46 protein-coding genes and 1 pseudogene (1 of these 47 only partly in view) are annotated in these 45,744 nt (G+C 65.7%); 7 read left to right on the top strand and 40 right to left on the bottom strand.

Annotation, left to right across the window (positions count from 1 at the left end):
* Together Q0330_RS01645 and lepA are read right to left on the bottom strand one after the other, a co-directional pair.
* On the bottom strand, positions 1–226 hold a 226-nt coding region (locus Q0330_RS01645), incomplete at its 3' end, for a hypothetical protein (RefSeq protein WP_299473364.1).
* Between the two features lie 318 nt (positions 227–544).
* On the bottom strand, positions 545–2,341 hold the full coding sequence (gene lepA / locus Q0330_RS01640) for a translation elongation factor 4 (protein WP_299473361.1): 1,797 nt from the start codon (positions 2,339–2,341) through the stop codon (positions 545–547).
* Positions 2,342–2,503: 162 nt separating this feature from the next.
* Between lepA and ade the strand changes: the two genes are divergently transcribed.
* The 4 genes from ade (at position 2,504) to Q0330_RS01620 (ending at position 5,588) form a co-directional block, all read left to right on the top strand.
* Positions 2,504–4,267, top strand: coding sequence for an adenine deaminase (gene ade / locus Q0330_RS01635; RefSeq protein ID WP_299473358.1), 1,764 nt, complete (start codon positions 2,504–2,506; stop codon positions 4,265–4,267).
* Positions 4,264–4,449 carry a heavy-metal-associated domain-containing protein gene (locus Q0330_RS01630; protein ID WP_299473355.1) on the top strand — a complete coding sequence of 62 codons (186 nt, stop codon included), beginning with the start codon at positions 4,264–4,266 and terminating at the stop codon, positions 4,447–4,449. The genes ade and Q0330_RS01630 overlap by 4 nt, the downstream gene beginning before the upstream one ends.
* Positions 4,450–4,609: 160 nt before the next feature.
* Complete coding sequence (locus Q0330_RS01625) at positions 4,610–4,909, top strand: hypothetical protein (RefSeq protein ID WP_299473352.1); 300 nt, start codon at positions 4,610–4,612, stop codon at positions 4,907–4,909.
* A 1-nt stretch (position 4,910) separates the two neighbouring features.
* A complete protein-coding gene (locus Q0330_RS01620; RefSeq protein ID WP_299473349.1) occupies positions 4,911–5,588 on the top strand; it encodes an NAD-dependent deacylase in 678 nt (225 codons plus the stop codon).
* Here the strand turns inward: Q0330_RS01620 and cysE are convergent.
* The 23 genes from cysE to Q0330_RS01505 all read right to left on the bottom strand — a co-directional run bounded on the left by cysE (position 5,585) and on the right by Q0330_RS01505 (position 25,410).
* The gene (cysE, locus tag Q0330_RS01615) at positions 5,585–6,430 is read right to left on the bottom strand and encodes a serine O-acetyltransferase (RefSeq protein ID WP_299473346.1); all 846 of its coding nucleotides are present in this window, start codon (positions 6,428–6,430) and stop codon (positions 5,585–5,587) included. The two genes, Q0330_RS01620 and cysE, sit on opposite strands and share 4 nt — an antisense overlap.
* A gap of 53 nt (positions 6,431–6,483) precedes the next feature.
* Positions 6,484–7,197, bottom strand: a complete 714-nt coding sequence (locus Q0330_RS01610; RefSeq protein WP_299473343.1) for a DUF2793 domain-containing protein — start codon at positions 7,195–7,197, stop codon at positions 6,484–6,486.
* Positions 7,197–11,060, bottom strand: coding sequence for a glycoside hydrolase TIM-barrel-like domain-containing protein (locus tag Q0330_RS01605; RefSeq protein ID WP_299473340.1), 3,864 nt, complete (start codon positions 11,058–11,060; stop codon positions 7,197–7,199). Before Q0330_RS01605 ends, Q0330_RS01610 begins: the two co-directional genes overlap by 1 nt.
* A 9-nt stretch (positions 11,061–11,069) precedes the next feature.
* The gene (locus Q0330_RS01600) at positions 11,070–11,510 is read right to left on the bottom strand and encodes a peptidase (protein WP_299473338.1); all 441 of its coding nucleotides are present in this window, start codon (positions 11,508–11,510) and stop codon (positions 11,070–11,072) included.
* Positions 11,500–12,378 carry a DUF2163 domain-containing protein gene (locus Q0330_RS01595; protein WP_299473335.1) on the bottom strand — a complete coding sequence of 293 codons (879 nt, stop codon included), beginning with the start codon at positions 12,376–12,378 and terminating at the stop codon, positions 11,500–11,502. Before Q0330_RS01595 ends, Q0330_RS01600 begins: the two co-directional genes overlap by 11 nt.
* Positions 12,375–13,004, bottom strand: coding sequence for a DUF2460 domain-containing protein (locus Q0330_RS01590; RefSeq protein ID WP_299473332.1), 630 nt, complete (start codon positions 13,002–13,004; stop codon positions 12,375–12,377). Before Q0330_RS01590 ends, Q0330_RS01595 begins: the two co-directional genes overlap by 4 nt.
* Before the next feature lie 6 nt (positions 13,005–13,010).
* Positions 13,011–13,664: a phage tail tape measure protein gene (locus Q0330_RS01585; RefSeq protein ID WP_299473330.1), complete on the bottom strand. Its 654-nt coding sequence runs from the start codon at positions 13,662–13,664 to the stop codon at positions 13,011–13,013.
* Positions 13,664–13,867, bottom strand: coding sequence for a rcc01693 family protein (locus tag Q0330_RS01580; RefSeq protein WP_299473328.1), 204 nt, complete (start codon positions 13,865–13,867; stop codon positions 13,664–13,666). The genes Q0330_RS01585 and Q0330_RS01580 overlap by 1 nt, the downstream gene beginning before the upstream one ends.
* 9 nt (positions 13,868–13,876) lie before the next feature.
* The gene (locus Q0330_RS01575; protein WP_299473326.1) at positions 13,877–14,191 is read right to left on the bottom strand and encodes a gene transfer agent family protein; all 315 of its coding nucleotides are present in this window, start codon (positions 14,189–14,191) and stop codon (positions 13,877–13,879) included.
* Positions 14,191–14,604 carry a phage major tail protein, TP901-1 family gene (locus tag Q0330_RS01570; protein ID WP_299473323.1) on the bottom strand — a complete coding sequence of 138 codons (414 nt, stop codon included), beginning with the start codon at positions 14,602–14,604 and terminating at the stop codon, positions 14,191–14,193. Before Q0330_RS01570 ends, Q0330_RS01575 begins: the two co-directional genes overlap by 1 nt.
* Before the next feature lie 11 nt (positions 14,605–14,615).
* A complete protein-coding gene (locus tag Q0330_RS01565; RefSeq protein WP_299473320.1) occupies positions 14,616–15,035 on the bottom strand; it encodes a DUF3168 domain-containing protein in 420 nt (139 codons plus the stop codon).
* A 2-nt stretch (positions 15,036–15,037) separates the two neighbouring features.
* Positions 15,038–15,367, bottom strand: a complete 330-nt coding sequence (locus Q0330_RS01560; protein WP_299473317.1) for a head-tail adaptor protein — start codon at positions 15,365–15,367, stop codon at positions 15,038–15,040.
* On the bottom strand, positions 15,367–15,972 hold the full coding sequence (locus Q0330_RS01555; RefSeq protein WP_299473314.1) for a head-tail connector protein: 606 nt from the start codon (positions 15,970–15,972) through the stop codon (positions 15,367–15,369). Before Q0330_RS01555 ends, Q0330_RS01560 begins: the two co-directional genes overlap by 1 nt.
* Before the next feature lie 137 nt (positions 15,973–16,109).
* The gene (locus Q0330_RS01550; RefSeq protein ID WP_299473311.1) at positions 16,110–17,273 is read right to left on the bottom strand and encodes a phage major capsid protein; all 1,164 of its coding nucleotides are present in this window, start codon (positions 17,271–17,273) and stop codon (positions 16,110–16,112) included.
* Between the two features lie 87 nt (positions 17,274–17,360).
* The gene (locus tag Q0330_RS01545) at positions 17,361–17,888 is read right to left on the bottom strand and encodes an HK97 family phage prohead protease (protein WP_299473308.1); all 528 of its coding nucleotides are present in this window, start codon (positions 17,886–17,888) and stop codon (positions 17,361–17,363) included.
* Positions 17,889–17,891: 3 nt separating this feature from the next.
* Positions 17,892–18,116: a hypothetical protein gene (locus Q0330_RS01540; protein WP_299473306.1), complete on the bottom strand. Its 225-nt coding sequence runs from the start codon at positions 18,114–18,116 to the stop codon at positions 17,892–17,894.
* Between the two features lie 2 nt (positions 18,117–18,118).
* Entirely contained in the window at positions 18,119–19,300 is a 1,182-nt protein-coding gene (locus Q0330_RS01535) for a phage portal protein (RefSeq protein WP_299473304.1), read from the bottom strand.
* Positions 19,301–19,380: 80 nt separating this feature from the next.
* Positions 19,381–20,727 carry a terminase family protein gene (locus tag Q0330_RS01530; protein ID WP_299473302.1) on the bottom strand — a complete coding sequence of 449 codons (1,347 nt, stop codon included), beginning with the start codon at positions 20,725–20,727 and terminating at the stop codon, positions 19,381–19,383.
* Positions 20,678–21,028 (bottom strand): permease, encoded by a 351-nt coding sequence (locus Q0330_RS01525; RefSeq protein WP_299473300.1) that lies wholly within the window; start codon positions 21,026–21,028, stop codon positions 20,678–20,680. Before Q0330_RS01525 ends, Q0330_RS01530 begins: the two co-directional genes overlap by 50 nt.
* Before the next feature lie 300 nt (positions 21,029–21,328).
* Entirely contained in the window at positions 21,329–21,772 is a 444-nt protein-coding gene (locus Q0330_RS01520) for a hypothetical protein (RefSeq protein WP_299473298.1), read from the bottom strand.
* Positions 21,773–21,881: 109 nt separating this feature from the next.
* The gene (gene mltG, locus Q0330_RS01515; protein WP_299473296.1) at positions 21,882–23,051 is read right to left on the bottom strand and encodes an endolytic transglycosylase MltG; all 1,170 of its coding nucleotides are present in this window, start codon (positions 23,049–23,051) and stop codon (positions 21,882–21,884) included.
* Entirely contained in the window at positions 23,051–24,313 is a 1,263-nt protein-coding gene (gene fabF, locus Q0330_RS01510; protein ID WP_299473294.1) for a beta-ketoacyl-ACP synthase II, read from the bottom strand. Before fabF ends, mltG begins: the two co-directional genes overlap by 1 nt.
* A gap of 95 nt (positions 24,314–24,408) precedes the next feature.
* The gene (locus Q0330_RS01505; protein WP_299473291.1) at positions 24,409–25,410 is read right to left on the bottom strand and encodes an NADP-dependent oxidoreductase; all 1,002 of its coding nucleotides are present in this window, start codon (positions 25,408–25,410) and stop codon (positions 24,409–24,411) included.
* 167 nt (positions 25,411–25,577) lie between these two features.
* Between Q0330_RS01505 and Q0330_RS01500 the strand changes: the two genes are divergently transcribed.
* A complete protein-coding gene (locus Q0330_RS01500; protein ID WP_299473288.1) occupies positions 25,578–26,777 on the top strand; it encodes a PLP-dependent aminotransferase family protein in 1,200 nt (399 codons plus the stop codon).
* Here the strand turns inward: Q0330_RS01500 and Q0330_RS01495 are convergent, their stop codons facing one another.
* From Q0330_RS01495 to Q0330_RS01475, 5 genes and pseudogenes are all read right to left on the bottom strand, one after another.
* Entirely contained in the window at positions 26,778–27,578 is an 801-nt protein-coding gene (locus Q0330_RS01495) for a crotonase/enoyl-CoA hydratase family protein (protein ID WP_299473285.1), read from the bottom strand. It lies immediately after the preceding gene.
* Positions 27,575–28,441: a hydroxymethylglutaryl-CoA lyase gene (locus Q0330_RS01490; RefSeq protein ID WP_299473282.1), complete on the bottom strand. Its 867-nt coding sequence runs from the start codon at positions 28,439–28,441 to the stop codon at positions 27,575–27,577. Before Q0330_RS01490 ends, Q0330_RS01495 begins: the two co-directional genes overlap by 4 nt.
* Positions 28,438–30,372, bottom strand: coding sequence for an acetyl/propionyl/methylcrotonyl-CoA carboxylase subunit alpha (locus tag Q0330_RS01485; RefSeq protein WP_299473280.1), 1,935 nt, complete (start codon positions 30,370–30,372; stop codon positions 28,438–28,440). The genes Q0330_RS01490 and Q0330_RS01485 overlap by 4 nt, the downstream gene beginning before the upstream one ends.
* Before the next feature lie 41 nt (positions 30,373–30,413).
* Positions 30,414–30,521 (bottom strand): annotated as a pseudogene (locus Q0330_RS01480) (ASCH domain-containing protein); the annotation flags it as partial.
* A gap of 1 nt (position 30,522) precedes the next feature.
* Positions 30,523–32,127 carry a carboxyl transferase domain-containing protein gene (locus Q0330_RS01475; protein ID WP_299473277.1) on the bottom strand — a complete coding sequence of 535 codons (1,605 nt, stop codon included), beginning with the start codon at positions 32,125–32,127 and terminating at the stop codon, positions 30,523–30,525.
* A 179-nt stretch (positions 32,128–32,306) separates the two neighbouring features.
* Here Q0330_RS01475 and Q0330_RS01470 point away from each other — a divergent pair, with 179 nt between their 5' ends.
* Positions 32,307–32,930, top strand: coding sequence for an OmpW family outer membrane protein (locus Q0330_RS01470; RefSeq protein WP_299473274.1), 624 nt, complete (start codon positions 32,307–32,309; stop codon positions 32,928–32,930).
* Between the two features lie 169 nt (positions 32,931–33,099).
* Here the strand turns inward: Q0330_RS01470 and Q0330_RS01465 are convergent, their stop codons facing one another.
* A complete protein-coding gene (locus tag Q0330_RS01465) occupies positions 33,100–34,260 on the bottom strand; it encodes an isovaleryl-CoA dehydrogenase (RefSeq protein ID WP_299473271.1) in 1,161 nt (386 codons plus the stop codon).
* 101 nt (positions 34,261–34,361) lie between these two features.
* The gene (locus Q0330_RS01460) at positions 34,362–34,688 is read right to left on the bottom strand and encodes a hypothetical protein (protein WP_299473268.1); all 327 of its coding nucleotides are present in this window, start codon (positions 34,686–34,688) and stop codon (positions 34,362–34,364) included.
* A 605-nt stretch (positions 34,689–35,293) separates the two neighbouring features.
* Between Q0330_RS01460 and Q0330_RS01455 the strand changes: the two genes are divergently transcribed.
* On the top strand, positions 35,294–37,528 hold the full coding sequence (locus Q0330_RS01455; RefSeq protein ID WP_299473265.1) for a Hint domain-containing protein: 2,235 nt from the start codon (positions 35,294–35,296) through the stop codon (positions 37,526–37,528).
* Positions 37,529–37,631: 103 nt separating this feature from the next.
* On the opposite strand, the gene iolB is transcribed toward Q0330_RS01455, so the two are convergent.
* From iolB to Q0330_RS01415, 8 genes are all read right to left on the bottom strand, one after another.
* Positions 37,632–38,426 carry a 5-deoxy-glucuronate isomerase gene (gene iolB, locus Q0330_RS01450; RefSeq protein WP_299473262.1) on the bottom strand — a complete coding sequence of 265 codons (795 nt, stop codon included), beginning with the start codon at positions 38,424–38,426 and terminating at the stop codon, positions 37,632–37,634.
* 4 nt (positions 38,427–38,430) lie between these two features.
* Positions 38,431–38,643, bottom strand: coding sequence for a DUF3329 domain-containing protein (locus Q0330_RS01445; RefSeq protein ID WP_299473259.1), 213 nt, complete (start codon positions 38,641–38,643; stop codon positions 38,431–38,433).
* The gene (iolE, locus tag Q0330_RS01440) at positions 38,640–39,548 is read right to left on the bottom strand and encodes a myo-inosose-2 dehydratase (protein ID WP_299473256.1); all 909 of its coding nucleotides are present in this window, start codon (positions 39,546–39,548) and stop codon (positions 38,640–38,642) included. The genes Q0330_RS01445 and iolE overlap by 4 nt, the downstream gene beginning before the upstream one ends.
* Before the next feature lie 7 nt (positions 39,549–39,555).
* Entirely contained in the window at positions 39,556–41,391 is a 1,836-nt protein-coding gene (gene iolD / locus Q0330_RS01435) for a 3D-(3,5/4)-trihydroxycyclohexane-1,2-dione acylhydrolase (decyclizing) (RefSeq protein WP_299473253.1), read from the bottom strand.
* 105 nt (positions 41,392–41,496) lie between these two features.
* Positions 41,497–43,407: a 5-dehydro-2-deoxygluconokinase gene (iolC, locus tag Q0330_RS01430; RefSeq protein ID WP_299473250.1), complete on the bottom strand. Its 1,911-nt coding sequence runs from the start codon at positions 43,405–43,407 to the stop codon at positions 41,497–41,499.
* A complete protein-coding gene (locus Q0330_RS01425; RefSeq protein ID WP_299473247.1) occupies positions 43,404–44,192 on the bottom strand; it encodes a TIM barrel protein in 789 nt (262 codons plus the stop codon). Before Q0330_RS01425 ends, iolC begins: the two co-directional genes overlap by 4 nt.
* Before the next feature lie 8 nt (positions 44,193–44,200).
* Positions 44,201–45,208, bottom strand: a complete 1,008-nt coding sequence (locus Q0330_RS01420) for a Gfo/Idh/MocA family oxidoreductase (RefSeq protein ID WP_299473244.1) — start codon at positions 45,206–45,208, stop codon at positions 44,201–44,203.
* Positions 45,209–45,218: 10 nt separating this feature from the next.
* Positions 45,219–45,744: the 3' portion of a sugar phosphate isomerase/epimerase gene (locus Q0330_RS01415; RefSeq protein WP_299473241.1), read on the bottom strand. 374 nt of this gene lie beyond the right edge of the window; the window shows 526 of its 900 coding nt (coding positions 375–900); its start codon lies off the right edge, out of view — the gene reads right to left on this strand; it ends in the stop codon at positions 45,219–45,221.

Raw genomic sequence — 45,744 nt, 5'->3', positions numbered from 1 at the left:
TCCTTTCGAAGAAGCATGGACCGGATCGCTCATACACAGAAGATCTGACACTCTCAACGTTGACACTGTCCTGCAGGAGGAGGTCGTCATCCTGAAGAAGCATGTTGTCGCCGCCGCCATTTACGGTGAAGGTCTCGCCGATGGTCATGCCCACCCCGGGATTGTAGCCGGTCGGAAAGTCGATCTCGCTCTCTTCGTAAACCTTCTTGTAGTCATAGACTGCCATGCCGTCGCTCCTCGTTCACAATGCTACTCGTCCAAGACCGCTTGACCGACAATCCAGACGTGATCCAAACACGATGTCTACTCGGTAACCGAGAGCAGAAAAACATATCAGTTTAGACAATTTTAATAACTTCTACGTGCAGTTGCTTTTTGATCAGTACCGAAAAGGCCCCGCCATTCCTGGCGGGGTTTCAGTCTACAACCATGACGCTACGCAAACTATCCAGTCGCTGCGTTCGACAATACGGGTGGCCACCCGCAGCCTCATCGCCGCAAGGCAGGGGGCATCGCGGGCGGTGCAGCGGATCGGTTCACGATCTCACTCCATCTTCAACGCCTGAATAAACGCCGTCTGCGGTATCTCGACCTTGCCGAACTGGCGCATCTTCTTCTTGCCGGCCTTCTGCTTCTCCAGCAGCTTCTTCTTTCGCGTCGCGTCGCCGCCATAGCATTTCGCGGTCACGTCCTTGCGCATCGCAGAAAGCGTTTCGCGGGCGATGACGCGGCTGCCGATGGCGGCCTGAATCGGGATCTTGAACATGTGGCGCGGGATCAGCTCTTTCAGCTTCTCGACCATCACCCTGCCCCGCGCCTCGGCGCGGTCGCGATGGACCATGATCGACAGCGCGTCGACGGGTTCGTCATTCACCAGGATCGACATCTTTACCAGATAATCCTCGCGATATTCGCTGATCTGGTAGTCGAAGCTGGCATAGCCCTTGGTCACCGATTTCAGCCGGTCATAGAAGTCGAAGACCACCTCGGCCAGCGGCAGGTCATAGACGACCATGGCACGGGAACCGGCATAGGTCAGGTCCATCTGGATGCCGCGCCGGTCCTGGCACAGCTTCAGCACATCGCCCAGATATTCGTCGGGGACCATGATCGTGGCCTTGATGCGCGGCTCCTCGATATGATCGACCAGGGTCAGGTCGGGCATGTCGGCGGGGTTGTGCAATTCGCGCACCTCGCCGTCGCGCATATGCAGGCGGAACACCACCGAAGGCGCGGTGGTGATCAGGTCGAGGTCGTATTCGCGTTCCAGCCGGTCGCGGATGACTTCGAGATGCAGCAGGCCCAGAAAGCCGCAGCGGAAGCCGAAACCAAGGGCCGCCGAGGTCTCCATCTCATAGGAGAAGCTGGCATCGTTCAGGGCCAGTTTCTCGATGGCGTCGCGCAGCGCCTCGAAATCGTTGGCATCGACCGGGAAGAGACCGCAGAACACCACCGGCTGCGCCGGCTTGAAGCCCGGAAGTGCGGCGGCGGCGGGTTTCTTTTCATGGGTAATGGTGTCGCCGACGCGGGTGTCGCGGACCTGCTTGATCGAGGCGGTGAAGACGCCGATCTCGCCCGGGCCGAGTTCGGCGATATCCTTCATCGCCGGGGTCAGCACGGCCAGCTTGTCGAGCTTGTAGCTGGCGCCGGTCTGCATCATCTTGACCTGATCGCCCTTGCGGATCACCCCATCCATCACGCGGATCATGACGACGACGCCCAGATAGGCGTCATACCACGAATCGACCAGCATCGCCTTCAAGGGTGCGTTGCGGTCGCCTGTGGGCGCCGGCAGGCGGGTGACGATGGCTTCCAGCACATCGGGAATGCCAAGCCCGGTCTTGGCGGAAATCGGCACCGCCTGCGAGGCGTCGATGCCGATCACATCCTCGATCTGTTCCTTGACCCGGTCGGGTTCGGCCGCCGGCAGGTCGATCTTGTTCAGGACCGGGACGATCTCGTGATCCGCGTCGATGGCCTGATAGACGTTCGCCAGCGTCTGCGCCTCGACGCCCTGCGTGGCATCGACGACCAGAAGCGAACCCTCGACCGCGCGCATGGAGCGGCTGACCTCATAGGCGAAGTCGACATGGCCGGGCGTGTCGATCAGGTTCAGGACATAGGTTTTCCCGTCCTTCGCCGGATAGGCGATGCGCACGGTATTGGCCTTGATGGTGATGCCACGCTCGCGCTCGATATCCATGCTGTCCAGAAGCTGCGCCTTCATGTCGCGCTCGGCGACGGTGCCGGTCAGCTGGATCAGCCGGTCGGCCAGCGTGGATTTACCGTGGTCGATATGCGCCACGATGGAGAAATTGCGGATGAGGTCGAGATCGGTCATGCGCCGCATATACAGGCGCGATTGCGGCGCTGGAAGGGGGATTTGCAACCATGCGTGGGGGCGCGTCGTCCGGCATCCGGGCAGGTGTCGCGATTGACCGCGCCACAGGTCTTTACCTTGGCGCGCGGCGGGACGATCATCGGCGCTCAACAGGAGAGCAAGATGACCGGCAACGACCGATCCACACTGGAAAACCGCATCGCCCAGGGCCGCGGCGAGACCCCCGCCGATCTCGTTCTGAAAGGCGGCCAGGTCTGGTGCATGGTCACCGGGGCGCGGATCGCGGGCGATGTCGCCATCGCGGGCGATACGATCGTGGGGATCGGCGCGGAATACCGGGGAAAGCGCGAGATCGACGTTTCCGGCGCGACGCTGGTGCCGGGCTTCATCGACACGCATCTGCATATCGAAAGCTCCTGCGTGACGCCCTCGGAATTCGACCGCTGCGTCACCCCGCGCGGCGTGACCACCGCCATCTGCGACCCGCACGAGATCGCCAATGTGATCGGCGCCGAGGGGATCAGATATTTCCTCGACGCCTCGCGGATGACGGTGATGGATCTGCGGGTGAACCTGTCCTCCTGCGTGCCCTCGTCGCCGATGGAGACTTCAGGCGCGCGGCTGGATGCCGGCGATCTGCTGGAACTGGCCGATCATCCGGCGGTGATCGGGCTGGCGGAATTCATGAATTATCCCGGCGTTTTGACCCGCGATCCGGCCTGCATGGAAAAGCTTCGCGCCTTCGCCGGCCGCCATATCGACGGTCATGCGCCACTGCTCTCGGGGCGGGATCTGAACGGCTATATCGCCGCCGGCATCCGCACCGAGCACGAGGCGACAACCGCCACCGAAGCCATCGAGAAGCTGCAGAAGGGAATGCGGGTGCTGATCCGCGAGGGCTCGGTCTCGAAGGATCTGGATGCTCTGGCGCCGGCGCTGACACCGCTGACGGCGCCTTACATGTGCCTCTGCACCGATGACCGCAACCCGCTGGACATCGCCGAGGAAGGCCATCTGGACGCCATGATCCGCCGGCTGATCGGTCATGGCTGCGACCCGCTGGCGGTCTATCGCGCTGCCTCGCTGTCAGCCGCCGAGGCCTTCGGGCTGAAGGATCGCGGTCAGGTCGCGCCGGGCCGGCGCGCCGATATCGTGGTGCTGGAGGATGTGGAAAGCTGCGCGATCCGTCGGGTGATCTGCGGTGGCGTGGCGATCGACGACGAGGCCTTCAGGGGCCGGACGATCCGGGGGCTGGTCGGGCTGAACTCCGTCCACCTGCCGCCGCTGGATGCAGGAAGCTTCCACATGACCGGCACGGGCCCCACGCCTGTCATCGGCATCCAGCCCGGCCGCATCCTGACCGATCACCTGATCGAGGACATCGCCGCAACCGATGGCGACCGCCGCCCCAATCCGGCGCGCGACCTGGCCCGTATCGCCGTGGTCGAGCGGCATGGCCGCAACGGCAATATCGCCAACGGTTTCGTGCGCGGTTTCGGGATGCAGCGCGGCGCCATCGGCTCGACCGTGTGCCATGACCACCACAATATCGCGCTCGTTGGGGTGGATTACGCCGACATGGCCGTGGCCGCGCGCCGCCTGGCCGAGATCGGCGGCGGCTTCGTCGTGGTGGAAAACGGCGCGGTGACGGCGGAACTCGCCCTGCCCATCGCCGGCCTGATGAGCGCCGACGGGTTCGAACATGTCCACGATGCGCTTGTCCGCCTGCGCAAGGCCGCGCGGGATCTCGGCGTGGTTCTGCACGAGCCCTTCCTGCAGCTCGCCTTCCTCGCCCTGCCGGTGATCCCGCACCTGAAGATCACCGATATGGGCATGGTCGATGTCGACCGTTTCCAGATCATCGGCGATATTGCCGATGCCCCGGATATGGGTCACGATGCGCAAGTGACAGGAGAAAAGCGATGAAACTGATCGTATCAGACATGACCTGCGGACATTGCAGATCGACCGTCGAAAAAGCCGTTGCCGAGGCCGGCGGCACGGCTGCGGTCGATCTGGAACGCAAGGAAGTCACCGTCGAAGGCCTCGACCCGACGCGCGCGGCAGAGGTGATTCGTGCTGCGGGCTTCGATCCAAAGCCCGCCTGACACAAGATATGGGGGCGCTTTTTGCCCGATCCCCACCCCTTCGCGACACGCAACGATTGAGCGGATGGCGGGTTCCTGCTAGTCTTGGCGCAATCGGGGCAGGCAGTGCCGCCCCCAATAATGCCGAAACGGCAATCCAGGCAGAACCGAGGAGACAGTCATGAATCGCATTCTCATTGCCGCCGCGGCGGTCGTGCTGACCACGCCTTTGGCCATGGCCGGCCCCATCGACAGCGCCTGCGTGCGCACGGATCGCGGCGCCCGCCAGCCCGCGCTTTGCAGCTGCGCCCAGCAGGTGGCCAACCAGACACTGTCGCGCTCCGATCAGCGCCGCGCGGCTGCATTCTTCCGCGACCCTCACAAGGCGCAGGAGGTGCGCATGTCGAAGCGCGATTCCGACAACGCCTTCTGGGCCCGCTACAAGACCTTCACTCGCACCGCCGAATCCTATTGCCGCTGAGATGCGCATCGTCGTCCTGACCGGCGCGGGAATCTCAGCCGAAAGCGGCCTGCGGACCTTCCGCGCCGCCGACGGCCTGTGGGAAGACCACCGGATCGAGGATGTCGCCACACCCGAAGCCTATCAGCGCGACCCGGCCCTTGTGCACCGCTTCTACAACGAACGGCGCAAGGCCGCAGCCGAAGCGCAGCCCAATGCCGCGCATTTCGCCTTGGCAGAACTGGCAGAAAAGCACGAATTGACGCTGGTGACGCAGAATGTCGACGACCTGCACGAACGCGGCGGCTCGGCCCATGTCATCCACATGCACGGTGCCCTGAACAGCGCGCTTTGCGCCAGTTGCGGCCACCGCTGGCCCAGCCCGGTCAGGACCGACACGAAGACGCCCTGCCCCCAATGCGGCAAGGCCACGGCGCGTCCCGACATCGTCTGGTTCGGCGAAATCCCCTATCACATGGACAGGATCTGGTCCGCCCTCGAACAGGCCGAGATCTTCGCCGCCATCGGCACATCCGGCAATGTCTATCCGGCCGCCGGTTTCGGCCAGCATGCGCGGCGTTGCGGCGCCGAATGTATCGAGCTGAACCTGGATCGCTCGGCCGTCAGTCGCGACTTCCATCGCCACATCATCGGCCCGGCGACTGAAATCGTCCCGGAATGGGTGGCGGGACTGGCTTAGTCCTCGCCCTCCTCCATCGCGGTCACCTCGATCAGGTGATCCATGGCGAAGGCCGGATCGGTGCAGCCCGCGTCACCGACGATCTGCGCCGGCACCCCGGCCACGGTCTTGCAGGGCGGCACATCGGCCAGAACGACCGAACCCGCCGCAATCCGGCTGCACCGCCCGACGGTGATATTGCCAAGCACCTTGGCCCCGGCCCCGATAAGCACGCCATTGCCGATCTTCGGGTGCCGGTCGCCATCGGCCTTGCCGGTCCCGCCAAGCGTCACCGAATGCAGCATCGAGACATTGTCCCCGACCACCGCCGTTTCGCCAATGACGATGGAATGGGCGTGATCCATCATCACCCCCTTGCCGACCCGCGCCGCCGGGTGGATGTCGACGCCAAACGCCTCGGAGCAGCGCATCTGCACGAAATAGGCCATATCGCGGCGGCCTTCGGTCCAGAGCCAATGGGCGATCCGATAGGCCTGCAGCGCCTGAAACCCCTTGAAGAACAAGAAGGGCTGCATCAGCCGGTGCGTGGCCGGATCGCGCTCATAGACCGCGCGCATATCGGCCTCGGCGGCAAGGACCAGTTCCGGGCGCGCGGCATAGGCGGCATCGGCGATTTCGCGCAGAAGCTGGGCGCTCATCTCGCCCGAGGACAGCTTCATCGCGAAACGATAGGCCAATGCGGATTGCAGGTTGTCGTGATGCAGCAACCCGGCATGGATCAGCGCCCCCAGAAGCGGCTCGTCTGCAATCGCCTCGCGCGCCTCAGCGCAGATCTGCGACCAGAGCGCCGTGCCACTGACCGGCGCAGCGTTCAGGATTTCAGCTTTCGCAGGACTGTTCATGCGGCTCTCCTTTGCCCGGCAGATTAGCGCAAAGCCGCAGCGCGGAAAACCCGTCAGCGTGGCAATGTCAGTTCCAGCCAGTGCACCGCCAGCCGGACCTTGCCGCCGGCGAAAGCCCCGCCGGTCGCCGTCAGGATGACCGGTGCCGGCGACCAGTAGGTAAAGGGCTGCGACAGCATGCCGCGCGCCCATGATCCCTGCTGAATGCCAAGCGAAGATCCGAAACGGTCGGTCGCCCCCTCGGTGCCCATGGCCCAACTGCTCAGCGTGCCGGTCAGCGCCTCGCTCACCCGCGCCGTCGCCCCGATCACCATGGCCGAGTTCGGAATGACAAGATCGGTGGTCATGCTGGTCCCCGCCGAGACCGCGACCTCGGTTTCCGCCACCCGCGCCGCAAGCGCCGAACCGAAAGCACCAAGCGTCATGGCACCCTCGATCCAACCCGTGCCGTCGTGGATTGCCGGCACACCGACATCGACCACGAAGGCCCGCATCCCCGCCTGCGCATCGACGAAGACCCAGCCGCCGTTGGAGGCAATGGCGATCCTGCCATCCTGCCCGGCCCAGGCCTCGCCGGCACCGGACGGCACGCCGTAGCAACTGCCCTCGATCATGGCCAGCGGAGGAGAGGTCTGGCTCGCGCTCACCAGAACCAGATTGACCAGCCCATCCAGCCGGGCCAGGGATTCGTTGACGGTGACATGTTTCTGCGCCTGCGCCGCCTGCACCAGCGGAAGGCCAAGGCGTTGGGTCTGTTGCGTGCTCATCAGAAGCTCCTGGTAATGAAGGGACCGGGTCCAAATTGCTCGGACAGTTGCGCGACCGAGGCCGTCAGCCGCCCCTGCCCGGCCTGGCCCGCCAGACCGGAAGGCAGATCGAACGCCGCAGCGCCGCTTTCGAACTCATGGGTCTCGCCGCCCGCTTCGACGAGGATCAGATAGGCTTCGCGCGCCTCGGCCAGCGGCACATCGCGCAGATCCCAACGGTCGCCCTGTATTCGCGTGCGCCGGATCCATGACAGCCGCTCGCCCACCAGCCGCAGATGACACGGCGACAGCGGTCGCAGGCCCGCGCCCGGCGTATTGGTGGCCCTTTGGCGATAGCTGGGATGATCCACCCCGCGCATTGCCGGACCGATCCGCCAATGCCGCACCTGCCCCAGCGTGGCGGGATCCAGCGCCAACTGGCGCAGCGCGCCGTCCAGCACCACGACAATCGACCCGACCGGCCATTCATCGGGCATGGTCGCGTCGGTGCCGAACTGCCCGCGCAACCGCTCGCCAAGCGACCAGAGATTGCTCGCCACCAGACTTGCCCGCGTGAACTGGAAAATCTCCCAGCCATAGGGGCTGCCATTCCCGATGGCGACCAGATTCGCCCCATGCAGAACCGCATTTTCCGACGCATTCGCCAGTGCCCCGGTGCCAAAGCGCACCAACACCCCATGCCCGCGGTCAATCAGGCCCGGCTTCGCCTTGCGCAAAGGCGATTCCGTGACGCCGATCATCGCCCCCTGCGGCAGCGTGGTATTCAGCATGAAATCGCTGTCCGGGCTGGCCGAGCCATAGACCACGACCGATCCCGGCCAGGGCTTGGCGGCAACCGCGATATGCGGCGCATGGGGCACCTCATTGCCGCGCATCAATGGCAGGTCCATGATGATCGGCCAGACCGGCATCGGCGGCTGATAGCGCGGAATGGCGATGCCATCCTCCTGATAATCCACCGGCCGATAGATGCCCGGCTCGGTCCTTACGGCATCGACGGTAATGCCACCGGCGCGCTCGACCCGGTCGATGCGCCAGCGATGCGCGACTTTGTCCCCGCGCCGCGTCAGCGCGACCACATCCCCCGGCCCAAGCCACCGTTGAGAAGGCGGCAGGCGAAACCGGACCGTCTCGCGGCCGATCTGCGCTTCGGCCAGCCAGCGCGCGGCTGTATTGCGCGCCTCGGGCACGGTCATCAGCAACGCCATCTCGCTGTCCGAGACCACCGGCGACGGGTCGTCCGGCAGTGACGCCTCGACGGTCGAGGTGGCATAGCTGCCGCCGACCGCGACATGGGTCAGCCGCAACCGCCCGACCATCTCAGCCGAGGCGCTGCGCGTCGTTTCATGCGCCACCTCCTCCAATTCGGCCAAGGCCGGTTCGCTCAGCTCCGCACTGACAAGACCGTCGCGCATGATGAATTTCAGCACACCGTCACGCTCGACCGCGTCGAAACCATAGGCCAGCATCAGCGGCTGCAGGCTCGCCCGCGCAGTCTCCGCCCCACCGGCAGAGTAGCCGCGCACCAGCCCCGACAGGCGAGATACGTCTATCGCCGTGACACCCGCCGCCGCGCAGATATCCGCCACCACCCGGGCCAACGGCACCGCCCCGGCCCGCCCGTTCAGCCAATGCCCGCGATCCCAGGCCGGACCGTCGGACCACAGGTCCGCCCGCCCCGGAAAGGCCGGATAGGGCCGCGCATCCCAGCACCAGACATGGGCGCGCGACATATCGACCATATGGCCACCATAGCTGCCCATGGGGTTATGCGCCGGGTCCGACCAGTAAGTCGTCATGGCCCTGACATAGGCCGCCTGCATGGCATCGTCGCGCGCCCCGTTCGAATGATAAGGCAGCCGCGATTCCGAGCTCATCGCATCCAGGAACTTGTTCGGCTGATTGCTTCCCTTGTCGAGCGCGGCACAGCCCATCTCGGTAAACCAGATCGGTTTCGAGCGCGGCACCCAGGCCGAGGACACCGCCTGCCTGACCCCCTCGATCCGATCATGGTGGCGGTTGCCCCACCAGTTGACCAGATCCTTGTAGCGCCAGATCCAGTGTTCGCCGTAAGCGCCATCCTCGATGGGCGTCCTGATCTGGGATTCGCGATGGGCGCTGTCGGCATAATACCAGTCATAACCCTCGCCACCCGCGACCTGGCTTTCCAGATGGCCCGGCGCGTCGATCCGCCGCCAATGCGCGTCCTTGTGATCCTCGCCCTCGCGCCAGTCGGACAGCGGCATGTAATTGTCGATACCGATGAAATCGACATTCGGATCGGACCAGAGCGGATCGAGGTGAAAGAAGACATCACCCCCACCCGGATGATGGCCGAAATATTCCGACCAATCCGCCGCATAGCTGATCTTCGCATCCGGCCCGAGAATGGCGCGCACGTCAGCCGCCAGCCGGCGCAACTCCTCGACCGCCGGAAAGCGGTTCTCGGGGCCACGCAACTGCGTCAGCCCCCGCATTTCCGATCCGATCAGGAAGGCATCGACCCCGCCCGCCATGGCGCAAAGATGCGCGTAATGCAGGATGAAACGGCGATAGGACCATTCCTGCGGACCGGTATAGGTGATCGCACCGTCCGAGATCGCGAAATCCTCGCGCGCGGCATCGCCGAAAAAGGCCCGCACCGCTGCCAGATTGGCCGCCGTGCCATCGGGACTGCCGTCACGGCCGGGGGCAATCTCGGCGGTGATGCGGCCCCGCCAGGGCATGATCGGCTGATCCACCGCGCCGGTCCATGGATCGGGGCGACCGTTGCCGGCCAGTTGCTCCATCAGGATGAAGGGATAGAACACGGCCTTCCGACCCGATTGCGCGATGGCGCGCAATGCCTCGATAACCGATGCATCCGCAGGCGTGCCGCCATAGATCGGTCGGTCGTCCTTGCGCGCAACCTCCATCGCCGCCGCGCGACCGATCCCGCCGGCACGCCATGCCATGCCCTGACCGTCACGACCCGCATCCTCGACCTTGGGCCGCAGTGTGCAATGGCCGACGCGCAGGTCGTCGCCGAACCAGGACACCACCAGCGAGACGGATCCGACCCGGGGCAACTCGCGCCCGAGGATATCCATCGAAGCCGCGAAATCGGTCTCGGCAAGCGCGGTCGCGCTATTGGCGGGCACCGTCTCTCCCCAACCCAGATCATAGCTGACCGCCCGCGTCGCCAGCGAATATTCACCCGTGCCGGGGATCATCGCCACGGCCTGAACCTCGCGCGACAACCCGCCGCCCGATTTCGCCGCCCGCGTGACCTCGAAGCTCAACTGCGGCAGCCGGTTGCCCCAGCGTTCCAGATCCTGCTCCTCCAGCACGACATAGGCGATGCCGCGATAGGCCGGCGTATCCTCGCCCTCATGCGCCGTGATGCAGGGATCGGGCAGTTGGGTTTCCGATCCGTCATAGACCCGCATGTTCAGGTCCGAGGGCGGGATTTCCTCGCCATCGGCCCAGACCCGGCCCACACCCAGAATCGGCCCCTCGCACAGCGCCAGCGCAAGGCTGAGGCGATAGGAAATATTGGTCACACGCGGCGCCGTCCCCTTGCCGCCGCCCTGACGCGAGCTGACCTCGGTCAGCGGCGCGGCCCAGATCACATGACCCGGCACCCGCATCTGCCCCCAGAGCCGGGGGATCGGGATGCCCTCGCCCGTGGTCTGGATGCGCAGCCGGTCGATCCGCCCGGTTTCCACCGCCTGAGAACCGGCGCCGAGCAGCCGCTGATCGATCAGCCGCCCCGCCGTCGCCCCGATGGCACGGCCGATCACCGCGCCGGTCAGGCCAAGAACGGTGCCGCCGAAGCCTGAACCGACCGCCGCACCCACGGCGGAAAGCAGGATGGTTGCCATGTGGAACTCCTATCGTTCAGGAAAGCGGAACCTTGCGGCGATCCGCTGCCGCCAGGGCGCCGAAAGCGGGCTTTCGACGACCCCGTGGCGGTCGTAAGCATGGATGAAGGCCGGGGCCGCCCCGGTGGCCGAGACGACACCCAGATGTTTCGCGACCGCGCCCATGCGCATCCGAAACAGCAACACCTGCCCCGGCCTGTCTTCGTCATCATCGGGCAACAGATGCCGGCGCGCCCCGGCCAGCAGAACTTCGGCCCGGTCATATTCGCCCCAATCCGGGCTATAGGCCGGCGCGACCTCGGGCTCTGCCCCGTAAAGCTCGCGCCAGATGCCCCGGACCAGACCCAGGCAATCGCTGCCCGCCCCCCGGACCGAGGCCTGATGCAGATAGGGCGTGCCAAGCCAGCTTCGCGCGATGCGCAGGATTTCGGGGGCAGGATCAGATTTCAATGATCTCACCCTCATTGCCGGGCCGGAACAGCCATTCGGCGCGCTTCGGCTGCTCCTTGCCGGGCGCGATCAGCCAGTCTTCTTCGGGCAGATGCGGAAAGCCACGGAAATTCGGGTAATTGTCGAATTTCAACCGGCACATCCCGGCGGATTTGTCGCAACCCGCGACAAGCCGAACCCGGTCGCCCGCCGCCGGCACAAGGCCCGGCACCGCCCAAAGCTCGATCTCCCGCGCGCCTCCGGGCTTGGCGCGGTCATTCTTGACATGGCCGCGCAGATCAACTGCGGCACCGTTCAGGACCAGCAGCGCGCCGCGCTCGAACCAGCGATCCTCGACCCCCGGCAATCCGCCAAGGCGCAGAACCGCGCCATCGACCGAAACCACCTGCGCTTCCGCCGATATCCCCGGCCTGTCCAGATCGGCCTTGCAGGCCCCGTCCCCCAGCACAGCCGAGCAGCGCGGATGAAACAGCCGCCCCAGCGGCTGGTTCAGCGCCTCTGAGAGACCCCGCAATTCCGCCTTGAACGCCCCGCCGGAACGCGTGACCTCGCCCAGATGCCCCCGGAAGACCAGCCGGTAATCCGCAGGATCGGCCCAGTTCACCTCCCACTGGCAGATCTCGGCCCCGTCCCAGCGACCGGCCAGAATATCGGCCTCCTCAATCGCACCATCGGACAGCGCGCCGATCGCCTCGCTGTTGTCGACCGAAAGCCCGGCCCCCTGAACGACCGCCATCGCCGACAGACCGACATCGGGGCGAAAGCTCAGCCCGACAAAGCGCAACTCGGCATCGTGATCGGTAAAGCCCAGCTGCATGCCGTCGGCGCGGGTGATCGACCAGGCCCGAGCAATGGTTGTCGTCGTCATTGCCGCACCTCGATCACCGGAACCTGAGGCATGTCGCCAGCCTGAAAGGACGCCACCGAAACCGCGATGCGGTCGGTATCGAAACGCACCGGCACGTCGAATTCGAAACCGGCGGTGATGCTTGCCCCCTCACCCGGCGGCTCGGCCAGCGTGACGATGCCGGTTGCGGTATCGACCTCGAAATCCACGCCCTCGCGCTGCTCGTCGCCGCCCACACCGACCCGCACCGTGCCCTCGACCGGCTTCAGGATCGGGCGATGATAGCTGGCCGGCCCCGAGGCATAGCGCTTGCGCAGCCGGAAGGCGGTGCTGCGGCTGTCGCCCTGCCCCAGCACCTGATCGCGGAACACCGGGGACAGGCTCGGCGCGCAGCTTTTGTAATCGGCCCAGTCCTTCCAGCGAAAGCCGTGCATCTGGCCGCCGCGCGCCTCGAAGAAGGCGATCAGGTCATGGATATCGTCCAGCGAGCGCAGGCCCAGACCGGCATCGTAATGCCGCCGAGAATGCGCCCAGGGCGTGTTGCGCTCCTCATAGCCGTTGGTCAGGGTGACGATCTCGGTGCGCCGCTCGGGGCCGCCGACCGACCCGAAGGACAGGTTCGCAGGAAAACGGATCTCGTGGAACATCTCGCCTCACATATTGCGTTGGCCACGGGCCAGCATCCGGCCCATCTGCGCCGCGATCTGGCCCTGACTGCGGGCGAAACCCGCAACATCCGGCGTGTTGACAGTGATATTGACGCTGACCGGCCGACCGCCACCGGCAGCGGCGACCCCCAGCCGGCCATCGGCACCGCGCGTCAGCGGCATGATCGCCTCGGGGCCGGCCTCGCCCATCAGGCCAGTGCCGCCGCGCATCGGAAAACGGGTGGGCTGGCTGACCACGCCGCCCTTGGCGAAGGCGCTCACCCGGCCCTGACTGAAGGCCGCACCATCGGCGAAGGGCATGAGGTTCGATACCGCCGCATCGACGCCACCGGCCAGCGCACCCGCCACCGCATCCCGGATCGGCTTCATGGCAATGTTATAGGCGGTATCGGCCATGCTGCGCGCGATGCCCTTCAGCGCATCGCTCAGCTTCATGCCGTCGAAGATCAGCCCGTCGAAGGCGCGCTTCAGCCCGCCGCCGATGCCACTGGCAAAGCTATCGACCTCGCGCCCGGTCAGCCAGATCGACTGCTGCATCCGGCCAAGCTCGGCGGTGAAGCTTGCCGCCATATCCGCCGATTTATCCAGTTGCTGCTCAAGCCCATCGCCATAGGGGTCCAGACCGTTCCGGTCAGCCATCAGTCATCCTCCTGCTTCGGTTTGCGGTCCGGCCAGGCGCGTGACAGCGCCTCCAGCCGCGACCGGGTCATCGGCGCCGATGCCGGATCGACACCCAGCATCAGCGCCAGTTCGGCGGGGGTCAGCGACCAGAACCGATCCGGCGCGAGACCCAGGCCATGCATCCCGGCCCGCATCAGGCCGGACCAGTCGAGACCGCCCATGCCGGCACCTCAGCCCGGCACGACGAAGGCGCGCGCCAGCAATTGCGCCGCCGCCTGCGCAGCCGCGACCGGGCCGCCGGCCACATCCATGGCCAGCAGATCCGCCCGCCTTCCGGCCCAACCGGCACCGCGCAGCCCGGCCAGGATCACCGCCATCAGATCGCCGGCCGAGAAGTTCCCCTCCTCGAACCGAGCGGCCATCTCGACCAGCGATCCGGTGCCAAGCTCCGCTTCCAGCTCGGCCAAGGCACCAAGCGTCAACCGCGCGACATGCGCCACCCCGTCCAGCGTGATCTCGACCTCGCCTCGCATCGGATTGACCATCACAGCGCCACGAAGATCAGCGCGCCGGCACTGGACAGCGCGATTTCATAGGTAGCCTCGCCGTTATGGCTGCCGGCATATTCCAGCGCGGTGATCTGGAACGGGCCTTCGACAATGCCGAAATCGGGGATGATCACCTGACATTGCGGCACCTCGCCATCGAAGAAGACCTGCCGCGCGCGGCCATCCGTGGCCGCATCGCGAAACACGCCCGACCCCGAGATCGAGGCCGAGCGCACACCCGCACCGCCCAGAAGCTCGCGCCAGCGGCCCTCGCTTTCCAGACTGGTGACATCGACCGTTTCGGCATTGAAGCTGACCCGCGTGGCCCGAAGACCGGCCACGGTCTCGAACTCGCCGGCACCGGTCATATCCATCTTGATCAACAGATCGCGTCCGTTTTGAACCGCCATTTCCTATCTCCTCAAACCAGATCCATGAGCGCGCGGAAGGTCAGATCGACCCGCCGCGCGGCGCCGTTTTCCACCCGCCGGGCGCGGGCGCGCAGCAACCACAGCCCGGCGAGGCGGCCCGTATCGGTGACCAGTTCCGCCCCTTCCAGCGCGGCGCTGACCGCGACAGCGACTTCCTTGACGGCGCGAAACCCCGCGCCCTGATCGGTGCCGGCCAGAACCGAGATCACGAAATCATGCCGCGCCACGGAACCGCCGCTGTCGAAGACCCCGCGCACCTCCTCGGGGCCGAGCGAGACATAGACCCCGCCGGGTGGATCAATCGGCAGCGCATCGTAAATCGCGTCGCCGACCAGATCGCGCAGCGTCGGATCGGCGCGCAGGCATTGATAGACAGCGCCCTGAAGCGCCGCCGATGCGAGATAGCTCATCCTCACTCCTCCTGCGCGGATATGATCAGGTGCCGGCCGGCAGTGCCGGTCTCGGTCACGGCGTCGATGCGAAACAGCCGCGCCCCCATGCGCAGCCGCTGGCCGGGCACGGGGCGGCGCGGATCGCCAACCGGAAAGGCGCGCAGCGTGATCCGCCACAGGCTGACGCTTTCCGGCCCCGCCTCGCCGCCGCGCAACCGGCCCGGGCCCGCGCGCAGCGCCCCGTGCAGAACCCCGAGCGGCCGCCAGATCACCCGGTAACCGCCCATGCCGTCGGGCTGGCGGTCCTTCTCCTCCAGCACCAGCGGCACATTCAGCATCGGAGCCGCCATCACCGCGCCCCCCGCCCGGCCAGCACCCGCACCGCGCGCCAGCGCTCGATCAGCGCGCTGACCCCCATCGGCAGGGCATGGCGGGCGGTATCATCGCTGCGATCCTCATAGTAGCGCGCGGCCAGCATCAGCACCGCCTGCGCCAGATCGGCCGGAACGCCGGCCCAGCTATCGGTGAAACCGGCATCGAAACGGATCACCACCCGCCCCCCTTCGGGCACATGCGGCAGGCATCCCCCGCGCGGCCGGATCATCGGGCGCATCGCATCCTCGACCAGAAACCAGCGATCCGCCCCGATCCCGCGCGTGCTGCCGTCGGGCATCTCGATGACGATGCCGGTCACCGCGCCGACCGGCGCCATGGGCAGCGCCTGCCCCATGGCGTCGCGCCAGTCGTTCAGCACCATGCGATAGGCCCGGCTGAGCAGCACCTTGCCGGTGCGCCCCTCGATGGTGGCCATGGCGGTGCGCAGGAAACCGGCAAGCGCACGGTCCTCCTCAGGGCTGGCGACCAGCTCGAACCCCGAGCCGAGCCGCAGATGCGCCCGCAATTCGGCCACCGGCAGCGCCGCATCCGCCGGTGTCGTCTCTTCGACAAGTATCATCCCGAACCTCCCGTCCGAGCCGACCGATCTGGCCGGTTGTTCCAGGGAAAAGCCGCGCCGGCACGCCCCTCCGGGCATGCGCGGACAGTTGCTGAGCCGGCGGAAAGACAGCCGGCGCGGCCCTCGACAGCCTGCGATCAGGCGCCGAACTTCAGGACCTTGAGGGCACGGCCATCGACCAACCCGCCGCCCACGCGCTTGGTGGCATAAAACAGCACATGCGGCTTGGCCGAAAACGGATCGCGCAGCACCCGCAACTCGGGGCGCTCGACAATCGTATAAGCCGCCTTGAAATCGCCGAACAGGATCGAGCGGCTGTTCGCGGCGATGTCCGGCATGTCCTCGATCAGCACGACCGGATATCCCAGCAGCCGCGCCGGCTCTCCTGCGGCCAGACTGTCGGCCCAGATGAAGCGGCCATCATTGTCCTTCAGCTTGCGCACCACGGCGGCAGTCTTCGAGGACATGATGAAGGCGGCATTGGCCCGGTACTGCGCCGGCAGCGCATAGACCAGGTCGATCAGCGTGTCCGCCGCGAAATCGGGATCGAACCCGCCCGAGACGCTGGTCTTGATCTCGCCGATCCCGGTGATCGAGCCCTTGCCGGTTTCGTCGAAATTCCCATTCAACAGCCCCATCGGCTTATCGAGCCCATCGCCATTCAGAAAGGCATAGGTCTCGGCACGGGCGAACTTGTAGGCAATGCGCTCGGCCAGCCAGGTCTCGACATCGAAGGCGGCATCGTCCAGCAGGCGCTGGCTGGCCTTGGGCATGGCCGAAAGCTCGTGCACAGGGATCGAGATGCGCTCGACGCCCCCGCTCGCGGTCTCGGCGGAATCACCTTCTGCGGTCCAGCCGGTCACCACATCGTCGCGGTCGACCAGCACGTCATAGCTGGCGGTCTCGACGGTGACGACATTGGCCAGTGCGCGCAGCGATACCGCCCCCGACAGCGCGCTTCGCACCCCTTCCGCGACCTGCGGCGCCGCCAGAAAGCCGCCTTCCGCGGCGGCGGTCAGGCCCTTCTCCTCGACCGAAAGGCCGCGCAGCCCGGCATCGTCGCCATTGCGCAGATAGGCATTGAACGCCTTCTGATGCGGCACCTCGGGCGCGGCCTCGGTCGACAGCGGGCTGCGGCTGCGGAAGGCAGTCTTACGTTCGAACATGCTCATGCGTTCATCCTGTGCATCGAGTTTCTTCTGGATATCCTGGCGGTAGGTCCTGAGTTCCTCGACGAAACCCAGAAGCGCGCCCTTCAACTCGCCGGGGGCAGCCAGCGCCCCCGTCTTGACCTCGGTCATCAGCGTCTCCTCATCGGTGATCGGGGCCCTTGCCCCGGTTGTGCGGGTGGCGCGGCTGGCACCGCCCGAACCTGTCTGGCGGCCGGATCAGCCCCGCAACGCCTGCGTCGCGGCGATCAACGCCACGGCGAATTCCTGCGCCTCATCGGCGGCTTTCGCGCCCAGCTTGGCTTCGGGCAGCATCGGGAAGGTGACCAGCGACACCTCCCACAGCTCGACCTCGTTCAGCACCCGGCGGCCCTGCCGGTCCTTCTCGGCGCGGATGGTGCGATAGCCGATCGACAGCCCGTCGATGGCACCGGCCTCGATCAGGGTCGCGGCCTCGCGCGCCAGCGTCACATCATGCAGCAGCCGCCCCTTGACCCAAAGCCCGGTCGCATCCTCTCGGATCTCGTCCCAGACGCCGATGGGCTTGGTGGGATCGTGCTGCCACAGCATCCGCACCTTGTCCCCCCGCGCGGCAAGCCGGGCCAGCGAGGCCGCGAACGCGCCTTTCGCCACAATGTCCCCGCCATGATCGGGCAGGCCAAAGCGGCTTGCATAGCCTTCGATGACCGCCCCTTCGGTCATCACCGGCCTGCCGCCGGCGAATTTCAATTCCAGACCGCTTTCCATCCCTCAGCCTCCCTTGGGTGCATATTCGATGATCGACTGCACGGCCTGGGTCAGGATCACCGCGACCACGCCGTAAACCGTCATCCAGAGCCGCTTCTCCAGCCCCTCGATCAGCGTCTCGATCCGCTCCAGCCGCTTGTCCACGGCACCGAATTGCAGCGCCATGACCCGCTCCTGCGCCTCGAAACGGTGGTGATGCGGATCGTCGAGAAAGCGCGAACCCTCCATGCTCAGCCCTCCGACAGCGGCGGCAGGCCAAGGGCCGCGCGTTTCTCGGCATCGCTCAGGAAGCTGGCATTGCCGATCCGCGCCCATTGCTGGTCGCGCTCCTCGGCAAGCGCCGGAACCTGATCGAGATCCGGTTTGAGATCGACCTCGGCCCCCAGATGCTCCGACAGAAACCACGCGACCGAGGCCGCGACCCGGCTGACCAGCGGCAGCACCGTCAGCCGGTAGAAGGCCCGATGCGCCTCGGCGTAATTGGCGTAGGTCGCATCACCGGGAATGCCGATCAGCATCGGCGGCACCCCGAAGGCCTGCGCGATCTCGCGCGCCGCCGCCTGCTTGGTCTGGTGGAACTCCATGTCCGAGGGCGAGAACCCCATCGGCTTCCAGTCGAGCCCCCCTTCCAGCAGCATCGGACGCCCGGCATTGCGCGCGCCCTGATGATGGCTTTCCATCTCGATCACCAGCCGGTCGTATTGTTCCGCCGACAGGTTCCCATGCCCGTCCGGCCCCTTGTAGACGATGGCGCCCGAGGGCCGGGCGGCATTGTCCAGCAGCGCCTTCGACCAGGCCGAGGCGCTGTTATGGACATCCACCGCCACCGCCGCCGCCTGCAGGGGCGACAGCCCGTAATGGTCATCCGTGGGATGGAAGCTGCGGATATGGCAGATCGGGTCCGGGCTGCCGGTCATGTCGAACCGGTGCTTGCGCCCGCCCACCGCATATTCGAAGGCGACGGGCCAGCCATCCGGGCCGGGAACCACGCTCATCCGGTCCGAGCGCAGAACGTGCAATTCCGCCGGAAGCCCGTCCCCGGCACTCACCGCCTCCAGATAACCGTCGCCGCTCAGCAGGATCTGCCCGAACAGCGCCTCGAACAACTCGGCCCGGCCCTGTCCGGGATTGGGCCGGCGCAGCAGGTCCAGCAGCGGATGGGTGTCATAGCGCCGCGCCGCATCCTGACAGATCAGCGGCACCGCCGCCGCGGCTTCCGCAATCAGCCGGACGGCGCGAAACCCGACCGGGTTGCCGATGAAGGCCCCGCGCGTCAGCGTGCCGGTATCCCGCGCCGACCAGATGACCCGTCCCGATCCCGCCGCCAGTGCCGCCACGCGCCCGGTGGCGCTTGCCTTTCTTTCCAGTGCCGGCGCCGCCCCGGGCTGCCGCGAAAACAAACGAAACGCCATGCCTCGCCTCCGTGTCGTTCAAGGAAAAAGGGCCGCCCCGCCGGGCAGCCCTTGGATTCTGTCGCCATGTCTTAGCGGCCTCAAAGGCTGCGCATCTGCGGCCGCCGGAACCCCGAGGCCGGCTCGATCATCAGCTCATGGAGCGCCCAGACCAGCGCATCCACCCGGTCGGGCGAACCCCTGCCCTCATAGCCGCGCAGGCTCATCCGGCACATCTGATCTTCCAGCGTGCCCAGCGACGGCCCGCGCAGGTGCTTCACCCGCCCCTGCTCGTAAAGCGCCGCCACCGGCTCGGCCCGCAGCGCCTTGCCGCGCCCGGCCCGCAGGGCCCGGAACGGCACCAGCGGGTCGATCTGGCGGATCACGCTCTCGATCAGGTCGCCGCCCTGATTGACCTCGGCCACCAGCCGCTCGGCCTTGTGGCGGTCCATGGCGGCAATGGCGGCGCGCGCCCAATCCATCGGCCCGCCCCGGACGCTGGCATCCTCGATCACATAGGCGCGCCAGTCCTTCGGCTCGCCCGCCGTGACCACGCCCGCGACCACGATCCCGCATTCGTCCGAACCGCTGCCCCCCGTCACCGCCGGATCGAGCGCGACCACCACCCGGTCGAGCATCGGCAGCCGGTCCACCCGCGTGCCTTCGATCAGCGCGGTCGTCCACAAAGCGCCCTCGACATCCTCCAGCAGCACGCCTTCCAACTCCTGCCGGCCCATCCGCGTGCCGCCGTAACGGCTTTCGACCTCGGCCAGAAAGCTTTCCGCCAGATAGGCGCGGTTGGCATCGGTCGGCGCATGGGTCGTCACCGTCGAGGCGCTTTGCAGGATCCGCTTCAGCACCTCGACATTCTTCGGCGTGGTGGTCACGACCTGCTGCGGATGCCGGCCCAGACGCAGCGCGAATTGCAGCATGTCCCAGACATCCTCGGCCTTTTTCCATTTCGCCAGTTCATCGACCCAGGCGGCGTCGAATTGCGGCCCGCGCAGCGCCTCGGGCTCATGCGCCGAATAGGCCGTGGCCGTGGCCCCGTTGGGCCATAACAGCCGCCGGCGCGCGGCCTGCCATTCCGGCCTCCGGTCCGGCGGCGAACAGGCCAGAATGCCGCTATCGCCGAAGACCATCACCTCGCGCACCTGATCGAAGGTCTCGCCGATCAGGGCCACGCGACTGCATTCGCCCGGCGCCTCGGGCACGGCCCCCTCGACCTTGCTGCGCACCCATTCGGACCCGGCACGGGTCTTGCCCGCACCGCGCCCGCCCATGATGACCCAGCTTTTCCAGTCGCCCTGCGGCGGCAACTGATGCGGCAGCGCCCAGAACTCGAAGATCCAGGGCAGGCTCGCCAGCGCATTGTCGCTGAGACCGGCCAGAAATTCGTCAACTTCCCCCGGCGCGGCGGAGGCAAGCCAGGCGGCGCCCGATTTCATCTCGGGCCGCGTCGAGGTCGAAACAGCCGTCTCCGACGCTTCCGGCAATTTCCTTGCGAAGTTTTTCAACCTTGTTCCTTTCCTCCAGCATCAGCTGCGTGGCGGATCGAAGCTCTCGCGCGGTTTTCACCGCATCCTTCAACTCGCCGATCTCGCCGGCGCGCAGCTTCTGCTGCAGCCGGGTCAGATCTTCCGCGCAATCGCGGAACAGAAGCCCCGCGATCTCGATGTCTTCCATGGCCGATTGCGGCAGGAACGGCCCCTCGGGCTGTTCCTTCCCCGGATCGAAATTCACTGTCATCCAGTCATGCCCCGCCTCGTGATCTGTCCGCACGAGCCGAGAAACGAAAAAGCCGCCCAAGGTCAGCGACCCGGCGGCTTGCCCATTTCTCCCAGCATGGATAACTTCTACTTCAGATCGTTCGATAAGTCAATGACTAATCCTATACGTGTCCATTATCGAATAATTATCCCATGATAATAATAACTTAACCTGCGCAACACCACCAGCGCGCGACGCGCAACACCTTCCGATTCCCCCCGCCGAAACGCAGAATCGCGCACCACAAGGCGCGCGATCCGGGGTCTTCGTGACAGGTCTTCAGGCTTTCTTCATGGCCTCGGCGGCGGCGCGCTTCTCGGCGGCGGCGGCAACGGCGTTCGAGGCCGATTCCTGCATCTGCTGCGCGTAGTTCACCATATTGGCGGCATAAGCCTCGTACCAGTCGGCGGCATCCTCGGCCTGCATGGTCTCGGCCTTCTTGCGCATCTCGGCGGCCTTTTCCTTGACGGCGGCCACGCCCGCATCCCAGTCGGTCTGGGTCTTGGCCCATTGCGCCTGAACCTGCTCGCTGGCATCGTCCAGATAGGTCTTCACCTGCTCCTTCAACTCGTCGTCGCGCTCCTGCGCCGAGGCCAGCCAGCTCTTCGCGCTCGCCATCATCTCTTCGCTCTTGTCGCCAAGCTCGTCCTGCCACTTGGCCACCCGCTGCTCCATATCCTGGGCGCTGCGGGACAGGCTGGCAAACATGTCGGAAAGTCTCATATCAAACTCCTCTATGGGATCGTGAAGCGGCATAAGTCTTCGCGGACCAACAAGAAACCCGCACGGAAGTTCCGCGCGGGTCCGGTCTTTTGTCAAGCCCTGGCGGCTCTCAGCCGCCAGAACCGTTGGCTGCACCCTGCTGCGCTTCGATCTCGCGCCAGCGGGCGACGGCGGCGTTATGTTCCTCCAGCGTGCGGGAAAACTGATGCCCGCCGCTGCCATCGGCAACGAAGAAGACATATTCCGTGTCCGCCGGGTTCAGCGCCGCCTCGATGGCCGCGCGGCCCGGATTGGCGATGGGCGTCTTCGGCAATCCGTCGATCTGATAGGTGTTCCAGTCGGTCTTGCGATCCAGTTCCGAGCGGCGCAGCCCCCGCTCCAGAACGCCCTTGCCCTCGGTCACGCCATAGATGACGGTCGGGTCGGTCTCCAGCCGCATCCCCTGCTCCAGCCGGTTCACGAAGACGCTGGCCACGGTCGCGCGCTCGTCCGGGACGCCGGTTTCCTTTTCGACGATCGAGGCCATGATCAGCGCCTCCTCGGGGTTCTCATAGGGCAGCCCGAAGGGTCGCGCCTCCCAGGCGGCATCGAGGATGCGGGTCTGGCGCGCCTCCATCTGGTCCAGCAATTCGCTGCGGCTGGCGCCCTTGGCAACGTCATAGCTGTCCGGCGCCAGCGTGCCCTCGGCCGGAACTTCGGACACATCGCCCGACAGGAAATCGGCGCGTTTCAGCCCCTCGACCACCTGCCAGCTGGTCACGCCCTCGGCCACGGCGATGCGCAGCCGGGCATCGACCTGCTCCTCGGCATCGAGGATCGCCGCCGGGGCCTCCTCGGTCGCGGGGTCGTATTTCACCCGCTCCTCATAGACGCCGGTCTCGGGGTTGATGTCGCGCAGAACCACGCTGTCGGCACGCACGCCGACGCGATAGATCACTTCGGTCCCGCAGGTCGACGGCCCGCCGCTGGTGATGGCCGAGACGATCTCTTCCATGCTGGACTGCGCCGGCACCAGGTAGGAACCGAATTTAAGCTCGCGCGACTTGCCGGCCCGGTCGGCCCCGGCGCGGAAGATATAGGCGTTGGAAATCGCCCCCTGCTCCTGCAGGCGCTTGCTGACGGCGGTCAGGCTGGCACCGCGCGGCACCTGCACGCATTGCGCCACCCGGGCCGGACCCGGCCCCTGATATTGCGCCTTGGCCCAGGCCACCGCGCCTGCCACCGCGATCAGCAGGACAATGGCCAGCGTCAGGAAAGTCGAGACGATATTCTTCCACATCAGTCGCGCACCTTGCCCACGATCAGGCTGGCATTGGTGCCGCCAAAGCCGAAACTGTTCGACAGCGCCACGTCGATCTTGCGCTTCACGGCCCTGTTCGGGGCCAGATCCAGCTTCGGCGCAATCGCCGGATTGTCGAGGTTGATGGTCGGCGGCGCGATCTGGTCGCGCAGGGCGAGGATGCAGAAGATCGCCTCGACCGCGCCGGCTGCGCCCAGCAGATGCCCGATGCTCGATTTCGTCGATGACATGGTCACGTCCTTGGCATGATCGCCCAGCAGACGCTCGACCGCGCCCAGTTCGATCGTATCTGCCATGGTCGAGGTGCCATGTGCATTCACATAATCGACATCGGCGGGTTCCAGCCCGGCATTCCTCAGCGCGTTCTGCATGGCCCGGAAGCCGCCATCGCCATCTTCCGAGGGCGCGGTGATGTGATAGGCGTCGCCCGACAGCCCGTAACCCAGCACCTCGGCATAGATCTTCGCGCCGCGTGCCTTGGCGTGTTCGTATTCCTCCAGCACGACCACGCCCGCGCCCTCGCCCATGACGAAACCGTCGCGGTCCTCGTCATAGGGGCGGCTGGCCGCCTGCGGATCTTCGCCGCGCTTGGTCGACAGCGCCTTGCAGGCGTTGAAGCCGGCAATGCCGATCTCGCTGATCGGGCTTTCGGCACCGCCCGCGACCATGATATCGGCATCGCCCAGCATGATCAGCCGCGCCGCGTCACCGATGGCATGGGCGCCGGTCGAACAGGCGGTCACGACGGCATGGTTCGGCCCCTTGAAGCCGAAGCGGATCGACACCTGACCCGAGATCAGGTTGATCAGCGCGCCCGGAATGAAGAAGGGCGACACCCGCTTCGGCCCCTTCTCCTTGATCAGCACCGCCGTTTCGGCGATCGAGGTCAGCCCGCCGATGCCCGAGCCGATCATCACCCCCGCGCGCAGCTTTTCCTCGTCCGAGAGGTTCTCGACCCCGGCATCGCGCACCGCCTGCGTTGCCGCGGCCATGCCGTAAAGGATGAAATCGTCGACCTTGCGGCGGTCCTTCGGCTCCATCCAGTCGTCGGGGTTGAAGCTGCCGTCGCTGCCATCGCCGAAGGGGATTTCGCAGGCATATTTCGTCACCACGTTCGACGCATCGAAATGCGTGATCGGCCCGGCGCCGGACTGGCCGTCAAGAAGCCTGCTCCAGGTTTCTTCCACACCAGAGGCCAGCGGCGTAACCATTCCCAGACCGGTGACAACAACCCTGCGCATCGGCATATACCTCGTTCTGCCCGTGATTTCAGCCCTGATACACGCGAGGTGCCCCCCGCGCAACGCATGTTCACGCTTTGGCGCGCCAGGGGCGCCTACATGCGCAGCACCACCTTGCCCTTGGCCCGACCCGATTCCAGATAGGCCATGGCCGCGCCGGCTTCGGCAAAGGGGAACACCCGGTCGATGACGGGCTCCAGCCGTCCCCCCTCGATCAGCGCCGCCAGTTCGGCCAGTTCCGCCCCGCTCGGATGCATGAACAGGAAGCGATAGCGCACGTCATGGGCGCGGGCCTCGCGACGCAGCCTGCGCGAGACATACCAGAAGGCCGCCTGCATCAGCGGCCCCATGTCCAGATCCTTGCGCGCCGTCTGCGGCTCGGGCAGGCCCGAGACCGAGACCACCATGCCGCCCGGCCTGACCACGCCGAAAGACGCCATCAGGCTGTCGCCGCCCAGCAGGTCGAATACCCCGTCCATGCCGCTCAGCACGTCCTGAAACCGCTCCACCGTATAGTCGATGACCCGGTCCGCCCCCAGTCGCTCGACCAGATCCCGGCCACGTGGCGAGGCGGTCGTGGTGACCTCGGCCCCCAGCCATCTGGCGATCTGGATGGCGAATGTGCCGTCGCCGCCCGCACCCGCCGGGATGAAGACCCGCGAACCCAGCCCGAGCCCCATCTCGTCGCGCAGCGCCTGCAGCGCCGTCAGCCCGGCCAGCGGCACCCCGGCAGCCGAAACCATGTCCAACCCCTCGGGCACCCGCGCCAGCAGGGCCTGCGGCACCACCGCATATTCTGCGAAAGCCCCCATCCGGTCCTTGGGCATCCGCGCGAAGACCCGCTCGCCCGGCGCGAACATCTCGGCGCCCTCGCCCAAGGCTTCGACCACGCCCGACAATTCGTTGCCCATGATCGCCGGCAGCGGATAGCGCTGGATGGCCTTCAACGCGCCCTCGCGGATCTTGTAATCCACCGGGTTCAGCCCGGCCGCATGGACCCGCAACAGCACCTCGCCGCGCCCGGGCTGCGGCATGGCCATATCGCGCATCCCGGCCACATCGGGGCCGCCATGGCGCGTCATCACATAGGCCTTCATCTCACCTCCTGCCGTTCTCGTTACCGCCAACACCAAGGCATGCTGCGCACAAGGTTCAAGCCCTGCCCGCGCGAATATGGGACTTCCCCGCCGTCAGGTCAGCCCTATTGACTTATCCCCCGCCGCGCGCAAACCCTGCCTGCAGGGACAGCAAGGGGACGACTCGGATGCATTGGGAACAGATTCTGGCCACGCGGATGACGCGGATGAAGGCCTCCGAAATCCGCGAGCTTCTGAAACTGCTCGACCAGCCCGACATCATCTCGTTTGCCGGCGGCATCCCCGACCCGGCGCTGTTCCCGGCGCAGGCATTCCGGCAGGCGATGGGACAGGCGCTGTCGGATGCGCAATGCGCCACCTCGCTGCAATATTCGGTCTCGGAAGGCTACGCGCCCCTGCGCGACTGGATCGCCGAACAGATGGCGCTGATCGGCGTGCCCTGCACGCGCGACAATATCCTGATCACCTCGGGCTCGCAGCAGGCGCTGGATTATCTGGGCAAGCTGATGCTCTCGCCCGGCGATACCGCGCTTGTCGGCTGGCCCACCTATCTCGGCGCGCTCGGGGCCTTCAACGCCTATGAGCCGCGCTATGACCGGCTCGACCCCGGATCGAACCGCGAGGCGCAGGATTTCCGTGATGCCGCCGCGCCGGGCCGGGTGAAATTCGCCTATCTCTCGGCCGATTTCGCCAATCCGACCGGGGTCACGCTGGACCAGACCGGGCGCGAGCGCCTGCTGGACATGGCCGAAGACCTCGACATTGCCATCATCGAGGACGCCGCCTATCAGGCGCTGCGCTATGACGGCGAGGCCGTTCCCCCGATCCTTGCCACCGAGATCGCCCGCAAGGGCGACATCGAGGCCTGCCGGACGATCTATTGCGGCTCGTTCTCCAAAACGCTGGCGCCGGGGCTGCGCATCGGCTGGGTCTGCGCGGCCAGCCCGGTCATCGGTCGGCTGGTGCTGATGAAACAGGCCGCCGACCTGCATTCCTCGACCCTGAACCAGATCGCCACCCATCTTGTCGCGCGCGAGCATTTCGCCGCCCATGTGCCGATGCTGCGCGAAACCTATGGCCGCCGCCGCGACCTGATGCTGGCGGCGCTGGAACGCGAAATGCCCGCAGGCGTCAGCTGGACCCGACCCGAAGGCGGCATGTTCACCTGGCTGACCCTGCCCGAAGGCACCGACGGCGCGGAGCTGCTGGCGCGGTCCCTGAAGACCGAGAAGATCGCCTTCGTCCCCGGCCATGCCTTCTTTCCAGACGGCACCGGGCGCAACACCATCCGGCTCAGCTTCACGCTGCATGAAAAGCCGATGGTGGATGAGGGCATCGCCCGTCTGGGAAGGCTGCTTCGCGGCTAATCAGCCCTGCTGCCAGCGCGGCTTGCGCTTGTCGAAGAAGGCGGCGATGCCCTCGGGGGCCTCGTCGCCCTCCCACATCGCGATCAGCCGGTCGATGCTGTGCTCGATCATGTCGGCGTCGATGCGCGGCCCAAGCGTGCGGGCCAGCCGCTTGGCCTCGGCCACCGCGCCGGGCGCACAAAGCAGATAAGGCGCCACCTCCTCCTCGATGCATTGATCGAGATCCTCGGGATCGGCCAGCCGCGCGGCAAGGTTCAGCGTCACCGCCTCCTCGGCACCGAAGATGCGGCTCGACATGAAGACGCGGCGCGCCTTGTCCTCGCCCATCCGCGCCAGCACGTAAGGCCCGATGGTAGCCGGGATCAGGCCGAGCTTGGTCTCGGTCAGGCCGAATTTCGCGTCCCGCGCCGCCACCACCATGTCGCAGACCGCCATCATGCCGATGCCGCCGCCGAAGGCATTGCCATGGACGCGACCGATCAGCGGCTTTGCCATGGTGTTCATCGCCATCAGCATATTCGCCAATTGCCGCGCCCCGGCCCGCCGGGTCTCGGCATCGGCGGTAATCTGCGCGCGCATCCAGGCCAGATCGCCGCCGGCGCAGAATGTCGGGCCGTCGGCGGCCAGGATCACCACGCGCACCGCACCGTCATGGCTCAGCATATTGGCGGCCTCGGTCAACTCGTCCAGCATCTGCGCCGACAGCGCGTTGTGCTTTTCCGGGCGGGCCAGCGACAGCGTCGCCACGCCGCGCCCGTCGCAGGCGATGCGGATGCTGTGGAATTCCATGTCGGCGCTCATGCGCTGTCTCCTTCTGCTCGCAGGGATCGCGCGAAATCGGCGGCCCCGGCGATCTTCTGCATGTCGAGGCCGGTTGCGTAACCCGCCGCCGCCAGATGCGCCGCCACCCGTTCCGTCGCCACATTGCCGGCGGCACCCGGCGCATAGGGGCAACCGCCCAGGCCCCCCACGGCGGCATCGAAGACCCGCAGCCCCCGCGCCAGCGAGGCGTCGATATTGGCAAGCGCCCGGCCCGCCGTGTCGTGGTAATGCCCGGCCAGCTTTTCCGCCGGCACCCCGTCCAGCACCGCCCCCAGCATGGCATCTATCTTCTCGGGTGTCGCCTGCCCGATGGTATCGCCAAGGCTGATTTCATAGCAGCCCATGGCAAACAGCCGCGCCGCCACGCGGGCGACGTTGTCGGGCGGCGTCGGCCCGTCGAAGGGGCAATCCGTCACCACGCTGACATAGCCCCGCACCGGGATGCCATCGGCCTTCGCCGCCGCCATGATCGGGGCGAAACGCTCGAAGCTCTCGTCAATCGTCGCGTTCAGATTGGCCCTCGCGAACCCTTCCGAGGCCGAGGTGAAGACCGCGATCTCATCCGCCCGCGCCGCCTTCGCGCCCTCATAGCCCTTCATGTTCGGCGTCAGCACCGCATAGCTGATGCCGGGCGCGCGGGTCATGCCGGCCATGACCTCGGCCGCATCGGCCATCTGCGGCACCCATTTCGGAGAGACGAAGCTGGTCACCTCGATCCGCCGGAACCCCGCGCCCGAGAGCATGTCCACAAGCGCGATCTTGTCGGCGGTCGGGATCAGCCGCTTCTCGTTCTGCAAGCCGTCGCGCGGGCCCATCTCGAAGATCTCGACATATTCGCTCATGCTGCGGCCTCCTCGTCTTCCTCCAGCCGGATCAGCGCCGCCCCGGCCTCGACCTGATCGCCGGCCCGGGCCAGCACCTCGGCCACGACGCCGTCGCGGGCGGCGGTCAGGGTGTGTTCCATCTTCATCGCCTCCAGCACCGCCAGCCGGTCGCCCGCCGCGACCGCCTGCCCGGCCTGAACGAAAACCGCCTTCACCAGCCCCGGCATGGGCGAGAGCGTCAGCCCCCCGCCCGCTTCCTCGCCCGCCCGGTCGAGCGGATCGAGCGGCTTCAGCGAGACCGCGCGCCCGCCGAAGACGCTGGTGCCGGCGGCGTGGTTCACGATGCGGTTGCGGCGCAGATCGCCATCGACCCACCAGCGATTGCCCTGCCAGCGCACCTCATGGGCCTGCCCGTTCACGCTGACACGGGCCGCACCCGGGCCTTCGACCTCCAGCATTGCCTCGCCGCCCTCCCAGGCGACGGTGCGGCGCAGGGGCTGCCACAGGGTCATGCCGCCCGTCACGCCGGGATCGGAAAGCCCCGCCAGCCCGACCACCGCCAGCGCCAGCGCGCGCGGGTCCGGCTCGGCGGCGGCAATCAGCGCGTCGAGATCGCGCCCGATCAGCCCGGTATCGACCTCTCCGGCGCGAAAACCGTCATGCCGGGTCAGGGCGATCAGGAAATCGACATTGGTGACGGATCCCGCGACCTCGGTATCCACCAGCGCCGCTTCCAGCGCACGCAGCGCAATCGCCCGTGTCGGTCCCCAGGTCACGACCTTGGCGATCATCGGGTCATACCAGGGGCTGATCGTGTCGCCGGGGCGCACCCCGGTCTCGATTCTCGCCTGATCCGGGAATTCCAGATGGGCGAGCCTGCCCGTCGCCGGCAGGAACCCCGCCGGCACGTCCTCGGCGTAAAGCCGGGCCTCGAAGGCATGGCCGCGAATGGCCAGATCCTCCTGCCGGGCCGGAAGCGGTTCGCCCGAGGCCACGCGCAACTGCCATTCGACCAGATCGACACCGGTGATCGCCTCGGTCACCGGGTGCTCGACCTGCAACCGCGTGTTCATCTCCATGAACCAGAACCCGTCGGGGCGCAGCCCGTCCGCGCCGTCGACGATGAATTCGATGGTCCCGGCACCGGCATAGCCGATGGCCTCTGCCGCGCGCGTGGCAGCCTCGCCCATGGCCTGCCGCATTTCGGGCGTCATGCCGGGCGCGGGCGCTTCCTCGATCACCTTCTGGTGGCGGCGCTGCAAGGAACAGTCGCGTTCGAACAGATGCACGGCGCGAACCCCGTCGCCGAAGACCTGCATCTCGATATGGCGGGGTTGCAGGATATATTTCTCGATCAGCACATCGGGATTGCCGAAGGCGGTGCGCGCCTCGCCCTGCGCGCTGTCCAGCGCATCGGCGAAATCGCCCGCGCGTTCGACCATGCGCATCCCCTTGCCGCCACCGCCGGCCACCGCCTTGATGAGCACCGGATAGCCGATCTTTTCGGCCTCGGCGGCCAGATGCGCCGCATCCTGATTTTCGCCGTGATAGCCCGGCACGACCGGCACACCGGCCTTTTCCATCAGCGCCTTGGCCGCGTCCTTCAGCCCCATGGCCCGGATCGCCCTGGCCGACGGCCCGATGAAGACCAGCCCGGCGGCTTCCACCGCATCGACGAAATCCGGGTTTTCGCTCAGGAAGCCGTAACCCGGATGGATCGCCTGCGCCCCGGTATCGAGGGCCGCGCGAATGATCGCCTCGCCGCGCAGATAGCTGTCCTTGGGTGCCGGCCCGCCCAGATGCACGGCCTCGTCGGCCATGGCGACATGGCGCGCGGCGCGGTCGGCGTCGGAATAGACCGCGACCGTGGCCACCCCCAGCCGGCGGCAGGTGTCGATGACCCGGCAGGCGATCTCGCCCCGGTTGGCGATCAGGATCTTCTGGAACATGGCGGCTCCTCCCTCATGAGGTTTCGTCCAGCGGGACGAGCGTTTCGAACGGCGCCGCAACTGGCGGTCTTTGCGCCCGACCGGACCAGCGCCAGAAGCCGGTCGCAGAGCTCGCGGCTGTCGCCGAATTTGAAGCCAACCGGGTCCATGTCACATCCTGAAGACGCCAAAGCGCGTCGGCTCGATGGGGGCGTTCAACGAGGCGCGGAGCGACAGCGCCAGCACCTCGCGGGTCTTCCTCGGATCGACGATACCGTCATCCCAGAGCCGGGCCGAGGCGTAAAGCGGGTGCGACTGACGCTCGAACATCTCGATGGTGGGACGCTTGAATTCGGCCTCTTCCTCGGGGGTCCAGGTGCCGCCCTTGCGCTCGATCCCGTCGCGGCGGACGGTGGCCAACACGCCTGCCGCCTGTTCGCCTCCCATGACCGAGATGCGGCTGTTGGGCCAGGTCCAGAGGAAGCGTGGGCCATAGGCGCGCCCGGCCATGCCGTAATTGCCGGCCCCGAAACTGCCGCCGACCAGCATGGTGATCTTCGGCACATTGGTCGTCGCCACCGCCGTCACCATCTTGGCACCGTGACGCGCGATGCCCTCGTTTTCATATTTGCGCCCAACCATGAAGCCGGTGATATTCTGCAGGAAGATCAGCGGGATATTGCGCTGGCTGCACAGCTCGATGAAATGCGCGCCCTTCTGCGCGGCCTCGGAAAACAGCACGCCGTTATTGGCGACGATGCCTGTCGGGCAGCCCTCGACATGGGCGAAGCCGGTCACCAGCGTCTCGCCATAGCGGGCCTTGAACTCGTCGAAGCGAGAGCCATCGACCACGCGGGCAATGACCTCGCGGATATCGTAAGGCGTGCGCAGATCGCCCGGCACGACGCCAAGGATTTCCTCGGGGTCGTAGGCCGGCGCTTCCGGGCTTTGCCAGACCACCGTCTGCGGCAGCGCCCGGTTCAGATGCGACACGGCGCGGCGGGCAAGGGCAAGCGCATGGGCGTCGTCCTCGGCCAGATAGTCGGCCACACCCGACAGCCGCGTATGCACATCGCCGCCGCCCAGATCCTCGGCGCTGACGACCTCTCCGGTGGCGGCCTTCACCAAAGGCGGGCCGGCAAGGAAGATGGTGCCCTGATTGCGGACGATGATGGTCACATCGGACATGGCCGGGACATAGGCCCCCCCGGCGGTGCAGGAGCCCATGACCACGGCGATCTGCGGGATGCCCCTCGCGCTCATCTGCGCCTGATTATAGAAGATGCGGCCGAAATGGTCGCGGTCGGGAAAGACCTCGTCCTGATTGGGCAGGTTGGCCCCGCCCGAATCGACCAGATAGATGCAGGGCAGGCAGCATTCCGCGGCGATTTCCTGCGCGCGCAGGTGCTTTTTCACCGTCATCGGGTAATAGGTGCCGCCCTTGACCGTGGCGTCATTGGCCACGACCATCACGTCTTGCCCATGGACGCGGCCCACGCCGGCGATCACCCCGGCGCCGGGTGCATCGCCGTCATACATGCCATGCGCCGCCGTCGCGCCGATTTCCAGAAACGGGCTGCCGGGGTCCAGAAGGTTCGCCACCCGCTCGCGCGGCGGCATCTTCCCGCGCGAGACGTGCCGTTCCATCGCCTTCGGGCCGCCGCCTGCCAGCACCGCTTCGGCGGCTTCGCGGGCGGTGGCGATCAGGGACAGATGCGCTTCGCGATTGGCGCGGAAGGCATCGGATGACGGGGTGGCAGAGGTTTTCAGTTTCATTCCATATCCTTCCCTTGACCGGTCCCGGGGGCCCCGGCTCCCATCCGCCGCGCGATCATGCGCCATGTTGACGCAGCCGGGCGCAAAGCCGGCCTTCGTTGATGCAGATCAATGCCGATCCGGGGCCAGAGGCCTCTGGTCTGCGCGCATGACATATCTGACCAGTTGAAAGGACGGCCATGACACATCAGCTTCTGATCGCCGCGACCCTGATCGCCACGGGACTGGGGGCCGCCGCGCCGGCATTGGCGCAATCGCAGGGGGATTGGACGATTGGCGTCGGCATCGCCAATGTGAACCCCAAATCCGACAATGGCGACCTGGCCGACGGCGCGGTTCCGACCGATATCGGCGACAGCACCCGGCCCAGCATCACCGTCGAATATTTCATCCGCGACAATCTGGGGATCGAGGTTCTGGGCGCGCTGCCCTTCAGCCACGAGATCGAATCCAATGGCACCCTGATCGGCAAGGTCAAGCAACTGCCGCCGGTCGTCTCGCTGCAATATCACTTCGACGCCACGCCGCAGTTCAAGCCCTTCGTCGGTCTCGGCATCAATTTCACCGGCTTCTATGACGCCGATGCGCGCGGCCCGCTGGAGGGCGCCGACCTGCAGGTCAAGAACAGCCTCGGGCTGGCGGCGCATCTGGGGGCCGATTACTGGGTCAACGACCGCTCGGCCATCCGCGGCGACCTGCGCTGGATCGACATCGACGCCGATGTGAAGCTGAACGGCGACAAGATCGGCGAGGTCAATGTCGACCCGATGGTTTACGGCGTCTCCTATATCCATCGCTTCTGAGCGATCGCATCCGGGCGCGCGCGCAGGCACCGCGCGCCGGGAAACGGGACGGGTCAGGGGCCAGCCGGCAGCGTCCCGCCCACCCCGGTCAGCCGTTGTGGCGTGAGCCCTCATCTTCCCGACCTGGCACGCGGGCCAATGACGGCTGTAGCACGCATGACCGTCCCCCTCACGCCCCGGCCATCAACTCGCGCCCGATCAGCATCCGGCGGATCTCGCTGGTGCCGGCGCCGATCTCCATCAGCTTGGCGTCGCGGAACAGCCGGCTGACCACGCTGTCATTCAGGAAGCCCGCCCCGCCAAGCGCCTGCACCGCCTGATGCGCCTGCACCATCGCCTGTTCGGACGCGTAAAGCACCGCGCCCGCCGCGTCCTGCCGGGTGACCTTGCCCGCATCGCAGGCCCTGGCGACCTCGTAGACATAGGCCTTGGCGGTGTTCATGGCGACATACATGTCGGCGATCTTGGCCTGCATCAGCTGGAAATCCCCGATGGGCTTGCCGAACTGCCTGCGTTCCTTGCTGTAAGGCACGACCTCGTCCAGACAGGCCGCCATGATGCCGGTCCCGATCCCCGACAGCACCAGGCGTTCGTAATCGAGGCCCGACATCAGCACGCGCACGCCCTTGCCTTCTTCGCCCAGCACATTCTCGAAGGGGATTTCGCAATTCTCGAAGATCAGCTCACCGGTGTTCGAGCCGCGCATCCCGACCTTGTCGAAATGCGGCCCCTGGGTGAAGCCGGTGAGGCCCTTCTCGACGATGAAGGCGGTGATACCCTTCGATCCGGCCTCGGGGTCGGTCTTGGCATAGACCACCAGCGTATCGGCATCCGGCCCGTTGGTGATCCAGTATTTCGAGCCGTTCAGCACATAATAGCCGTTCCGCTTCTCGGCGCGCAGCCTCATGCCGACGACGTCGGAGCCCGCGCCTTCCTCGGACATGGCCAGGGCGCCGACATGTTCCCCGGAACACAGCTTCGGCAGGTATTTCCGCTTCTGCTCCTCACTCGCGTTCAGCTTCAGCTGGTTCACGCAGAGGTTCGAATGCGCCCCATAGCTGAGGCTGATCGAGGCCGAGGCCCGCGCGATCTCCTCGGTCGCGATGGTATGGGCCAGATAACCCATGCCGGAGCCGCCATATTCCTCGGACACGGTGATGCCCAGAAGACCGAGCTCGCCCATCTCCTGCCAAAGCGCGTTCGGGAAGGCATTCGTGCGGTCGGTCTCGGCCGCGAGCGGCTTGATGCGCTCCTGCGCGAAGCGATGCACCATCTCGCGCAGCGCGCCGATATCCTCGCCCAGATCGAATTCCATGCCATGCGTGAACATGATCCCCTCCTGTTATTTGAACGGTTGTTCAGATACGCCGGAATATGCGCGATCCGACCCCGCCGCGTCAACAGAAGACTGCGCCCCTCGGGGCCATTGCGTCAATCGTCCGCAGACCAGATCAGAAGGATCGCAACCCCGAGCAGAAAGAGCGCCAGAACCGGCAGGACCAGAACAAGCCATAGCGGCATCGCGGCGGGGTCGAACAATGCCAGAAAAGGCCGCAGCAAAAGCACCACCGCCGCCATCGCCAGCGGGGCGACCAGCCAGAACCCGATCCCCTTCCATCGTCCGGTCCGGCGAAACAGGCGTTGGAACACCGCCAGACCCGATACCGGGCCGATCAGCAGGATGAACAGCCCCATCGGATCGCCCGGATCGGCCCAGGTGAGCGCCACGCCCCCGATCAACGACAGGACAGCCACCATCGCAACGCATCCTGCGGCGAAGGCCAGGCAATATGTGATCAGGTCAGATCGGGAGGTTGCGGGGGGCAATGCGCGACTCAGCGTCAGTCAAAGCACGAGGTTCATTCCGGCGCGCCCGGAACAAGCCGGCGCACATAGCGCACGCCGGTCCTCGATTTTCAGCCGCCGCCCGGCGGTCTTGAACAGACCGACCTCGCGCAGCACTTTCTGGTTTCGGTAATACACGGTGAAGATCTAGCGATGCACCATCGCGCGCAGAGCGCCGATATCCGCGCCCGGATCGAATTCCATGCCGTGGGTGAACATGATCCCTCCCGTTTTATGAACAATTGTTCACGTATCTGCTTATGCCGATTCGCACCCCTGCGCCAACAGAAGACTGCGCCCCTCGGGGCCATCGCGTCAATCACCCGCAGACGGTGTTCGCAGAACCGCGATCCCGGAACAGGAAAGGGGCCAGAACCATTCGCAGCCCCGATAACGGCTACAATTCCATAGCATGTCCCATGGATATTGTAGCCCGGAATTCACGAAAACAAATCTAGAATGTCATTCTGACGATAATCTATTGGCCCGACCGAAAATTGCTATCGGAGGAACCTTCAATGGGCATTCAAAAGGATGTGCTGGTCTGGAGTACGACCGATCTGAGTTCGCTTCCGGTCTCGGTCGGAAATACATTCACGGTAACAGGAACGCCCGATCCGCTGGCGTTCAAGGACGATATCGACACCGAGGATACGGTTGATACCCGGCCCAGCGATTTCCCGCCCGAAGATTTCGATCAGGACCTGTCGGGAACCCTCGACGGCGCGCAGTTCTGGGGAAATACAGGCAACCAGTCTGATACGTTCGAATTCGAGGCCGCCTATAAGGTGACCGATGGGACCAATACGTTCAACGTTTATCAGATTCACAATGTCAGCGGCGGCACATCGGGATATGTGTCTGAACAGGTTCTCGACCCGAATGCCACCTATCAGGTGCTGGAGGTCGACGCGTCCGTGAATGACGATGTCGGCGATTTTCCGTCAGAGCCCTATTGGTCGGATCTCGCCGGACAGGTGGACGGAACCAGCGCCGGAGAGGTCATTGGCGCGGGCTATGTCGACGACGACAACGACGGGGTGAACGAGGGCGCCGGTCAGAACGACGTCATCCTGGGCGAAGGCGGCGGCGATACCATCGAAGCGGGTGCCGGAGGCGACCTGATTTATGGCGACTATGTCGAGGAAATTCCTGCCGATGCCTCGGACTATGTGATTCAGGGATACGTCCGCGATTTCAATTTCGAAATGACCGCAGGGGATCTGGAAACCTCCCCAACGACGGCGACAATCGAAGTCAGCGGCGCCCCCGTCGATATTCGCTTTGTCGACAACGACCCCGGCCTCGGCGGCGACAATGTCACGGATGAAACTCCCGCTGACAGCGATCAGATGGTCGAAATCAACGGCGTCCTTTACAGTTACTCTGCCGACCATGAGACGGAGTTCCTGGGCAGCGACGGCATTACCTACAAGATGATCGTCATCGACGTCGACCGGGATCGCAGCGGCGCCATCGACGGCTATGATGCATCCACCGACGCCGGCGATGTCAGCTATGAGAACGGGCAGATCCTGCTGCCGATCGGCGCGGTTCCGCCCCCGGGCACCACCCTCTCGCCCACCGGTGCCGACGTGGTGGATGCTTCCGATCCCGACTATATCTCGATCAACGGTGAAGCCCTCATTCCCGGCCATGACGATTCGATTTCGGGCGGCGCGGACAATGACACCGTTTATGGCGGGATGGGGGCCGATACGATCGATGGCGGCACCGAGGACGACAGCATTACCGGCGGAACCGGCGCGGACAGCATCACCGGCGGGGACGGAAACGACCAGTTCTCCTACGCCGCCGGCGACGGCGCGGATACGATAACGGACTTCAATACCGGCAATACCGGCGCGCTCGATGACGGCGACACCTCGAACAACGACTACATCGATCTGTCCGGCTTCTATAACGACACCACCCTGGCCGAGGTCAACGCCCTCGGCATCGACGAGTTCGGCGGCAACCTCAACATGCTCAAGGCGGATGCGGAAGACGGCAAGCTGGACGGCATCATCAACGGCACGGATTATTCGTCCATTATCAGCGGGATCGACCTGACACTTCAGAACGGAGGGGCTTCCGTCACAGGTTCGGACCTGACAGCCGACAATACGCGCGTCACCTGCTTCACCCGTGGCACAATGATCATGACAGAACATGGTGAGCGCCCCATCGAAACGCTGCACCAGGGCGACATGATCCTGACCATGGACAGTGGCTATCAACCGATCCGCTGGATTGGCGCCACGCATGTTTCCGAGGAAACGCTTCGCGAGAATGACAATCTTCGACCAATACGCATTCCCGCCGGCGCATTGGGAAACAATATACCGTTGCACGATCTCATTGTTTCGCCGCAGCACCGTATCCTGATCAGGTCGAAAATTGCCAGGCGCATGTTCAACAGAAATGAAGTGCTGATTGCGGCCAAGCATCTTTTGAATGGTGGGGCCATTGCCATTGCCAATGACCTCAAGAGCACACAGTATTTTCATATCCTCTTTGACAAGCATGAATTGGTATTCTCCAATAATGCTGTCACGGAAAGCATGTATACAGGACCAGAGGCCCTGAAATCGGTAAGCGCAAAGGCCCGCCACGAAATCATTACGCTGTTCCCGGAATTGATGGACATAGACTATGTGTCCTTCAAGTGCCGAGAATTTGCGGGCGGCCATCAAGCCCACAGGCTGGCTGCGCGCCATCATGACAATTGCCAGATGTTCTTCGAATCCTAGCGGGTCCTGCCCTTGGGCTCCACAAATTGAAGAAATTCCTGCCGGAGGCCGATCTCGGCTTTCACAAGATCGGCTACGGCGGGTCGATCCTTCTGGTTCTCCCTCAGAACAGATGTTCGACCTCCGGTGCCGGGACGAAGCGCCAGTTACGGCGGGGTCCGGCCATGACGTTGAGGTAATAAAGCTCGAACCCATGGGGCGCACCGCAGGGGTGGTGGCCGCGCGGGACGCAGGTCACGTCGCCATCCTTCACCGCCATCACCTCGTCGAGCGAGCCGTCATCGGTATAGACCCGTTGCACCGCCCAGCCGGTCTTGGGGTTCAGCCGGTGGTAATAGGTCTCCTCCAGATAGGTGATGCGCGGGAAGTCGTCCTCGTCATGGCGGTGGGAAGGATAGCTCGACCAGTTGCCGGCGGGGGTGAAGACTTCGGTGACCAGCAGGCTGTCGGCATAATCCTCGGCCTCCATGGCGATATTGTTGATCCAGCGGGTATTGCTGCCCTCGCCGCGTTGGGTCAGGGTGATGCCCTCGGGGCCGATCCTGCGGGCCGCATGACCGCCCATTCCCGGCGCGGCGCAGACAGCGATCACGCAATCGGTGGTCGCCTCGGCCTGCCAGTCCTGCCCGTTCGGGACATAGAGGCAATGCGGCGGGGTCTTCTCGAAGACATCCATGCGGTCCCCAAGCTCGCCCCAGTCCTGACCGGCTGCCTGAATGCGCGCCTTGCCCTCGACCATGACCAGAATGACCTCATTACCGCCGGTGGCCTCTGCCGCCACCTCGCCCGCCCGCAGGCGATAAAGCGAAAAACCCACATATCGCCAGCCGGCGCTTTCGGGCGTGATCTGATGGACCTTGCCATGGGCTCCGAAGGGTTTTTTCAGCAGATGGGACATGGGTCTATTCCTTTCCGTCGCGCTCATCCGGCGCTTTCGGGTCGAAGGCGATGAAGAACTGGTGTCCGGCATAGGCGCCGATGGCAGCGAACAGCACCCCCCAGAAGGGCGCGCCCGAGGCGAACTCGACCGCCGCCCAGCCGAGGCAGGCGACGGTAATCGCCACCCTGAGCCAGAGCGGCCGGTAAACCTCCTGCTGCAGATCGAAAAGCTTCATGCCGCGCCCCGGTCCAGCCCGGCCTTGATGGCCGCCGCTTTCAGCGATTTCAGCCCGAGCGACTGGTATTGCAGCGGGTTCCTGACGGCGGGATCCTGCTCGGCCTCGATCACCAGCCAGCCGTCATAGTCGTGATCGGCGAGGATGCGCAGCAGGGGCACGAAATCGATGGCCCCCTCGGGATCGCCCGGCACGGTAAAGGCCCCGGCCAAGACGCCCTGCAGGAAGGACATGTTCTCGGCCCGGACCCGCTCGGTTATGGGGCGGCGGATGTTCTTGGCGTGGAAATGGGCGATGCGGGGCGCGTGTTTTCTCAGCACCGCCACCGGGTCGCCGCCGCCGAAGGTGCAATGACCGGCATCGAACAGAAGATGCGTGGCCGGGCCGGTCGCGGCCATGAAGGCGTCGATCTCCTCGGGGGATTCGACCACCGTGCCCATGTGGTGATGATAGGCAAGCCGGATGCCCTGCCCCGCCAGATAGGCCGCGAAAGCCTCCATCTTCGCGCCGAATTCGGCCATCTCTGCCGCCGAGAGCCGGGGCCGGTCGTTGACCGGAATATCGGGGCTGCCATGCACGGTATTCGAGCACTCGCAGGCGATGCAGACCTTGCAATCATTGGCCTTGAGTTTGGCCAGATGCGGCTGCACGGCGGCGATCTCGTCCTCGACGCTGCGCGTCAGCAGTTCCGTCGAATACCAGCCCGAGATGAAGCGCAGCCCGTATCCCCCGAGCAGCGCTTTCAGTGCCTCGGGATCGTCGGGCCAGCGATGGCCGTTCTCGATCCCGTCGAAGCCGATCTCGCGACCGGCCTCGCGCAGGATCTGTTCGGTCGGGATATCGGCGCCGATGCTTTGGTCGTCGTCATTGGCCCAGGCGATGGGATTGGTGCCGTAAAGGATCATGTCAGCCTCAGTTCACAAGCGCCTGTCGCGCGATATTGGTCAGGTAGTCGGCATAGGCGGCGCGCAGCTTTGCGGTCTCGCCCACTTCCGGCACGGCCACGTCCCAGAAATGCCCCGCCCCTTCCAGCCCGTCGCCGGGGCCGGGCTGGGCCGTGGTGTCGATCACGATCACGGTCGGGATGTCGCGGGTCCGGGCGGCGGCAATCCCGGCCTCCAGATCGGCGATGCTCTCGGCCTTCACCGCATGGGCACCCATGGAGGCCGCATGGGCGACAAAGTCGATCTGCGGCTGCACCTCGACATTGCTGTCCTTGTACATGTTGTTGAACGCGGCCCCACCCGTGCCCGCCTGCAGACGGTTGATGCAGCCATAGCCCCGGTTGTCGGTCAGAACCACGGTGAACGGCACGCGCCGCATCACCGCCGTCGCCAGTTCCGAGTTCGCCATCATATAGCTGCCATCGCCGACGAAGCAGATCACCTCGCGGTCTGGCCGGGCCAGCTTCAGGCCCATGGCCCCGGCGACCTCATAACCCATGCAGCTATAGCCGTATTCCATGTGATAACCGCCCTGCGAGGGCTGCCAGAGCAGTTTCAAGGCCCCCGGCATGGTCCCGGCCGCGCACATGGCAATGGCGTCTTCGCCCGTCGCCCGCTGCACCGCCCCGATCACCTGCGCATCTGTCGGGAGTTCATTGCCCGTGGGAGCCGCACAATGCGCATCGACGGCCTTGAGCCAGGCCTCCCGGATCGCCGGATCCGCACCCCCGGCCCGCCAGTCACCCAGTTCCGCTGTCAGCGCCTTGATGCCCACCTTCGCATCGGCGACCAGAGAGACCCCGCCATGCTTCGCCGCGTCATAGGGCTGCACATTCAGGCTGACCAGTTTTGCCGCCGGAAACAGCGTGCGTGAGCCGGTGGTGAAATCCTGCAGCCGCGTCCCGATCCCGATCACCAGATCGGCCCTGCCCGCCACCGCATTCGCCGAAGCCGCGCCATCGACGCCCGCCGCGCCGAAGTTCATCGCATGGGCCTGCGCCAGCGAGGACTTGCCGGCCTGCGTCTCGATCACCGCGATATTGTGGCGCGTGGCAAAATCCGCCAAGGCCGCCTCGGCCCCGGAATAGATCACCCCGCCCCCGGCCACGATCACCGGGCGCTGCGCGCCCCGGATCAGCCCCGCAACTTCCACCAATTCCGCCGCATCCGGGGCCGGGCGGCGAATGCGCCAGACGCGCGGCGCGAAGAAGGCTTCCGGCCAGTCATGGGCCTCCGCCTGCACATCCTGACAGAAGGCCAGACAGGCGGGCCCGCAACTGGCCGGATCCGTCATCACCCGCATGGCGCGGGGCAGCGCCGTCAGCAGATGCTCGGGCCGGGTGATCCGGTCGAAGTAACGCACCACGGGCCGGAAACAGTCATTGGCGCTGACCGTGCCATCGTCGAAATCCTCGACCTGCTGCAGCACCGGGTCGGGCCGGCGGTTGGCAAACACATCGCCTGCGATAATCAGCAGCGGCAGCCGGTTCACATGCGCCAAGGCCGCCGCCGTCACTACATTGGTCGAGCCCGGCCCGATGGAAGTGGTCACCGCCTGCGCCCGCCTGCGCCCCTGCCCCTTGGCATAGGCAATGGCGGCATGGGCCATGGACTGCTCGTTCTGCCCGCGCCAGGTCGGCAGGGCATCCCCGATCCCGTGCAAGGCCTCGCCAATCCCGGCCACATTGCCATGCCCGAAGATCGCCCAGACCCCTTCGATGAAGCGCTCGCCGCCCTCATTCATCTGCACGCTCAGCCAGCGCACCATCGCCTGCGCCGCCGTCAACCGGATCGTCCCGCTCATCGCCTCTCCTCGCCGGGCTGCCCCGGCCCTTTCGTCTTTGGTGTTCAAATAGCTCGGGGTGAACTGGCCGGCACGGCCAGGAGGGGCAGCGCCCCTCACCCTTCTTCACGCCGCCTTCGCCCGCGCCTCATCCCAGATGCCGCAGAGCCGGGCGTAACGTTCCGCCATCAGCGCCACCGCGTCTTCGTCGCTCATCTCGCCCTTCATCCAGCCCCGCGCCGCATCGCCGAAGATGGTCCGCCCGACCGCGAAGCCGCGCACCAGCGGGAAAGCCGCCGCGACCGCAAAGCTCGCCGCCAGTTCCGCCTCGGGCGCATCCAGCCCCAGAACCACGATCCCGCGCGTATGCTTGTCGTGATCCTCGATGGCGGCGATGGCATTGGCCCAGGCGGCCGCCGTCTGCATCGGCTCCAGCTTCCACCAATCTGGGTAAACCCCGATCTCATACCAGCGCCGGATCAGGGTCGCGGTGGTCATGTCGTCCACCGGCCCGAGTTTCGACGGGATGATCTCCAACAGGAAATCCAGCCCGTTGCGCCGCGCGGCCTCGAACAGGCGCTTGACCGTCGCCTCCTGATCCGCCCGCATCAAAGCATCGTCATCGGGATGGCAGAAGCACAGCACTTTTACCACATCCTCACGCGCCCAGGATTGCAGCCCGCCGCAATCCGCGCCCAGTTCCGGCTCCAGCGTCAGGGGCCGCGAGCCCGGCCATTCGCAGGGCCGCCCGATCCACAGGCCCGAGCCGCTGGCCGCATGCAGCGCCGCCCGCCCGATCCGGTTGTCGCAGAGGATGCCATAGCCGTTCCGCCCATCCGCCACCTGCCGCGCGGCAGTCAGACAAAGCTCTTTGAACGCCCCGCCCTTCTCGGGCGTATAGCCCGCCATCTCCTCCAACTGCATCCGGTGATCGAAGGCGAAAACCCGCATCGTCGACCAGTCGCCGCCCATGCGGCCCTGCCGGTTGGTGGCCCAGTGGATCTGCTCCAGTTCCGCATCGTTCCTCAGATCCGGGCGCTTGACCCCGCGCTTGAGGAAAAATTCCAGTTCGGCCAGAGAGGGATAGGCCGGCGTGCAACCATGCCGGCTGACGGCAAAAGCCCCGCAGGCATTGGCGTAGGCCAGCGCCGTGGGCCAATCCGCCCCATCCAGCCAGCCCTTCATCAGCCCCGAGAAGAACCCGTCGCCCGCGCCCAGCACATTGAACACCTCAATCGGGAAGCCCGGCCCGCTCTCGCCGTCATCCAGACTGTCCGGGATCGCGCCTTCAAAGGCCACCGCCCCCTTGGCCCCCCGCTTGCAGACCAGCGTTGCCCCCGAGACCGCCCGCACATTGCGCAGCGCCTGAACCGTGTCGGTGGTGCCCCCGGCGATATGAAACTCTTCCTCGGTCCCGACGATCAGATCGAACAGATGCAGCGTCGCCTGCAGTTCCGCCGTGACCTTGGCGCTTTCGACGAAGCGGCTTTCGCCCTCGCCATGCCCGGCCACGCCCCAGAGGTTCGGTCGGTAGTCGATATCGAGCGCCGTCTTCGCCCCGTGCTTCCGCGCCAGTTCCAGCGCCTTCAACACCGCCGCCCGCGTCCGGGAGTGGCTGAGATGCGTCCCCGTCGCCAGCACGCTGCGCGCCTCGGCAATGAAGCCCTCGTCGATATCCTCCTCGGTCAGCCCCATATCGGCGCAATTCTCGCGATAGAAGATCAGCGGGAAACTGTCCTCGTCGCGAATCCCCAGCAGAACCAGCGCCGTCAGCCGCTCCGGGTCCGTCTTCACCCCCCGGACATCCACCCCCTCGCGCAAAAGCTGCTCGCGGATGAAGCGACCCATATGCTCGTCGCCGACACCCGTAATCACCGCCGACCGCAACCCAAGCCGAGCCGTCCCGCAGGCAATGTTCGTCGGAGACCCGCCGATATACTTGCTGAACGACCCCATGTCCTCCAACCGACCGCCAATCTGGTCGCCATACAGATCAACGCTGGAACGCCCGATCGTGATAAGGTCCAAGGGTTTCATGCGACTGCCTCCCGAATGTAATCCATACTCTCCCGCAACGCCGCCTCGGGGTCAGGCGCGTCATGCACCTCGGTCGCGAAAGGCTCGAAGGAGAAGGGACCATTATAACCGGCAGCAAGCAAGGCCTTGATTTGCAAAATATTATTCAAACGATCCTCGGTATCGACCAGCACCCGATGCGCGTCCAGCATGTCCCCGACCGCCAATGCAGGATCGGTCACGCCCGAGACATGCACCAGCCCGGTGCGGTTCGGATAGAATTCCGCCTCGCCCGCAAGATGGTGATGGAAGGTGTCGTGCATCAACCTGTAAGTGCCGTCATCGCCGGCCTCGGTGATGGCGGCGATGGCCTCGGCCTTGGTCCGAAGCGAACTGATCGGGAAGCCGAGCGGTTCGACCAGCCCGACCAGCCCATGCGCCTTCAGGATCGGCTTCATCGCATCAAGCGCCTCGACCACGGCGGAATGCGGCACCCGGGTGCCATCGTTCAGCGGGCACATGACCAGCGATTTCACCCCTGCCTCGGCCGCGTAATCGGCCATGCGCCGGGCCCGGTCGGGCAGATCGCCGGACCAGAGGTTGAACGGATAAAGCGCGTTGATCGACAGGATGGCGATGCCCTGCGCCTCGGCCTCGGCGCGCACGGCCTGCGGGGTCATGGTTCCCAGAACATCGGGGATGTCGTTGCGGATCTCGACCTCCGCCACGCCGAGGCGGCGGCACATGGCGAAGAATTCCGCCAGCGGCAGCTTCGGGGCCGAGATATGGTTGATGGCGAAGCGCATTGCGGACCTCAGTCGTAGAGCGCCGGGCGGTCCGGCAGAGTGATGGGGGTGATCAGGCCGCTTTCCTGCGCGGCGACGCAGGCATCCGAGGTGATGGCCGCGACATAGCCGTCCCAGCTGGACGGACCGGCGGCGGTGCCGGCAGCGGCGGCCCTGATGAAATCGGCCAGTTCGACATCGTAGCTGTCGATGAAGCGGTCCTTCCAGTCGGTCATGATGGCGTTCTGGAGGCGGGCCTGCTTGCGCAGCGTGATCGCCATCGGCTCGGGCAGGTTGGCCAGCCCCTCCTCGCCCACGACCTGACACTGGATGTCATAGCCGTAACGGCAGTTCACGAAGATCTCGACATCTATGCGGATGCCCTTCCGCGTCTCCAGCAGCACCATCTGCGGGTCGCGCAGGTTCTGATGCGCGTGGCTGGACTTGCGCGGAAACACCACCTGAGCCGAGACGTAATCGTCGTCGAGCAGCCAGCGCAGCACGTCGATTTCGTGGATCAGGGTGTCATGGATGGCCATGGGGGTGTGATAGGCGTCAGGCACGGTCGGGTTCCGGTGTGCCGCATGGACCATCAAGGGCGTGCCGATGTCATTGTCTACGACCTGTTTCAGCATCCGGTAACCGGCGTCATAGCGGCGCATGAAGCCGACCTGCACCAGCCGGCTGCCATGCGCGACCTCGGCCTGAACGATGCGCAGCGCGCCCGCCGCCGTGGTCGCCAGCGGCTTTTCGCAGAAGACCGGCTTGCCGGCGGCGATGGCGGCCAGAACGTAAGGTTCATGGGTTGCGCCGGTCGAGCAGACCAGAACCGCATCCACATCGGGTGCGGCGATCAAGTCTTCGCCCTTGTCATGGACCTTTGCCCCGGGGACCAGTTCGGCCTGCACCTTGCGCGCGGCCTCGGGGCTGTAATCGCTGAGCGCGACCACCTCGGCCCCGGAAAGCACCTGGCTGATGCGCCTTGTATGATCCCGGCCGATCATGCCGGTGCCGATAACGCCAATTCTGACGGTCATTTTTCCTGCCTCACTTGAAATATCTGTCGATCAGGCGCTGCATCTCGCCGCGCATGAATTTCCCGCTCTCGTCGGCCTTTTCCTCCCACGCAAAGACGCAGGCGGTCATGATGCCGTCGAAGCCGATCTCGGCCAGCGTGCGATAGAAATCGTCCCAGGGCACCTCGCCCTGCCCGATATTCAGGTGTTGGTGGACGCGCGCCTGCGATCCGGGCGGGTTGATGATATAGCGCAACCCGCTGCTGGCCTTGTGGTTGAACGTATCGGCAATGTGGACATGGGCCAGCACGTCCGCGCATTCGCGCAGCATCGCCACCGTGTCATCGCCGAAATAGAAGGTATGCGGCGTGCAATAGAGGAATTTGACGCGCTTCGAATTCACCGTGCGGATCAGGTCCACCGAGGGCTGCAGGGTCTCGGTCCAATCCTCGGGATGCGGTTCGATATGCAGGTTGATGCCTTCGCGCTCCAGGATCGGCACCAGTTCCTCCATCGACCGCCACCAGGCATCCTCGCAGGCCTCGATCATGCTGCCC

The organism is uncultured Paracoccus sp. (assembly GCF_937873615.1).
GTDB lineage: Bacteria > Pseudomonadota > Alphaproteobacteria > Rhodobacterales > Rhodobacteraceae > Paracoccus.
This window is presented reverse-complemented; position numbering and strand designations above follow the sequence as displayed.

Coding starts and splice junctions, on each gene's coding strand:
- lepA (WP_299473361.1), bottom strand. CDS start 2,341: ATGACCGATCTCGACCTCATCCGCAATTTCTCCATCGTGGCGCATATC.
- ade (WP_299473358.1), top strand. CDS start 2,504: ATGACCGGCAACGACCGATCCACACTGGAAAACCGCATCGCCCAGGGC.
- Q0330_RS01630 (WP_299473355.1), top strand. CDS start 4,264: ATGAAACTGATCGTATCAGACATGACCTGCGGACATTGCAGATCGACC.
- Q0330_RS01625 (WP_299473352.1), top strand. CDS start 4,610: ATGAATCGCATTCTCATTGCCGCCGCGGCGGTCGTGCTGACCACGCCT.
- Q0330_RS01620 (WP_299473349.1), top strand. CDS start 4,911: ATGCGCATCGTCGTCCTGACCGGCGCGGGAATCTCAGCCGAAAGCGGC.
- cysE (WP_299473346.1), bottom strand. CDS start 6,430: ATGAACAGTCCTGCGAAAGCTGAAATCCTGAACGCTGCGCCGGTCAGT.
- Q0330_RS01610 (WP_299473343.1), bottom strand. CDS start 7,197: ATGAGCACGCAACAGACCCAACGCCTTGGCCTTCCGCTGGTGCAGGCG.
- Q0330_RS01605 (WP_299473340.1), bottom strand. CDS start 11,060: ATGGCAACCATCCTGCTTTCCGCCGTGGGTGCGGCGGTCGGTTCAGGC.
- Q0330_RS01595 (WP_299473335.1), bottom strand. CDS start 12,378: ATGACGACGACAACCATTGCTCGGGCCTGGTCGATCACCCGCGCCGAC.
- Q0330_RS01590 (WP_299473332.1), bottom strand. CDS start 13,004: ATGTTCCACGAGATCCGTTTTCCTGCGAACCTGTCCTTCGGGTCGGTC.
- Q0330_RS01585 (WP_299473330.1), bottom strand. CDS start 13,664: ATGGCTGACCGGAACGGTCTGGACCCCTATGGCGATGGGCTTGAGCAG.
- Q0330_RS01580 (WP_299473328.1), bottom strand. CDS start 13,867: ATGGGCGGTCTCGACTGGTCCGGCCTGATGCGGGCCGGGATGCATGGC.
- Q0330_RS01575 (WP_299473326.1), bottom strand. CDS start 14,191: ATGGTCAATCCGATGCGAGGCGAGGTCGAGATCACGCTGGACGGGGTG.
- Q0330_RS01570 (WP_299473323.1), bottom strand. CDS start 14,604: ATGGCGGTTCAAAACGGACGCGATCTGTTGATCAAGATGGATATGACC.
- Q0330_RS01565 (WP_299473320.1), bottom strand. CDS start 15,035: ATGAGCTATCTCGCATCGGCGGCGCTTCAGGGCGCTGTCTATCAATGC.
- Q0330_RS01560 (WP_299473317.1), bottom strand. CDS start 15,367: ATGGCGGCTCCGATGCTGAATGTGCCGCTGGTGCTGGAGGAGAAGGAC.
- Q0330_RS01555 (WP_299473314.1), bottom strand. CDS start 15,972: ATGATACTTGTCGAAGAGACGACACCGGCGGATGCGGCGCTGCCGGTG.
- Q0330_RS01550 (WP_299473311.1), bottom strand. CDS start 17,273: ATGACCGAGGTCAAGACGGGGGCGCTGGCTGCCCCCGGCGAGTTGAAG.
- Q0330_RS01545 (WP_299473308.1), bottom strand. CDS start 17,888: ATGGAAAGCGGTCTGGAATTGAAATTCGCCGGCGGCAGGCCGGTGATG.
- Q0330_RS01540 (WP_299473306.1), bottom strand. CDS start 18,116: ATGGAGGGTTCGCGCTTTCTCGACGATCCGCATCACCACCGTTTCGAG.
- Q0330_RS01535 (WP_299473304.1), bottom strand. CDS start 19,300: ATGGCGTTTCGTTTGTTTTCGCGGCAGCCCGGGGCGGCGCCGGCACTG.
- Q0330_RS01530 (WP_299473302.1), bottom strand. CDS start 20,727: ATGAAATCGGGCGCCGCCTGGCTTGCCTCCGCCGCGCCGGGGGAAGTT.
- Q0330_RS01525 (WP_299473300.1), bottom strand. CDS start 21,028: ATGACAGTGAATTTCGATCCGGGGAAGGAACAGCCCGAGGGGCCGTTC.
- Q0330_RS01520 (WP_299473298.1), bottom strand. CDS start 21,772: ATGAGACTTTCCGACATGTTTGCCAGCCTGTCCCGCAGCGCCCAGGAT.
- mltG (WP_299473296.1), bottom strand. CDS start 23,051: ATGTGGAAGAATATCGTCTCGACTTTCCTGACGCTGGCCATTGTCCTG.
- fabF (WP_299473294.1), bottom strand. CDS start 24,313: ATGCGCAGGGTTGTTGTCACCGGTCTGGGAATGGTTACGCCGCTGGCC.
- Q0330_RS01505 (WP_299473291.1), bottom strand. CDS start 25,410: ATGAAGGCCTATGTGATGACGCGCCATGGCGGCCCCGATGTGGCCGGG.
- Q0330_RS01500 (WP_299473288.1), top strand. CDS start 25,578: ATGCATTGGGAACAGATTCTGGCCACGCGGATGACGCGGATGAAGGCC.
- Q0330_RS01495 (WP_299473285.1), bottom strand. CDS start 27,578: ATGAGCGCCGACATGGAATTCCACAGCATCCGCATCGCCTGCGACGGG.
- Q0330_RS01490 (WP_299473282.1), bottom strand. CDS start 28,441: ATGAGCGAATATGTCGAGATCTTCGAGATGGGCCCGCGCGACGGCTTG.
- Q0330_RS01485 (WP_299473280.1), bottom strand. CDS start 30,372: ATGTTCCAGAAGATCCTGATCGCCAACCGGGGCGAGATCGCCTGCCGG.
- Q0330_RS01475 (WP_299473277.1), bottom strand. CDS start 32,127: ATGAAACTGAAAACCTCTGCCACCCCGTCATCCGATGCCTTCCGCGCC.
- Q0330_RS01470 (WP_299473274.1), top strand. CDS start 32,307: ATGACACATCAGCTTCTGATCGCCGCGACCCTGATCGCCACGGGACTG.
- Q0330_RS01465 (WP_299473271.1), bottom strand. CDS start 34,260: ATGTTCACGCATGGCATGGAATTCGATCTGGGCGAGGATATCGGCGCG.
- Q0330_RS01460 (WP_299473268.1), bottom strand. CDS start 34,688: ATGGTGGCTGTCCTGTCGTTGATCGGGGGCGTGGCGCTCACCTGGGCC.
- Q0330_RS01455 (WP_299473265.1), top strand. CDS start 35,294: ATGGGCATTCAAAAGGATGTGCTGGTCTGGAGTACGACCGATCTGAGT.
- iolB (WP_299473262.1), bottom strand. CDS start 38,426: ATGTCCCATCTGCTGAAAAAACCCTTCGGAGCCCATGGCAAGGTCCAT.
- Q0330_RS01445 (WP_299473259.1), bottom strand. CDS start 38,643: ATGAAGCTTTTCGATCTGCAGCAGGAGGTTTACCGGCCGCTCTGGCTC.
- iolE (WP_299473256.1), bottom strand. CDS start 39,548: ATGATCCTTTACGGCACCAATCCCATCGCCTGGGCCAATGACGACGAC.
- iolD (WP_299473253.1), bottom strand. CDS start 41,391: ATGAGCGGGACGATCCGGTTGACGGCGGCGCAGGCGATGGTGCGCTGG.
- iolC (WP_299473250.1), bottom strand. CDS start 43,407: ATGAAACCCTTGGACCTTATCACGATCGGGCGTTCCAGCGTTGATCTG.
- Q0330_RS01425 (WP_299473247.1), bottom strand. CDS start 44,192: ATGCGCTTCGCCATCAACCATATCTCGGCCCCGAAGCTGCCGCTGGCG.
- Q0330_RS01420 (WP_299473244.1), bottom strand. CDS start 45,208: ATGACCGTCAGAATTGGCGTTATCGGCACCGGCATGATCGGCCGGGAT.